Annotated in this window: 53 protein-coding genes and 1 pseudogene (1 of these 54 running past the window's edge); 21 read left to right on the top strand and 33 right to left on the bottom strand. The window is 61.4% G+C overall.

Features of this window, described 5'->3' with window-relative positions:
- The 5 genes from dgoD to MKD49_RS22020 form a co-directional block, all read left to right on the top strand.
- Positions 1-481 carry the 3' end of a galactonate dehydratase gene (gene dgoD, locus MKD49_RS22000; protein WP_034336070.1) on the top strand. It extends 668 nt beyond the left edge of the window, so the window shows 481 of its 1,149 coding nt (coding positions 669-1,149); its start codon lies beyond the left edge, outside the window; it ends in the stop codon at positions 479-481.
- A 218-nt stretch (positions 482-699) separates the two neighbouring features.
- Entirely contained in the window at positions 700-1,788 is a 1,089-nt protein-coding gene (locus MKD49_RS22005) for a type IV toxin-antitoxin system AbiEi family antitoxin (protein ID WP_252697367.1), read from the top strand.
- On the top strand, positions 1,776-2,651 hold the full coding sequence (locus MKD49_RS22010; RefSeq protein ID WP_252697368.1) for a nucleotidyl transferase AbiEii/AbiGii toxin family protein: 876 nt from the start codon (positions 1,776-1,778) through the stop codon (positions 2,649-2,651). The genes MKD49_RS22005 and MKD49_RS22010 overlap by 13 nt, the downstream gene beginning before the upstream one ends.
- Before the next feature lie 99 nt (positions 2,652-2,750).
- Positions 2,751-3,923, top strand: coding sequence for an MFS transporter (locus MKD49_RS22015; protein WP_252697369.1), 1,173 nt, complete (start codon positions 2,751-2,753; stop codon positions 3,921-3,923).
- A gap of 77 nt (positions 3,924-4,000) precedes the next feature.
- Positions 4,001-5,284, top strand: coding sequence for a glycosyltransferase (locus tag MKD49_RS22020; RefSeq protein ID WP_252697370.1), 1,284 nt, complete (start codon positions 4,001-4,003; stop codon positions 5,282-5,284).
- Between the two features lies 1 nt (position 5,285).
- Here MKD49_RS22020 and MKD49_RS22025 read toward each other — a convergent pair whose 3' ends face one another.
- Positions 5,286-6,197, bottom strand: a complete 912-nt coding sequence (locus MKD49_RS22025; RefSeq protein ID WP_134221503.1) for a LysR substrate-binding domain-containing protein — start codon at positions 6,195-6,197, stop codon at positions 5,286-5,288.
- Between the two features lie 234 nt (positions 6,198-6,431).
- On the opposite strand from MKD49_RS22025, the gene map reads away from it, so the two are divergent.
- Positions 6,432-7,229: a type I methionyl aminopeptidase gene (map, locus tag MKD49_RS22030; RefSeq protein WP_034336051.1), complete on the top strand. Its 798-nt coding sequence runs from the start codon at positions 6,432-6,434 to the stop codon at positions 7,227-7,229.
- Between the two features lie 30 nt (positions 7,230-7,259).
- On the opposite strand, the gene MKD49_RS22035 is transcribed toward map, so the two are convergent.
- Positions 7,260-8,081 (bottom strand): DeoR/GlpR family DNA-binding transcription regulator, encoded by an 822-nt coding sequence (locus tag MKD49_RS22035; RefSeq protein ID WP_034336049.1) that lies wholly within the window; start codon positions 8,079-8,081, stop codon positions 7,260-7,262.
- A 245-nt stretch (positions 8,082-8,326) separates the two neighbouring features.
- On the opposite strand from MKD49_RS22035, the gene deoC reads away from it, so the two are divergent.
- From deoC to MKD49_RS22095, 12 genes are all read left to right on the top strand, one after another.
- On the top strand, positions 8,327-9,358 hold the full coding sequence (deoC, locus tag MKD49_RS22040) for a deoxyribose-phosphate aldolase (protein ID WP_252697371.1): 1,032 nt from the start codon (positions 8,327-8,329) through the stop codon (positions 9,356-9,358).
- A 23-nt stretch (positions 9,359-9,381) separates the two neighbouring features.
- Complete coding sequence (locus tag MKD49_RS22045; protein WP_252697372.1) at positions 9,382-11,763, top strand: aldehyde dehydrogenase family protein; 2,382 nt, start codon at positions 9,382-9,384, stop codon at positions 11,761-11,763.
- Between the two features lie 190 nt (positions 11,764-11,953).
- Complete coding sequence (locus MKD49_RS22050) at positions 11,954-12,406, top strand: RbsD/FucU family protein (protein WP_039789135.1); 453 nt, start codon at positions 11,954-11,956, stop codon at positions 12,404-12,406.
- A 2-nt stretch (positions 12,407-12,408) separates the two neighbouring features.
- Complete coding sequence (gene rbsK, locus MKD49_RS22055) at positions 12,409-13,371, top strand: ribokinase (RefSeq protein WP_034331986.1); 963 nt, start codon at positions 12,409-12,411, stop codon at positions 13,369-13,371.
- A gap of 25 nt (positions 13,372-13,396) precedes the next feature.
- Complete coding sequence (locus tag MKD49_RS22060) at positions 13,397-14,404, top strand: ABC transporter permease (RefSeq protein WP_134221499.1); 1,008 nt, start codon at positions 13,397-13,399, stop codon at positions 14,402-14,404.
- 50 nt (positions 14,405-14,454) lie between these two features.
- Positions 14,455-15,462, top strand: a complete 1,008-nt coding sequence (locus MKD49_RS22065) for a substrate-binding domain-containing protein (RefSeq protein ID WP_034331985.1) — start codon at positions 14,455-14,457, stop codon at positions 15,460-15,462.
- 90 nt (positions 15,463-15,552) lie between these two features.
- Positions 15,553-17,115, top strand: coding sequence for a sugar ABC transporter ATP-binding protein (locus MKD49_RS22070; RefSeq protein WP_209579664.1), 1,563 nt, complete (start codon positions 15,553-15,555; stop codon positions 17,113-17,115).
- A 9-nt stretch (positions 17,116-17,124) separates the two neighbouring features.
- Positions 17,125-18,177 carry an ABC transporter permease gene (locus MKD49_RS22075; protein WP_252697373.1) on the top strand — a complete coding sequence of 351 codons (1,053 nt, stop codon included), beginning with the start codon at positions 17,125-17,127 and terminating at the stop codon, positions 18,175-18,177.
- A gap of 178 nt (positions 18,178-18,355) precedes the next feature.
- Positions 18,356-18,916 (top strand): DUF3455 domain-containing protein, encoded by a 561-nt coding sequence (locus MKD49_RS22080; RefSeq protein WP_039789139.1) that lies wholly within the window; start codon positions 18,356-18,358, stop codon positions 18,914-18,916.
- A 94-nt stretch (positions 18,917-19,010) separates the two neighbouring features.
- Positions 19,011-19,559, top strand: coding sequence for a sigma-70 family RNA polymerase sigma factor (locus MKD49_RS22085; RefSeq protein ID WP_252697374.1), 549 nt, complete (start codon positions 19,011-19,013; stop codon positions 19,557-19,559).
- Positions 19,556-20,263 carry an anti-sigma factor domain-containing protein gene (locus MKD49_RS22090; protein WP_252697375.1) on the top strand — a complete coding sequence of 236 codons (708 nt, stop codon included), beginning with the start codon at positions 19,556-19,558 and terminating at the stop codon, positions 20,261-20,263. Before MKD49_RS22085 ends, MKD49_RS22090 begins: the two co-directional genes overlap by 4 nt.
- A 212-nt stretch (positions 20,264-20,475) precedes the next feature.
- Positions 20,476-22,032 carry an EAL domain-containing protein gene (locus MKD49_RS22095; RefSeq protein WP_252697376.1) on the top strand — a complete coding sequence of 519 codons (1,557 nt, stop codon included), beginning with the start codon at positions 20,476-20,478 and terminating at the stop codon, positions 22,030-22,032.
- 15 nt (positions 22,033-22,047) lie between these two features.
- On the opposite strand, the gene MKD49_RS22100 is transcribed toward MKD49_RS22095, so the two are convergent.
- Together MKD49_RS22100 and MKD49_RS22105 are read right to left on the bottom strand one after the other, a co-directional pair.
- A complete protein-coding gene (locus MKD49_RS22100; RefSeq protein WP_252697377.1) occupies positions 22,048-22,542 on the bottom strand; it encodes an aspartyl/asparaginyl beta-hydroxylase domain-containing protein in 495 nt (164 codons plus the stop codon).
- Positions 22,543-22,612: 70 nt separating this feature from the next.
- Positions 22,613-23,068, bottom strand: coding sequence for a hypothetical protein (locus MKD49_RS22105; RefSeq protein WP_209567833.1), 456 nt, complete (start codon positions 23,066-23,068; stop codon positions 22,613-22,615).
- A gap of 166 nt (positions 23,069-23,234) precedes the next feature.
- Between MKD49_RS22105 and MKD49_RS22110 the strand changes: the two are divergent.
- A pseudogene (locus tag MKD49_RS22110) lies at positions 23,235-23,566 on the top strand (transposase); the annotation flags it as partial.
- Here MKD49_RS22110 and MKD49_RS22115 read toward each other — a convergent pair.
- The 3 genes from MKD49_RS22115 to cdiI form a co-directional block, all read right to left on the bottom strand.
- Positions 23,563-23,883 (bottom strand): hypothetical protein, encoded by a 321-nt coding sequence (locus tag MKD49_RS22115; protein ID WP_134137324.1) that lies wholly within the window; start codon positions 23,881-23,883, stop codon positions 23,563-23,565. The pseudogene MKD49_RS22110 and the gene MKD49_RS22115 sit on opposite strands and share 4 nt — an antisense overlap.
- A 277-nt stretch (positions 23,884-24,160) precedes the next feature.
- Positions 24,161-24,493, bottom strand: a complete 333-nt coding sequence (gene imm45 / locus MKD49_RS22120; RefSeq protein ID WP_252697378.1) for an Imm45 family immunity protein — start codon at positions 24,491-24,493, stop codon at positions 24,161-24,163.
- A gap of 131 nt (positions 24,494-24,624) precedes the next feature.
- A complete protein-coding gene (gene cdiI / locus MKD49_RS22125; RefSeq protein ID WP_252697379.1) occupies positions 24,625-24,960 on the bottom strand; it encodes a ribonuclease toxin immunity protein CdiI in 336 nt (111 codons plus the stop codon).
- Between the two features lie 210 nt (positions 24,961-25,170).
- Here cdiI and MKD49_RS22130 point away from each other — a divergent pair.
- A protein-coding gene (locus MKD49_RS22130; protein ID WP_252697380.1) for an IS3 family transposase occupies positions 25,171-26,312 on the top strand; the annotation gives its coding sequence in 2 pieces (ribosomal slippage) (positions 25,171-25,423 and positions 25,423-26,312; 1,143 coding nt in all).
- Between the two features lie 196 nt (positions 26,313-26,508).
- On the opposite strand, the gene MKD49_RS22135 is transcribed toward MKD49_RS22130, so the two are convergent.
- The 22 genes from MKD49_RS22135 to MKD49_RS22235 form a co-directional block, all read right to left on the bottom strand.
- Positions 26,509-26,748: a hypothetical protein gene (locus MKD49_RS22135; protein WP_252697381.1), complete on the bottom strand. Its 240-nt coding sequence runs from the start codon at positions 26,746-26,748 to the stop codon at positions 26,509-26,511.
- A gap of 158 nt (positions 26,749-26,906) precedes the next feature.
- Positions 26,907-27,425, bottom strand: a complete 519-nt coding sequence (locus MKD49_RS22140) for a hypothetical protein (protein WP_252697382.1) — start codon at positions 27,423-27,425, stop codon at positions 26,907-26,909.
- 196 nt (positions 27,426-27,621) lie between these two features.
- On the bottom strand, positions 27,622-28,047 hold the full coding sequence (locus tag MKD49_RS22145; protein ID WP_252697383.1) for a hypothetical protein: 426 nt from the start codon (positions 28,045-28,047) through the stop codon (positions 27,622-27,624).
- A gap of 281 nt (positions 28,048-28,328) precedes the next feature.
- Positions 28,329-28,790 (bottom strand): hypothetical protein, encoded by a 462-nt coding sequence (locus MKD49_RS22150; RefSeq protein WP_252697384.1) that lies wholly within the window; start codon positions 28,788-28,790, stop codon positions 28,329-28,331.
- Positions 28,791-28,831: 41 nt separating this feature from the next.
- Positions 28,832-29,185 (bottom strand): hypothetical protein, encoded by a 354-nt coding sequence (locus tag MKD49_RS22155; protein WP_252697459.1) that lies wholly within the window; start codon positions 29,183-29,185, stop codon positions 28,832-28,834.
- Between the two features lie 595 nt (positions 29,186-29,780).
- Positions 29,781-30,014 carry a hypothetical protein gene (locus tag MKD49_RS22160; protein WP_252697385.1) on the bottom strand — a complete coding sequence of 78 codons (234 nt, stop codon included), beginning with the start codon at positions 30,012-30,014 and terminating at the stop codon, positions 29,781-29,783.
- Complete coding sequence (locus MKD49_RS22165) at positions 29,980-30,114, bottom strand: hemagglutinin repeat-containing protein (RefSeq protein ID WP_252697454.1); 135 nt, start codon at positions 30,112-30,114, stop codon at positions 29,980-29,982. Before MKD49_RS22165 ends, MKD49_RS22160 begins: the two co-directional genes overlap by 35 nt.
- 53 nt (positions 30,115-30,167) lie before the next feature.
- Positions 30,168-30,497 carry an Imm45 family immunity protein gene (gene imm45 / locus MKD49_RS26605; protein ID WP_371925503.1) on the bottom strand — a complete coding sequence of 110 codons (330 nt, stop codon included), beginning with the start codon at positions 30,495-30,497 and terminating at the stop codon, positions 30,168-30,170.
- Positions 30,498-30,502: 5 nt separating this feature from the next.
- A complete protein-coding gene (locus MKD49_RS22170; protein ID WP_252697386.1) occupies positions 30,503-30,898 on the bottom strand; it encodes a hypothetical protein in 396 nt (131 codons plus the stop codon).
- Complete coding sequence (locus MKD49_RS22175) at positions 30,895-38,670, bottom strand: hemagglutinin repeat-containing protein (protein WP_252697387.1); 7,776 nt, start codon at positions 38,668-38,670, stop codon at positions 30,895-30,897. The genes MKD49_RS22170 and MKD49_RS22175 overlap by 4 nt, the downstream gene beginning before the upstream one ends.
- Before the next feature lie 3 nt (positions 38,671-38,673).
- Positions 38,674-39,231, bottom strand: a complete 558-nt coding sequence (locus MKD49_RS22180) for a toxin-activating lysine-acyltransferase (RefSeq protein ID WP_121044469.1) — start codon at positions 39,229-39,231, stop codon at positions 38,674-38,676.
- Between the two features lie 5 nt (positions 39,232-39,236).
- Positions 39,237-40,988 (bottom strand): ShlB/FhaC/HecB family hemolysin secretion/activation protein, encoded by a 1,752-nt coding sequence (locus tag MKD49_RS22185; RefSeq protein ID WP_371925504.1) that lies wholly within the window; start codon positions 40,986-40,988, stop codon positions 39,237-39,239.
- A gap of 366 nt (positions 40,989-41,354) precedes the next feature.
- Positions 41,355-42,320 carry an NAD-dependent epimerase/dehydratase family protein gene (locus MKD49_RS22190; protein ID WP_204724938.1) on the bottom strand — a complete coding sequence of 322 codons (966 nt, stop codon included), beginning with the start codon at positions 42,318-42,320 and terminating at the stop codon, positions 41,355-41,357.
- Entirely contained in the window at positions 42,317-43,300 is a 984-nt protein-coding gene (locus MKD49_RS22195) for a fumarylacetoacetate hydrolase family protein (RefSeq protein ID WP_252697389.1), read from the bottom strand. Before MKD49_RS22195 ends, MKD49_RS22190 begins: the two co-directional genes overlap by 4 nt.
- 3 nt (positions 43,301-43,303) lie before the next feature.
- The gene (locus MKD49_RS22200) at positions 43,304-43,885 is read right to left on the bottom strand and encodes a cupin domain-containing protein (RefSeq protein WP_252697455.1); all 582 of its coding nucleotides are present in this window, start codon (positions 43,883-43,885) and stop codon (positions 43,304-43,306) included.
- Between the two features lie 93 nt (positions 43,886-43,978).
- Positions 43,979-44,794, bottom strand: coding sequence for a cyclase family protein (locus MKD49_RS22205; protein ID WP_034331966.1), 816 nt, complete (start codon positions 44,792-44,794; stop codon positions 43,979-43,981).
- Positions 44,791-45,945 carry an MFS transporter gene (locus tag MKD49_RS22210; protein ID WP_039787995.1) on the bottom strand — a complete coding sequence of 385 codons (1,155 nt, stop codon included), beginning with the start codon at positions 45,943-45,945 and terminating at the stop codon, positions 44,791-44,793. The genes MKD49_RS22205 and MKD49_RS22210 overlap by 4 nt, the downstream gene beginning before the upstream one ends.
- A gap of 78 nt (positions 45,946-46,023) precedes the next feature.
- Complete coding sequence (locus MKD49_RS22215) at positions 46,024-47,154, bottom strand: FAD-dependent oxidoreductase (protein ID WP_252697390.1); 1,131 nt, start codon at positions 47,152-47,154, stop codon at positions 46,024-46,026.
- On the bottom strand, positions 47,151-47,522 hold the full coding sequence (locus MKD49_RS22220) for a Rieske (2Fe-2S) protein (RefSeq protein WP_252697391.1): 372 nt from the start codon (positions 47,520-47,522) through the stop codon (positions 47,151-47,153). Before MKD49_RS22220 ends, MKD49_RS22215 begins: the two co-directional genes overlap by 4 nt.
- 27 nt (positions 47,523-47,549) lie before the next feature.
- A complete protein-coding gene (locus tag MKD49_RS22225; protein WP_252697392.1) occupies positions 47,550-48,476 on the bottom strand; it encodes a VOC family protein in 927 nt (308 codons plus the stop codon).
- Positions 48,477-48,525: 49 nt separating this feature from the next.
- Entirely contained in the window at positions 48,526-49,686 is a 1,161-nt protein-coding gene (locus MKD49_RS22230) for a S9 family peptidase (protein ID WP_252697393.1), read from the bottom strand.
- Positions 49,687-49,735: 49 nt separating this feature from the next.
- Complete coding sequence (locus MKD49_RS22235) at positions 49,736-50,590, bottom strand: transporter (RefSeq protein ID WP_252697456.1); 855 nt, start codon at positions 50,588-50,590, stop codon at positions 49,736-49,738.
- Between the two features lie 365 nt (positions 50,591-50,955).
- On the opposite strand from MKD49_RS22235, the gene MKD49_RS22240 reads away from it, so the two are divergent.
- Entirely contained in the window at positions 50,956-51,876 is a 921-nt protein-coding gene (locus tag MKD49_RS22240; RefSeq protein ID WP_252697394.1) for a LysR family transcriptional regulator, read from the top strand.
- A gap of 149 nt (positions 51,877-52,025) precedes the next feature.
- On the opposite strand, the gene MKD49_RS22245 is transcribed toward MKD49_RS22240, so the two are convergent.
- The 4 genes from MKD49_RS22245 to MKD49_RS22260 form a co-directional block, all read right to left on the bottom strand.
- The gene (locus MKD49_RS22245) at positions 52,026-54,410 is read right to left on the bottom strand and encodes a TonB-dependent receptor (protein ID WP_252697395.1); all 2,385 of its coding nucleotides are present in this window, start codon (positions 54,408-54,410) and stop codon (positions 52,026-52,028) included.
- 106 nt (positions 54,411-54,516) lie between these two features.
- Complete coding sequence (locus tag MKD49_RS22250; protein WP_252697396.1) at positions 54,517-55,500, bottom strand: FecR domain-containing protein; 984 nt, start codon at positions 55,498-55,500, stop codon at positions 54,517-54,519.
- Positions 55,490-56,002, bottom strand: coding sequence for a sigma-70 family RNA polymerase sigma factor (locus MKD49_RS22255; RefSeq protein WP_252697397.1), 513 nt, complete (start codon positions 56,000-56,002; stop codon positions 55,490-55,492). Before MKD49_RS22255 ends, MKD49_RS22250 begins: the two co-directional genes overlap by 11 nt.
- Positions 56,003-56,172: 170 nt before the next feature.
- Positions 56,173-57,318: a branched-chain amino acid ABC transporter substrate-binding protein gene (locus tag MKD49_RS22260; RefSeq protein WP_039789964.1), complete on the bottom strand. Its 1,146-nt coding sequence runs from the start codon at positions 57,316-57,318 to the stop codon at positions 56,173-56,175.
- Positions 57,319-57,438 lie beyond the last annotated feature (120 nt).

Below are 57,438 nucleotides of genomic sequence, written 5' to 3' on the forward strand. Positions count from 1 at the left end.
CGCGCACCTGACCTCGACCCCGATCGCCCTGGGCGAGCGCCTGTATTCGCGCTGGGATTTCAAGCGCATCCTCTCCGAGGGCTATGTGGACATCATCCAGCCGGACGTCTCGCACGCCGGCGGCATCACCGAGACCCGCAAGATCGCCATGATGGCCGAAGCCTACGACGTGGCGCTGGCGCTGCACTGCCCGCTGGGCCCGATCGCGCTGGCCTCCTGCCTGCAGGTCGATGCCGGCAGCTACAACGCCTTCATCCAGGAGCAGAGCCTGGGCATTCACTACAACGAAAGCAATGACCTGCTGGACTACATCCGCGACAAGAACGTGTTCGCGTATGAAGACGGCTACGTCAAGATCCCGCAAGGCCCTGGTCTGGGCATCGAGATCAATGAAGAGTATGTCCGTCAGCGTGCCGAAGTCGGCCACCGCTGGCGCAACCCGATCTGGCGCCACAAGGATGGCAGCTTTGCCGAATGGTAAAGCGATAAGCCGAAACTTCCTCCTCGGTAGTCCCTCAACCCGGTCCGGCGCAAGCTGGCCGGGTTTTTTTTGCGTTTGGCGGGATGCCAAACAATAATCCTGCCCTGACATAAGCAGCAGCTATTTCACTAAACTAATCTATTTCAACAAATGCTGAAATAAGCTTGTTTAGTGAAAATATGGGTTGACAATTTCATCGATAATGCTATTTTCAGCATATGCTGAAAACACGCCATTCAATGAAATCCTTTGAGACCCAAGCAGCCCATGCCCTGCGCTCGTTGCTGCTGCAGGTGCCTGTGCTCAAGTTGCTGGACATCGAGCGCGAGACCGCCAGGGCGGATTCAGGCATCGATTTCACTGCGCGGGTCAAGGTCGCAGGCAAGCGCCATGCATTGGTGTGCGAAGCCAATTCCTCGGGGCAACCGCGCCATGTGCGCCATGCCTTGCTGACCCTGCGCGATTACATGTCGCACCACGCAAAGGACGCCACGCCCGTCCTGATCGCCCCTTACCTGTCTCCCGATGCCCAGGCGCTGTGCCGTGAACATGAAGCCGGTTTCCTGGATCTGGAAGGCAATGCCCGCCTGGTCTTCAACGGCATCTTCATCGAACGGCAGGTGGCCAGCAAACCCGTTGCCGACCGACGGGCACTGCGCTCCTTGTTCAAACCGAAATCAGCGCAAGTGTTGCGGGTGTTGCTGCGCGACCCGCAGCGCGCCTGGCGCGTCATGGAATTGGCTCAGGCAGCGGCGGTCAGCCTCGGCCACGTCAGCAATGTGCGCACGGCTCTACTGGAGCGTGAATGGGCCCAGGTGGCGGAGGGTGGCCTGTTCCTGTCAGAACCGGATGCCTTGCTGGATGAATGGCAGGATGCCTATACACCACCGGCCGGTGAGCGTCTGGCTTTCTACACGCCCCTGCACGGAAACGCCTTTGAACAGGCGGCACGGCACGCCATGCGCCGTCACCGGGAGGACGAACTCCCCGCAGCCGCATTTTCCTCGTTCTCGGCGGCGCAATGGCTGGCCCCCTACGCCAGGACCGGAACCCATTATTTCCAGGCGACCGAAGCCGGGCTGGAAGCACTGCAGTCCGCCCTGAAGCTGTCCTCTGCGGCCAAAGGCGAGAACGTCATGGTGAACCTGCTTGACGACGCCGATCTTCTTCGTGACACGCAGGAACCCGCGCCCGGCGCGGTCTGCACCAGTCCCATTCAAACCTATCTAGACCTGTACCACGCAGGCGAACGCGGACGGGAGGCCGCAGACCATCTCAGAAAGACATTGCTCACATGGAAAAGCTGACGCCCGGCGAACCGCAATCCGCCACTGATTACGATGATCGTACAAGTACTGCAGTCAAAAAAGTCCTGATCGAAATCGGTCAGATCCTGGGGAGTTTCAAAGGCAAATTCGCCATCGTCGGCGGTGCGGTTCCGTGGCTGCTGCTGGGAAATGACGATATGCCGCACGTGGGTACGGTGGACGTTGACCTCAGTCTTGATGCCGAAGCGCTGGGTGACGGTGAATACGCAACGCTGGTAGAAGCCTTGCAGGAACACGGATATCAGCAGCGCCGGGACCTGCGCCGCTTCCAGTTGCTGCGGCAAGTTCCCACCGAAGACGAAGGCGCGTCCATCGATATCATTGTCGACTTCCTCATGCCGCGCGATGCAGAGATCGTCAAGAACGTCCCGCCGCTCATCAGCGACTTCGCCGTGCAGCGCGCCGATGGAGCGGACCTCGCTCTGCGTTTCTATCAATGGGTCGCCATCAGCGGACCCATGCCGACCGGCGGCACCAATCGGGTCGAGATCGCGGTGTGCTCGATCCCCGCCTTGCTGGCCATGAAAGGGCACGCCATCGAAGGGCGCTACAAGCAGAAGGATGCCTACGATATCTACTATTGCGTCCGCAACTATCCAGGCGGTGCGGATGTGCTTGCCGAAGAATGCCGCGCCCTGTTGCATCATCCCGGCGCGGCAGCCGGTTACGGTTTCATTGACCGCAAATTCGATAGCGTGGACGGTTTCGGACCCACCTGCGTGCGCCGCTTCGTCGAGCAGTCGCAGGTCCTTGGCGAACGCACACCTGAACAATGGCAACAAGACGCCTATGGCCAGATCGATGCCTGGTTGAGGGCGCTCGGCATCAGAGGTCCAGCGTGATTCATCTGTGGAATCGATCAAGCTGATCTGAATAATCCATTTAACGAATGAATCAAAAACTGGCAAAGTGACGATCTTTGACTTTCGCCAGACCTCTCCATGCATTCAGGCAGCTCATCCGCACCCGCTTTCCACCCGCACCGCATCCGCAACGCCACCCGTGCCACCATGGCGCAGTTCTTCGTCAACGGGGCCACCTTTGCCACCTGGGGCATCCTGATTCCCTCGGTGAAGGATCGCTTCGCCCTGTCGGATGCGGTGCTGTCGCTGGCCATGCTGGCGGTGGCCGGCGGTGCCCTGCTGACCATGGGCCAGTCCGGCAAATGGATCGCGCGCGTGGGCAGCGCGCGCGCCTTGCGCCAGGCTGGCATCCTTTATGCGGCCACGCTGCTGCTGATCCCGCTGGCGCCGCAGTTCTGGATGCTGGTGGCGCTGCTGCTGGTGTTCGGCAGCGCCATGGCCGCCTTCGACGTGGCCATGTCGGTCCAGGCCGCGCTGGTGGAAAACGGCCGCAGCCGGCCCATCATGTCCACCCTGCACGCCATGTTCAGCATCGGCGGCATCGCCGGCTCGGCGCTGGGCGCCCTGCCCGGCCTGTCGCCCCTGGCGCATGCCGCGCTGGTGGCGGCGGTGACGTTGTCGGTGGCCTTGTCCATCGGCCCCTTCGCCTTGCCCGACGATGTCCATGATGAAACCGCGAGCACGCCCGGTGCTGACAAATCCGCCCGCCGCATGGTGCTGGTGCTGGGCGTGATCTCCTTCCTGGCACTCATGTGCGAAGGCGGCATGTATGACTGGGCCGCCGTGTACATGCGCGACATCGCCCAGTCGCCCGCCGCCTGGGTCAGCTACAGCTACGCCGCGTTTTCTACCGGCATGGCGGCCGGGCGACTGACGGGCGACCGTATCCGTGCACGCATCGGTGGCCTGCGTACGCTGCTCTGGAGCGGGGTGGCGGGGGCTGCCGGGATCGCGCTGGCCGCGGCGTTGCCGACACCATTGGCGACCATGTCCGGCCTGCTGCTGGCCGGGCTGGGCATTGCCAACCTGATGCCGATCTTCTTCCTGGCTGCTGCGCGCGTACCGGGCATGCCGGCTGCCGAGAGCATCGCCGCCGTGGCACGCTTCGCCTACGTCGGCATGCTGCTGGGACCGGTGTGCATCGGTGGCGTAGCCGAGCACCTGGGGCTGCGGGTGAGCTTCGTGGGGGTGGCACTGGTGATGATGGTGGTGGCGCTGTTCGGGCCTCGAGCGGTCAAACGCTTCATCTGACGACGGCGCGGGCAAGCGAAATCGGCTACAGTGGCGCGCACCCCTGAAGCCTTCTTCATTTCGCCCCCAAACCACCCATGCCAGCGCCTGCCCGCCCTGCTCCCCTGCTGATCCTCGCCACCACCGGCACCACCGGCGACATGCTGCCCTTCCTCTCGCTCGGTCTCGGCCTGCAAGCGCGGGGACATCGGGTGCTGATGGTGGTGCCGCGTTTTCATGCGGCCTTGTTCGAGCAAGCGGGACTGTCCTGCCATCCCCTGGGCAGCGTCGAAGAATTCCAGGCCGTGCTGGCCAATCCGGACCTGTGGGATGAGCGCCGGGGCTGGCAGGTGATCTGCCGGGCCGCCGTACCCTATATCGATTGCCTGCACCAGCTGGTGGCTCAATTGCCTGCCGAGGAAGAGTGCGTCATCCTCAGCCATCCCTTGCTGGTCCCGGCGGCTGACATTGCACGCAGCCTGCGCCCCGGACTGCGCATCGTCGCCACCTATCTCGCCCCCTCCAACCTGTGCAGCAGCCATGACCTGCTGGCCATGGGATCGCTGCCCGTCCCCGGCTGGCTGCCGCTGCCCTGGCGCAAGACCCTGTGGTCACTGGCACACCGCTGGATGATCGATCCGCCCGCCCTGCCCGCGCTCAATGCCGTACGGGCCAGGCTGGGATTGCCGCCGGTGGCGCATTTCTTTGCGCACGTGATGCAGGCACCGGATGCATCGCTGGGATTGTTCCCGGAATGGTTCGCCGCGGTCCAGCCGGATTGGCCGCAGCCTTTCCTGAGCGGACAATTTCCGCCTCCGGCATCGTCTTCGCCATCGGACTGGACACCTGCGCTGCGGCAGTTTCTGGACAGCGGCACGGCCCCCATCGTATTCACGCCAGGTTCCGGTCATCAGCATGCCGCGCAGTTCTTTGCCAGCGCTGTACGGGCTGCACAGGCTCTGGGCCGCCGCGCACTGCTGGTGACCCGGCATCGCGAACAACTGCCGGCAGTCTTGCCCGAGGGCGTGCTGTGGCAGTCCTATGTGAGCTTCGATGCCCTGCTGCCGGAGGTGGCCGCCATCGTCCATCACGGCGGTATCGGTACCACCGCCGCTGCCTTGCGGGCAGGCGTACCGCAGCTGGTGGTGCCGTTTGCCTACGATCAGTTCGACAATGCTTATCGGGTCAGACGGCTGGGGGTGGGCGAGATCATTCCGGCCAAACGCCTTTCCGCATCACGCCTGCAAGCAGCGCTGGCGCGCCTGCTCGCAGCGCCTGACGTGGCGCAACGCTGCCACGCCATTGCCCGCTCCATGCAGGCCAGCGAACATCCGGAAGGATGGGCCGAGCTGGCGGAGCAGGCGCTGCTGCCGGGGCGCTGATTCAGCTTTGTTCCCGGGCCTGCGCCTGCTCCATCAACAACTCCAGAAACGCTGCCGGTGCCGCATCCAGCACCAGCACGCCATTGCGGGCCGCAGCCTTGTGCGTGACCACCAGCTCCCAGCACAGCTCCACCCCGCGCAGCTTGACGCTGGCCAGCTTGCCACGCCGTGCATGCACCAGATCGCGCGGCAACAGCGCCACGCCCAGTCCATGCCCGACCAGGTCAAGCAAGGTCACCAGATCACTGACCTCGAAGGCCACGCGACGCCGCAAGCCTGCTTCCGCAAAGCCGCGATCCACCAATGCACGCGTACCCAGCCCGGTTTCGAAATCGACGAAGCCCTCGCCGGCCAGTTGTTCCAGTGTCACCGAACGCGCCTTGGACAGCCGATGGCTGGGATGGCAGGCCAGTACCAGTTCGTCGCAGGCGATGATGTGTTGCTGCAAACCCTCCCCGCTCTCCTCGATGGGCAGGATGGCCAGGTCCAGCTGGCGGGCATCGATCTTTTCATTCAGCTCGCCGGCCGCGCCCTGGCACAGCCGCACCTCCACCGCCGGATGGCGGCGGTGGAAACGCGCCAGCAGCGCCGGCAGATCGACGAAGGAGGGCAGGCTCTGCACCGTGCCGATGGACAGCCGGCCACGCCGCATGGCATTGACGTCGGCCACGTTGGTGGCCCCCTGTTCCAGCGCCGCCAGTGAACGGCGGGCACTCTCCAGGAAAGCCTCGCCGGCCGCCGTCAGCTCCACCCGGCGCGTGGTGCGCACGAATAGCGCTGCCGCCAGTTCTTCTTCCAGCAGGCGGATCGAGGACGACAGCGCCGATTGCACCACATGGCAGCGCGTGGCTGCCCGGGTAAAACTTTTTTCTTCTGCCAGCGCGATGAATTGGCGCAGTTGCCTCAGTTCCATGGGTTGGTGTTGGTTAGTGATGCTGTTGGATTGATCAATGCGATGAATGAATCATGCGGTCTGCATCGATTCTACTGACAAGTCCGCGTCAGCACGGCTGTGGAAAAAAGTCTGCGCCGCGCCTCGAAAAATCGCCATTACCGGGTGCCGATGCGGCAGCCGCCTGCCAGCCCGGCTAAAATAGTCGCCCGAACGACCGCTGCGCACCGCGCGGCCCCCACCGAACAGACAAGCATGAGAAAAGTGAAGCTGCGCAACGCCGCAGAAATCGCCCAGGCCCGCGTGGCCGGGCAACTGGCGGCCGAAGTGCTGCATATCGTGGCCGAGCACGTCAAGGCCGGTGTCACCACCGACGAACTGGACCGCATCTGCCATGACCACATCGTCAAGGTGCAACAGGCCACTCCGGCCAACATCGGCTACCACGGCTTCCCCAAGACCATCTGCAGTTCCGTCAACGACGTGATCTGCCACGGCATCCCCGGCGGCCAGGTGCTCAAGGATGGCGACATCATCAACATCGACGTCGCCGTCATCAAGGATGGCTGGTACGGCGACTGCAGCCGCATGTACTTCGTCGGCTCCCCCAACGCCACCGCGCGCAAGCTGGTCAACACCACCTACGAGGCCATGTGCGCGGGCATCCGCGCGGTGCGCCCGGGCGCGACCCTGGGCGATGTCGGCCACGCGATCCAGACCGTGGCCCAGCGCGACGGCTTCTCGGTGGTGCGTGAATATTGCGGCCACGGCATCGGCACCATTTATCACGACGAACCGCAGGTGCTGCACTACGGCCAGCGCAACAGCGGCCTGCCGCTCAAGGAAGGCATGATCTTCACCATCGAACCGATGCTCAACGCCGGCAAGCGCCACACGCGCCAGCTCGACGACGGCTGGACCGTGCTGACCGCCGACGGCTCGCTGTCGGCCCAGTGGGAACACATGGTGGTGGTCACCGCCAAGGGCTATGAAATCCTCACGCCCTGGCCGGAAGGCTGCGGCGACTATCCCTCCATCGCCACCCGCAACTGACCTGCCTGCGCATCAATCCGGTGGCGGCTCTCAGCCTGCCACCACCTCGATGGGAAAGTCCGAGAACAGGTCCAGCTGATCCTGTTCCGGCGTCCCGCCCACCACGATCCCCGAAAACACTTCCAGCGTGCTGTAGAAGGCCGGACGAAAACGGCCCAGCTTGCTCTGGTCGATCACCACGTAGCACTCCGCCGCACTGGCGATGGCGGCCTGCTTGATCGGCACTTCGTGGAAGTTGGAACAGCTCACGCCGCGCCGCGCATCCACCCCGCCCGCCGACAGGAAGGCCTTGTTCACGCCCAGCCGCTTGAGATAGGCCACGCCCTCTTCGGACGCAAACGAGGCCGATGACGGGTGATACAGCCCGCCCAGCAGGATCACCTGCGTATTGGGACGCTGGCTGACGATGTTGGCAATGTTCAGGGAATAACAAATCACGCTCAGGCCGATATCAACCGGCAAGGCCTCCGCCAGATGCGTCATGGTGGTGCCGCAGTCGATGAAAATGCTGTCCCCCTCCTGCACCCGCTGCGCCGCGCGCTGGCAGGCCAGGCGCTTGCGCTGGGCGTGCTGGTCGGCTTCGCGGTCGATCGAGTAGCGGTTCTCGCCAGCGCCGGGGCTGCTTTCCAGCACGTGGCCGCCGAGGCAGATCAGCGGCGAATCGTCGGCAGCCAGGTCGCGCCGCACCGTCATTACCGTCACTCCCAGCACTTCGGCAATGCGCGCCAGTGGTGTCGGGCCCTGCTCGCGGATCATGTCCTGCATGCGCGACAGCCGCTGGGCGCGCGCGCGTTCGCCCAGCGTGGGTTGAGGGACCGGCTTTCCGGTCGACGTCGGGGTCATCGATGCCATGAGGCGTTTTCCTGATCGGGAAATGTTGCAGATAAAAAAAGGTTGCGCCTTAAAAGTTATGGATGTAACGTTACAGCCATTAAATGTTATTTGCAAAACATTTAGCACGTTGGGCCACATTGTAGCGAGGCCGGCGGACGGCGTCGATGCATGCAAGAGCCAAGCCTGACCCAGCGCAAGCAGCACATGGAAGAGACCTGCCCGTCGGCACCAGCCTACGGTAATTAACTAAAAGTTACGCAGCCATGAACATGACCAGCAAGACCCCTTCCCTGCGCCGTGCGCAGGGCGAGGCCGACATCGTGCGCGAGGATAGCGCGCCCGCCGGCCATCCGCGCAACAGCGTGCAGCCCTATGACGCTGCCGCCTTCGAACATTTGCGCATCAACCTGAGCGCCGCCGAAAAGCGCGTCGCCACCTTGAAGGGCCGCCGCTCGGTCAAGAAGGATGCGCAGGCCGCCTGGCTGCTCAAGGCCATCACCTGCATCGATCTCACCACGCTGTCCGGCGACGATACTCCGCAACGCGTGCGCCGCCTGTGCGCCAAGGCTGCCAATCCGGTGCGCGCCGATCTGCTGGAGGCGCTGGGCATGCAGGCACGCGGGCTGACCACGGGTGCGGTGTGCGTCTATCACCGCTTCGTGAAGACGGCGGTGGAAGCGCTGGAAGGAAAGAACATCCCGGTGGCGGCGGTATCGACGGGATTTCCGGCAGGTCTCAATCCGCACGCCCTGAAGCTCAAGGAAATCGAAGCCTCGCTGCGCGATGGTGCCGCCGAAATCGACATCGTCATCACCCGCGAACACGTGCTCACCGGCAACTGGGAAGCGCTCTACCGCGAGATGCGCGACTTCCGCCAGGCCTGTGGCGACGCCCACGTCAAGGCCATCCTCGCCACCGGCGAACTGAAGACCCTGCGCAACGTCGCCAAGGCCTCGATGGTCTGCATGATGGCGGGCGCTGATTTCATCAAGACCTCCACCGGCAAGGAGAGCGTCAACGCCACCCCGCTGGTCTCGCTGGTGATGCTGCGCATGATTCGCCAGTACCAGGAGATGACCGGCATCCAGGTCGGCTACAAGCCCGCAGGCGGAGTCGCCACGGCCAAGGATGTCCTCGAATACCAGGTGCTGATGAAGGAAGAACTGGGTGACGACTGGCTGCAACCCGATCTGTTCCGCGTGGGAGCCTCCAGCCTGCTGGCCGATATCGAACGCCAGCTGGAACACCACGTCACCGGCCGTTACTCCGCCTTCAACCGGCATGCCATCGGCTAAGCCACCCTGCACGGACAAGCACAATGAGCGTTTCCACCTATTTCGACACCATGGATTACGGCCCCGCCCCCGAGAGTGACAAGGATGCCCGCGCCTGGCTGGCCAGCCACGAGGCCTCGTTCGGCCACTTCATCGCGGGACGTTTCACCGAGCCCGGCGGCCAGCTGGAAGATCTCGATCCGGCCAGCGGCAAGCGGCTGGCGCATCTCACCCAAGGCTCGGCGGCGGATGTGGATGCCGCCGTCAACGCCGCCCAGGCCGCGCTGGCCGGCTGGCAGGCGCTGGGCGGCCATGGCCGTGCGCGTCACCTTTATGCGCTGGCCCGCGCCGTGCAACGCCACGCCCGCCTGCTGGCCGTGCTGGAGACCATGGACAACGGCAAACCACTGCGCGAATCACGCGATGTGGACGTACCGCTGGTGGCGCGCCACTTCTATCACTACGCCGGCTGGGCGCAACTGCAGGAAAGCGAATTCCCGGATCATGTTCCGGTGGGCGTGGCCGGCCAGATCGTGCCGTGGAATTTCCCGCTGCTGATGCTGGCCTGGAAGATCGCCCCGGCGCTGGCGCTGGGCAATACGGTGGTCCTGAAACCCGCCGAGGACACCTCGCTGACGGCCCTGCTCTTTGCCGAACTGGCACAGCAGGCCGGGCTGCCAGCGGGCGTACTCAATATCGTCACCGGCGATGGCAGCACGGGCGCGGCCATCGTCGCGCATCCCGGCATCCAGAAAATTGCCTTCACCGGCTCCACCGAAGTGGGCCGCCTGATCCGCGCACAGACCGCCGGCAGCGGCAAGTCGCTGACGCTGGAGCTGGGCGGCAAGTCGCCCTTCATCGTCTTCGATGATGCCGATATCGATGCCGCCATCGAAGGCGTGGTCGATGCGATCTGGTTCAATCAAGGGCAGGTCTGCTGCGCCGGTAGCAGGTTGCTGGTGCAGGAAGGCATCCACGATCTCTTCATCGCGCGGCTCAAAAAACGCATGGAAAAACTCAAGGTCGGCGCACCGCTGGACAAGTGCAGCGACATGGGCGCGCTGATTTCCCCGGTGCAGCTGGAACGCGTGCGCCGCCTGGTCGAACAGGGTGTGCGTGAAGGGGCGCAGTGCCATCAGGTGGCCCTCGATGTGCCGCCCGGCGGCTGCTTCTATCCGCCCACGCTGCTGACCGGCGTGCATCCCGCTGCCACCGTGGCCACCGAGGAAATCTTTGGCCCGGTGCTGGTGGCGATGAGTTTCCGCACGCCCGACGAAGCCGTGCAACTGGCCAACAACAGCCGTTACGGACTGGCCGCCAGCGTCTGGAGCGAGACCATCGGGCTGGCCTTGGGCGTGGCCCCGCAGTTGAAAGCGGGCGTGGTGTGGATCAACAGCACCAACCAGTTCGATGCGGCCGTCGGTTTTGGTGGCGTGCGCGAATCCGGCTATGGCCGCGAGGGCGGACGCGAAGGCTGCTACGAATACCTCAAGCCGCGCCATCGCCTGAACCGTGCGCAACGCAATACTGCATCGGCCACGCCGGCCGGCACGCGCAAAGACTCTCCGCTGCAAGGCGGCCTGGTCGACCGCACTGCCAAGCTGTACATCGGCGGCAAGCAGGTCCGTCCGGATGGCGAAGTCTCCATGGCTTGCTACGCGGCCAGTGGAGAACGTCTGGAAGACGTGGGCCTGGGCAACCGCAAGGATATCCGCAATGCTGTCGCCGCTGCCGTCAAGGCCGGTGGCTGGAGCAGCGCGACTGCCCATCGCCGCGCCCAGGGGCTGTATTACATCGCGGAAAATCTGTCAGCGCGCGCCGATGAATTCGCGCGCCGCATTGCCCTCACCACCGGGGTCTCCACCGAGGCCGCGCGGGCTGAAGTGGACGCCGCGATCAAGCGCCTCTTCAGCTATGGCGCCTGGGCCGACAAGTACGACGGTGCCGTGCACCAGCCACCCCTGCGTGGCGTGGCCCTGGCCATGCCGGAAGCCCTCGGCGTGGTCGGCGTGGTCTGTCCGGAAGAACAGCCGCTGCTGTCCTTCATCAGCCTGGTGGCGCCCTTGATCGCCATGGGCAATCGCGTGGTGGCCGTGCCGAGCCAGCAGGCAGCGCTTGTCGCGACCGACCTCTATCAGGTACTCGATACTTCGGACCTGCCCGGCGGCGTCATCAACATCGTCACCGGCAAGAGCGCCGAGCTGCTCACCGTACTGGCCGAGCATGACGAGGTCGATGCCCTGTGGGTACGCGGACCGGCCGAGTTCTCGGCGACGGCCGAGCGGCTGTCCGTCGGCAATCTCAAGCGCTGCTTCGTGGATCACGGCGAGGTCACCGACTGGCACGATGCTGCACAGGCTGAAGGCAGCGAATATCTGCGCCAGGCCACGCACATCAAGAACATCTGGATTCCTTATGGCGAATGACAACCTTGTGCTTCAGCGCAATACGATTTTCCTGACGAAGTCCTGACGATATGCTGACTAATAAACCGAAAGAAATGAAATCTTGAAATATTAGTTTTTTACGGTGAACAATCAAGCTGAACAAGGACTCCCAAGCAACAAGATTTAGATTTATTCTATAAGCATACTTATAAAATCCACAGGAGACGACATGCTTAAAAATCTGCATCCTTTATTGAACGCCGATGTGCTCTACGCCTTGCGCGCGATGGGACACGGTGACGAACTGGTCTTGTGCGACGCCAATTTCCCGGCCGACTCGGTGGCCCGACAGACGGTGCTGGGCAAGGTGCTGCGCATCGATGGCGTGGGTACCACCGAAGCTGCGCGCGCCATCCTCTCGGTACTGCCGCTGGACAATGCCGTGGAGCAGCCGGTGCGGCGCATGGAGATCATGGGCGAACCTGCCACCATCCCGCCGGTACAGCAGGAACTGCAACAGGAAGTCAACCAGGCTGAAGGCCGCGAACGTCCGCTCGGGTCCATCGAGCGCTTCGCCTTCTACGAAGCGGCCAAGAAAGCGTATTGCGTGATCGCCACCGGCGAGCGCCGCTTCTACGGCTGCTTCCTGCTCAAAAAAGGTGTGTTGCCACCGGAGGCGTGAGCATGACTTCCCTCTCGCACAAGACCGGCGTGGCCGTGCTGGGCATCTACGTGGCCGACCTCGCTTTCCGCGCACCGGGCATGCCCGGCCTGGGCCAGACCATCGCCGGCACCGGCTTCGCCATGGGGCCCGGCGGCAAGGGCTCCAACCAGGCCGTGGCCGCTGCGCGCGTCGGTGCGCCGGTGCGCTTCATCTCGGCCATCGGCAAGGATTCCTTCGGTGACTTCGCGCTTTCGCTGTGGCGTCAGGAAACCATCGCGCCGCACGTGCGCGTGATCGAGGATGCTCCCACCGGGGCGGCCTTCATCTACGTCAACGATGCCAGCGGCGACAATGCCATCATCGTGGTACCAGGTGCCGCCTCGCAACTGTCCACCCAGGATGTGGAACGCGAACACCAGGCCATCGAAGCGGCCAGTGTCTTCGTCACCCAGCTGGAGCAGCCGCCTGAGGCTGCGCTCACCGGCCTGCAGATCGCCAGGGCGGCGGGCACCACCACCGTCTTCAACCCGGCCCCGGCGCTGGACTTCCCGCCGCAGATCTATGGCCTGTGCGATTTCATCACCCCCAATGAACATGAAGCGGCCCTGCTGACCGGTATCGAAATCCACACCGTCGACGATGCGCGCCGTGCTGCCGACGTGCTGCTGGAACGCGGCGTGGGCTGCGCCCTCATCACGCTGGGCGCGCAGGGTGCCTTGCTGCACAGCCGCTCGCAATCGCTGCATCTGCCGGCCCTGTGCGCAGGCACCGTGGTGGAGACCGCCGGCGCGGGCGATGCCTTCAACGGCGCGTTCGCCGCCGGACTGGCCGAAGGCATGAGCGCAGAACAGGCCGCACGGCTGGCCACGGCGGTGGCGGCCATTTCAGTCACGCGCCCCGGCACCGCCCCGTCGATGCCCAGCCGCCAGGAAGCGCTGGCGCTGCTGCAGGCCAACGCCGGTGCGCTGGCGCAGGCGCAATGACATTCCCCCGCAAGGTGAACCGACCATGAAACTGAAGATCTCCGACCCGCAACTGCTGTTCCTGCTGGTCATCAACCTGGCCATCCTGCTGGTGGCCACCGTGTTCTCGCGCGGCGACTTCCTGGACCTCTACAACTTCCAGTCCATGGCCAGCCAGCTGCCTGAACTGGGTCTGCTGGCCATCGGCGTGGCGCTGGCGATGATCTCGGGCAATGGCGGCATTGATCTGTCCGGCATCGGCCTGGCCAATCTGGCCGGCGTCGTGGCCGCCGCCACCATGCCGCTGCTGGTGGCCGCGCCCGATGCGGCACCGTGGACCTACACCCTGGGCTTCATCGCGGTGGCACTGGTCACCGGACTGGTGGGCGGTGCACTCAACGGCTGGCTGATTTCGCGCGGCAATCTGACGCCGATTCTCTGCACGCTGGGCACGCAGATGATCTTCACCGGACTGGCCGTGGTGCTGACCAATGGCTCCAGCCTGCGCATCAGCGTGGTCGATCCGATCTCGGCCATCGGCAATGAATCGGTGCTGGGCGTACCGATCCCCTTCATCATCTTCGTCGCGCTGCTGCTGGGCGTGGGCTGGCTGATGCGCTACAGCCTGTTCGGCATCAAGCTCTACCTGCTGGGCACCAATGCGCGCGCGGCACGTTACGCGGGCATCTCGCAGAATCGCCTGCGCTTTGCCACCTACACCTTGAGCGGCGTGCTGGCCTCGGTGGCCGGCGTCATCATCGCCGCACGCACTGCCAGCGTGAAGGCCGACTATGGCAACTCCTACCTGCTCATCGCCATCCTGATCGCGGTGATGGCCGGCATCCGTCCGCAAGGCGGCTACGGGCGCATGGTCTGCCTGTTCTTCTCGGCGCTGGCGCTGCAGCTGCTGTCCTCGACCTTCAACCTGCTGGAGATTTCCAACTTCTTCCGCGACTGCGCCTGGGGCTTGCTGCTGCTGTGCTTCCTGGCCTCGGCGCGGGTCAGCTGGCGTGATTTTTTCCCGAATTCAAAGGCGCAATTGCGCAAGTCTTGAACAGCACCCCGCCTGTCAAGATCCATCCACATAGTGGGGAAACTGGAGACATGATGAACAAGAAATCGGCTTGCGTACTGGGTTCGGCTCTGGCAGCCATCGGCTTTGCCAGCGCGCTGCAGGCGCAGAACAAACCCATCGATATCGTCACCGTGGTCAAGATCACCGGCATCAGCTGGTTCAACCGCATGGAAGTGGGCGTCAAGGAATTCGCTGCCGCCAATCCCGGCGTGACCACGCGCCAGATTGGCCCGGCCCAATCGGATGCCGCCCAGCAGCAACGCCTGGTGGAAGACCTGGTGGCCAAGAAGGTCGATGCCATCGCCGTGGTGTCGATGGATCCGCCGACCCTGGAGCCGGTCCTCAAGCGCGCCCTGGATCGCGGCATCAAAGTGGTCACCCATGAAGCCGACAACCAGAAGAACACCCTGGTCGATATCGAAGCCTTCGACAACACCGCCTATGGCGCCCGCCTGAATGACCGCCTGGCCGCCTGCATGGGCGAGACCGGCAAGTGGTCGTCGCTGGTCGGTTCGCTGGGCAGCCAGTCGCAGGTGCAATGGGCCGATGGCGGCGCTTCCAATGCCGCCAAGAAGTATCCCAAGATGACCCTGGTCGATGCCAAGAACGAATCGGCCAACGATGCCGAGAAGGCCTACGCCAAGGCCAAGGAAATCCTGCGCAAGCATCCTGACATCAAGGGCTTCCAGGGTTCGTCCTCGCTCGACGTGCTGGGTATCGGCCGCGCCGTGGAAGAGGCCGGCCTGCAGGGCAAGGTCTGTGTCTATGGCACCGGCCTGCCGAGCGAAGCGGCCAAGTTCCTGGAGTCGGGTGCCGTGGGTGGCATCGCCTTCTGGGATCCGAAGGATGCCGGCCTGGCCATGAACAAGGCCGCCATGATGCTGGTGCAGGGCAAGAAGATCACCGACGGCATGGACCTGGGCATTCCCGGCTACAACAAGGTCAGCGTCAAGAAGGGTCCGGGCGTGGGCGTGATCGTCACCGGCCAGGCCTGGGTCGAAGTGGACAAGAAGAACTACAAGCAGTACGCGTTCTGATCGCGGCCTGATCAGACCCACCGGACATCCGCCGCGCGCCCGCATCATCATCCCGGCCACGGCGGATGTCCTTCGTCATCGCGTTGGACTATGAGCACTCACGACACTTCCCTCCCCGACGGCGCGCCTGCCCAGGAATTCCTGCGGCTGCAGGGCATCCACAAGCGCTTTGCCGGGGTGCACGCCCTGCGCGGCATCGATCTCACCATCCACGCCGGCGAGATCTATCACCTGCTGGGCGAGAACGGCTGCGGCAAGAGCACCATGATCAAGATCATCGCCGGGGCCCAGCCGCCCAGCGAAGGAGAAATCTTCATCCAGGGCGAACGCGTGGCCGAGCTCACGCCACTGGCCTCGCTGTCGCTGGGCATCGAGACGGTGTATCAGGATCTCTCGCTGCTGCCCAACATGAGCGTGGCCGAGAACGTCGCCCTGAGCGCCCAGCTGGTGCGCCATCAGGGGCGGCTGGCACGCCTGTTCGATCGCGGCGCCCTCAACGACACGGCGGCGCGCGCCCTGCGCGCGGTCAACCTGCCGGCCACGGCGGCGTTTCTCGATACGCGCGTGGACGAGCTGCCCATCGCCACCCGCCAGTTGATCGCCATCGCCCGTGCGATTGCCACCAGCGCGCGCATGGTCATCATGGATGAACCGACTACCTCGCTCACCCAGAAGGAAGTCGATGCGCTGGTCAAGGTCATCAACGGCCTGCGCGCCAATGGCGTGGCGGTGCTGTTCGTGAGCCACAAGCTCGATGAATGCTTTGCCATCGGCGGCCAGGCCATCGTTTTCCGCGATGGAGAAAAAGTCGCGCAAGGACCGATCCAGACCTTCACCAAGGCCCAGCTGGGCCAGCTGATGACCGGCAAGCAGTTGAGCGAGGAGCGCTATCGCGTCGACGCCCAATTGCAGAAGACCCGCCTGGAAGTCACGGCCCTCACGCGCCGCGCCGCCTTCGAGGACGTCAGCTTCACCTTGCATGAAGGCGAGATCCTGGGCATCACCGGCCTGCTTGATTCGGGCCGTAATGAACTGGCCCTGGCGCTGGCCGGGGTCGAACCGGCGCATGGCGGACAGATCGTGCTGGACGGACAGCGACTGTCGCTGCGCGCGCCCGGCGATGCGATCACGCATGGCATCGGCTACGTACCCGAGGATCGCATCAGCGAAGGCCTGTTCCTCGACAAATCGATTCGCGACAACATCATCACCACCATCCTGCGCAAGATGCGCGGCAAGTTCGGCGCACTCGATGCGGCGGCCTGCCAGCGCTTCTCGGTGGACACGGTCAGGCAATTGCAGATCGCCACCCCGGACGTGGATCGTCCGGTGCAGTCGCTCTCCGGCGGCAACCAGCAGCGCGTGCTGATCGGCCGCTGGCTGGCCATCAATCCGCGCGTGCTGATCCTGCACGGGCCGACGGTGGGCGTGGATGTGGGTTCCAAGGACATCATCTACCGCATCATCCAGGACCTGGCAAAACAGGGCATGGGCGTCATCCTCATCAGCGACGACCTGCCCGAGCTGCTGCAGAACTGCGACAACCTGCTGCTGATGAAGCGCGGACGCATCGTGCGCCGCTTCGAGGTGGAGGGCTTGTCCGAGAGCGACCTCGCGCACGACCTGGTCTCCGAACAAAGCCACGAACATTGAGAACCGAGCATGGATGCAAGCACTTTGACCCGCCAGAACGCCCACACCGACACCAGTCCCGCCCTGCCCCCGCGCAGTGCGGCAGCCAGCCTGGGTGCGCTGCTCAAGAAAAACCCTTCGCTGTTCACCTTCGTCCTGATCCTGCTGGTGGTGCTGACGGTGGCCCTGATCAATCCCGCCTTCTTCCAGCTGGCGGTGCTGTTCGACATCGTGCGCGCCTGCACCACGCTGGGCCTGTTTGCGCTGGGCGTGATGATCGTGCTGGCCGCCGGTGGCATCGACGTCTCCTTCGCGGCCATCGCGGCGCTCACCATGTATTCCATCACCAAGGTGGTGATGACGTATTTCCCGGAGACGCACATCGCCGTCATCCTGCTGGCCGGTGCGGCCGGCGGTACCGCGCTGGGTGTGCTCAACGGGCTGCTGGTGGACTGGCTCAAGGCGCCCTCGCTGATCGTCACCATTGGTACGCAATATCTCTATCGCGGCATCCTGCTGACCTTCGTCGGGACCGTGTTCTTCATGAACGTGCCGCATGCCATGGACCAGTTCGGCAAGCTGGCCCTGGCGCGGCATGACACGGCCAGCGGCCTGCACGCCGTGCTGCCCGCCACCGTGCTGGTGCTGGTGCTGGCCAGTGCGCTGACCTGGTGGCTGCTCAACAAGACCCTGATGGGACGCGCTGTCTACGCCGTGGGCGGCAGCCTGGCCATCGCCGAACGGCTGGGCTACAAATTGCGTTCGGTGCATCTGTTCGTGTTCGGCTATGCCGGTTTCCTGTCCGGACTGGCGGGCATCGTGCACGTCTCCAGCACGCGCCTGGCCAATCCCTTCGACCTGGTGGGCAGCGAGCTGGATGTGATCGCCGCCGTGGTCCTGGGCGGTGCGCGCATCACGGGCGGCCATGGCAGTGTGGTGGGTACCCTGCTGGGCGTGCTGCTGGTGACCCTGATCAACAACGTGCTGATCCTGGCCGGCGTGCCCAGTACCTGGCAGAAAGCCATCATCGGCGGCTTCATCGTGCTGGCGGGTGCGGTGTTCGCGCTGCGGCGGGAGAAGTAGAATTTCCCGTTAAAAAATACTCACCAATTCTCCCGTCCATCTTTTTTAAAAAATATTTTCAGATCACTGCATCCAGATCGGCTCCTCGCGGGTAGTACCTCATGTCAGCCCCGTTGTCGCGCATGCGGCGGCGGGCTGCACGAGACAACCATCCATTTCAAGAAACAAGGAGCCCATCATGCAAACTGCCATCCTGTCTACCCGTTCCCTCCGTATCGCCCTGCCCCTGGCCGCGGCCCTCACGCTGGCGGCCTGCGCGCCCATGTCGACCATGTATTCGCAGGACAGCCTGCCGGACGCCGTCAAGGTCCCGGCCGGCAACAAGGTGGTCCTGCAGACCGTGGGCGTGGGTGAGATCCTCTATGAATGCCGCGCCAAGAAGGACATGCCCGGCCAGTTCGAATGGACCTTCGTCGGCCCCGATGCCGTGCTCAAGGATCGCAGCGGCATGCAGGTCGGCCGCTACTACGGCCCGCCGGCCACCTGGGAGAGCAGCGACGGATCCAAGGTGACCGGTGCGCAGGTCGCGGTGGCCCCGGCTGGCACCGGCAATATCCCGCATCAGCTGGTCAAGGCCAATCCGGCTACCGGCATGGGTGCGATGACGCAGACGACCTATATCCAGCGCGTCGCCACCAAGGGTGGCGTGGCACCGGCTGATCGCTGCGACATGGGTTCGGCGGGTGCCAAGCAGAAGGTGGGCTATCAGGCCGACTATATCTTCTGGAAGGCTTCCTGATGCGAGCGTAATCCAGGCCATAACCTCGCTATAATCCAGGTCACCCCGGCCGGACGTCCCGGCCGGGCAACCTGCGCCCGGAGCCTGATTTCGCGTGACTGACGTCCCCGCCTCCTTCGATCATGAAGCCGCCCTGCAGGCCTGCGCGCGCGGTGAGCGCCGTGCATTGCAGGCGCTTTACGAACACGAGGGCCGCTATCTGCTGGGGGTGGCCTTGCGCATCGTGCGTGATCGCGCACTGGCCGAGGACGTCCTGCATGACGCCTTCCTCAATCTGTGGAACCGCGCCGCCAGCTTCGACCCGGCGCGCGGAGCGGCACGCGGGTGGATCTACACGGTAGTACGCCATACGGCACTCAATCGCATCCGCGCCATGCAGCACGAAGTCGCCGCCGGTGATGACCTGGAAGAACTGGCCGACCGCGCCGAGCCCGCCGTGGATGCACCCGAGTGGCAAGCCGACCTCGGCCGGCTGGACGAGTGCCTGGGCCAGTTGAGCGATGCCAAACGCGCCAGCATCGTCTACGCCTATGTCGATGGCTGCACCCATGGCGAAATCGCCGAGCGCCTGCAAGCGCCGCTGGGATCGGTGAAGGCATGGATCAAGCGCGGCCTGGCCGCGCTGCGGGAGTGTATCGGATGAATGCATCACACGATGAACTGCAATGGCTGGCGGCCCAGTACGTGCTGGGGACGCTGCCGCACGCACAGCGCCAGGCGGTGGAGCAGCGCCTGGCCACGGACGGCGCACTGCGTGCCGCCGTCGATGAATGGGAAACCAAGCTGCATCCGCTGACCGCACTGGCCGAACCGGTGCAGCCATCGGCCAGCCTGTGGCAGCGCATCGAGCGCAGCCTGCCCATGCCGGCCCCGGTACGTCAGCGTGGCGGCTGGCATGCATGGTGGGAGAGCGTGCAATTCTGGCGCTGGAGTACCGGCGCGGCGCTGGCCTGCTCGGTGCTGCTGGCCGTGCTCATGCTGCGTGCCGAGCCGCCGACGCGTGCGCCGGCCTACATGGTGGTGCTGGTCGCGCCGCAGGACAAGGCTCCCGGCTGGGTGGTACAGACCGGTGGCAGCGGCCGCCTCAACCTGATCCCTCTGGGCGTGGCCACCGTACCGCAGGAGAAGGCGCTGCAATTCTGGACCAAGGGGGCCAACTGGAACGGCCCGGTCTCGCTGGGCATCGTCAAGCCTGGCAGGACCCAGGAAGTCCCGTTGGACAAGCTGCCACCGCTGCAGCCGGACCAGCTCTTCGAGATCACCCTGGAGCCGGGTACCGGCTCGCCCACGGGCCGTCCGACCGGCCCCATCCTCTACATCGGCCGCGCGGTCAAGGTCACTTCCTGAGACCGGCGCGATGGCGCATGGCGTGAGCCAATCCGCGTGGCAGCGAGGACTGGCGAGATTCGTGGATGGCGCGCATCACTTGCGATGCGCGTTTCTACCGCGCGCTGGGAAATCGCCGCAAAACACGATGCAAAACAATCGCCAACGAAAAAAACCGAATAAGGAGACGCGGTTTTAAATTAAGCTTGCGCGAAATAATTACTGTCTCAGCAATGAATCGCAAAGTCTTCCGGCGCGTTTCCTCCTGGAAAATTCTCCTCTGGGCCTGCACCAGCATGGTCGGAGGCGTCTTTCTGGCGCAGCTCGCGCTGACCATTTCGGAGATCCGCCACATCGACGCCTCGTCGATGCAGGCCTTGCAGCGTGCGGAAGACGCCGGACGCGCCACCGCCGATGCGCTGCGCCGGGCCGAAGCGAGTCCCTTCGAGATGTGCTCGGAGGGCGACCTCACCATCCTGCGCAACATCACCTATGCCAACAGCTATGTGGCCGACCTGGGCCGCATCGAGCAGGGCGTGGTCCGTTGTACGGCGCTGTGGGGCAAACTGGACAAGCTCACCCGCCTGCCTGAGCCGCACTATCATGCGCGCGGCGGCTTCAGCGTGTGGAGCCATCAGGAAGTGCTGCAGACGCATTACCAGACCAACCTGGTGGCCCTGAACCGCAGCCTGGCCATCGCCTCGCCCTCGACCTTCGATCTCAATCGTTTCTATCAGGATGTATCGCTGCGCATCACCAACGGCAACGGCACGCACACCTATGCCGAGCGCGACGGCCTGCGCTACAACCCGGCCGGCGCGATGGACCTGCTGCCCGGCATCGACATCACCGAATGCAGCCGCGACATGGCCCTGTGCGCCCAGGCGAGCGCGCGCCTGCACTGGTTTGCGCTGGCCCAGCCCTTGAGTTTTGTGGCGCTGCTGGCGGGCAGTTTCCTGCTGGGTGCGCTGGCCTACCTGATGCATCTGCGCCTGCGCCGCAATCAGGGTGTGGTGGAGAAGCTGCGCGAGGGCATCGCCAATGACGAGATCGTGCTGCTGTACCAGCCCATCGTCTGCGTGCGCGACCTGAGCCTGAAGGGATACGAAGCGCTGGCGCGCTGGCGCCCGGCGGATGAACCCGAGATCGGCCCGGACATCTTCGTCCCGCTGGCGGCGCAAAACCGGCTCAGCACGGCGCTCGCGAAGGTGGTACTGGCGCGTGCGCTGCGCGAGATGCAGGATCTGCTGCAGGCCGATCCGATGCTGGTGCTGGCGGTCAATACCGAGGTGGCCGACATCGAGGATGCGGACTTCATCGAGTTCGCGCTCGAACTGACGGCGGCCACGCCGGGCCTGCGCCCGCAATTGCATCTGGAAGTCACCGAGCGTGCCGACATCCGTTCGGCCACTTTCACACAGAACATCGAGCTGTTGCGCCAGGCGGGCTTTGCGATCTGGATCGATGACTTCGGTACCGGCAGTGCCAATCTGTCGCATCTGTCCTATGCGCAGTTCGACGGCATCAAGATCGACCGGCTTTTCACCAGTGCCTTGAGCACCGGTTCACCGCTGCGCTCGGTGGTCCCCAACCTGCTGCGCCTGGCCACCGAGCTGGAGCTGAAGGTGGTCATCGAGGGCATCGAGACGGAAGAGCAATTGCAGCTCATACGCAGCATCGCACCGCAGATTCATGCACAGGGCTGGCTGTTCAGCAAGGCGATGGAATTGCGCGAGGTGCTGCAGCAGCGGCAGCCTTATACGCTGGAGGAGTTCGGCCTGGCGGCGTGAGCGGGATGCTTGCGCTCAAGGGCTGTGGCCGTCTTTCCAGACATCGACGATGAGCACGACGCGGTCGCTGTCATCCTGATTGGCGGCGGCGTGGATCCGCAGATCATCGAACACCACGATCTTGCCTTCGCGCGCCACGTGGCGTTGTCCTTCCACTTCCAGCCAGGCACCCGGTGGGCAGATCAGGCCCAGGTGTACGCGCAAGACTCCCTCGACGGCTCCCCGGTGCGGCAGGATCATCGCGCCCGGCCGCAGCACGGAAAACCCGGCCATGAAGAGCCCGGGAATCTGGCGCACGATCGCGTGCGTAACGGGGCACAGCATTTCGCCGGGCATGCGCTGGTCGGGGTAATGCACGCCGAGCACATCCCAGAGGCCGTTGTGCAGATCTTTTTCCGGCCACTCGACGACGCGATGTGCGGCTTGCAGGTATTCGTCGCGGATGCTTTGCCAGTGTTCTTCGAGAGGGCGCAGGTGCGGGTGGGATGCGATGTACTGGAAGGGTGGCATGAGGGGGAAATGGACGGGTGTTGATTCGCGATCTGGGTGGGGTGAAGCGGATTCGTCGTGCAGGGATTGATCAGTCTGTTGAATCTCGGGGCAAGCGTCGCCTCTGCTTTTTGGACAGCTTCACCGGCGGGTAGAGCGCCTCAACGCGTGCGATTTCTGCCAGTTCCTCGGGGGTGTGGAAAGAAACTGGCTCTGCCCATTCACCATCCCGGATGATCGGAAACCAGCCGGGATAGCTCGTCTCAAAAAAGGATAGGTCAAGGATGTTGTAATTGTCCTTATCGATTCGCCGCAACGTCACCATCGCAAAGCCATAGTGCGTATAGGCGCCTCCCCCGCCTGCGGGTGCACGCTGATCAATCTTCTCCGAATCCCAGTCATGAATGAAGCCTGTGGCTTCCGGCAACGGGTCGTGAAACGACAGTTCGAGCTTGCCGCCGCCCTTTTTGCAGAAGCAGGGGATATTCGGCTGGCGCAGCATCGATTCAGTGTTGAGGTTGTCAGGGAGGAGGATGGTGAGATACATGGTCTTTACCTGCAAGGACATGGCAAAACATCAGCCGCCATCAATACGGCCGATGATCTTCTGCTTTAGGTTATAACGACGAATTCCGCTCAGGCATCAGGGTCACTGCGTAGACGCGCATATCGTCTGAAAACTCGAATCGTACAAGATGGTCCGGCATCTCGTAGCGCATCCGGCCGAATTGGACGTTCACTGCATCTGCGACAACTACGCAACTCACAGCCACCCGAAAATCAAGACCTGGCTAGCCATCAGACCACGCTGGCATATGCATTTCATCCCGATATACAGTTCGTGGCTTAATCAAGTCGAACGGTTTTTCTCGCTAATCACCGATAAGGCCATCCGCCGCAGATCCTTCACCAGCGCCAAGCAACTCGTGCAGCGTATCGCCCCCTACAACGCGAATTGCCAGCCGTTCAAGTGGACCGCTACCGCAGACTCGATCCTCGAAAAGCTCCATCGACTTGCTCACGTATCAGCGGGACAGGACACTAGTCTCTGCGAAACGGATCAAATAAGATGCTTTTTCCTAACGACTTAGCATCGCGGATTACTTGCACCATTGAGTTAATTTGATCAGTGATGGATCGATCAGTAGCCGGAACATTCTGCAATTCTTGAATAAGCAATTCAAGCTGAGTATCAGAAAACAAATCGTAGTCGTCAAAACTTAGTTGAGAAAGGACTGGGAAACTTCCACTTTCCAATCGAAAAAAAAATTTCGCCAAGTCGATTGGTATCTCAAGTTTCCTGAGGCATCCATCTTGACCTGTAGCGGCTAGCCATTTATCCCAAATAATTAGGTAATACATATTTAAAAGGTCTTTCCTGGGAATACAGAGCCATGCCGACTTGGAGTCCAGCAACTGCGACGAGCCGTTGCCCCGGAAGCGTCATAGCGACGATCATTCGCACTGAAGGTGTGGCTGTTGACGTAGGTGTAGCTGGCCGAACCGGTCGGGACCACGTGCTGGCGGACCAGCGGACCGGTGTTGTTGAGGTTGGTGCCGTAATTTCCCACTTTTCATGACGAACACGGGATTACCCCAGCAATTTGCAATGTTAAGAATTGCATTTTTAAGCCCAAACTCACTCAGGATCTTGAGCCTCGTAGCGTGGAAGAAAAAAAACATCTTGTACCGAGCATTGCGGATAAACCCATTTCCCCCAATTTTCGATCAGCCATTTTCTCGATAGAGTGTTCCCTGTAGGAGAACCTGAATCTAGGGGAAGTCGCACCAGAACCAAGCCGGCCTTCACGCCAGACGAAACGACTAAAGCATGTCTAGTCCTGTCATCCGCCATGTCCACCAACATGAAATCGACAAATTCTTCGTAAGGCCATACTCCTTTAACCCGAAAAATTGCACCATGCATGATGTACTCACAGTCTTCCAACGTAACTAATTTTTTCCACGCCATTATTTAATCCTCAAGTCGTGTCCGCCACTGGATTAACCGGTGGCTACAAAATTCGTCTCAGGTCAGGTCTGCTTAGCGCTATTTCATGCACCACGTCGGACGCAGCAGCAGATGGCTTGCCATTCCCCTGATCACCCTTGAAGAATAGAAGTAACCTCATCCTTCTCTTCCGGATGCAGTTGCATATATCTCTCGCAAGCTCGCCCGAGAAATTCTGCGAACTCCTCATCCGTTAGCTGTATTTCATTGTCACCGAAACCGATTTTTACACCTAAAAAATGATACTCAGGATCTGGATCGCTTAAATCGGAGAAAAAGCAATAATCGTAGTTGACTGCGCACCCTCTTCTATCAACCATTAGGCGTAACGCCCACAAGAAACGATTTTGAGATTCAAGTGAATTGAAAAAAACCTTGACAATCCAATCTGGATCAATTTTATAGTTTATGTTTTCGAATATCTTCATAGCATATTATTTATTGAGGATGGAAGTTAGTGACCAGACCAGTTTTCAAATCAATATAGACTCGAAATAGGATTCCACCTGCCTTCGCGTCAAAGCCGCGTTGTGAACTACTTATAGCATCAGCATAGCCCTGACCCTACCCCAATAAATAGTACCGCTTAGAAATAGAAATTCCGGCATGCTTTTGATCTCAAAAAGAGGAGTCATGCCATGAAGAGAAGCAAATTTACCGAACAACAGATTGCCTACGCATTGAAGCAGGCCGAGTTGGGAACGCCGGTAGAAGAGGTGTGCAGGAAGATGGGAATTTCGGATGCGACCTTCTACAACTGGAAGAAGAAATACGGTGGATTGGGGCCGTCAGAAGTACGACGGCCAAAACAGCTGGAAGAAGAGAATACCAAACTCAAAAAGCTGGTAGCAGACCTGTCTCTGGACAAAGCCATGCTTCAGGATGTACTGGCAAAAAAGCTCTGAAGCCTTCTCGCAAGCGACTGCTGATTGAAGAGTTGCGTAACCGATACCAGGCAAGCCTGACGCAAACCTGTGCCTTGTTCAAGATGTCGCGTTCGCTGTATGCGTATCAGTCCAAGGCACGTGACGCCACGCCATTGGTCATGCGCATCAAGGAAATCACTGCCACACGTGTTCATTACGGATATCGCCGTGTACACGTGATGCTAAAGCGGGAAGGCTGGCCGGACAACCATAAGCGGGTTTATCGCCTTTATCAGGCAGAGGGCTTGTCTTTGCGCCTGAAACGGCCTAAGAGGAACAAGTCGGCCAGGCTGCGTCAGCCCAAGCAGATCGCTACTGCCATCAACCAGATTTGGAGCATGGATTTCGTTGCCGATGCGTTGTTCGACGGTCGGCGCTTGCGCGCACTGACGGTCGTGGACAACTACACGCGAGAAAGCCTGGCCATCGATGTGGGCCAAAATCTCAAGGGAGATGATGTGGTCAATACGCTGAACAGAATCGCAACCTATCGGGGACTGCCAACGACGATCAAGGTCGACAATGGCAGCGAGTTCATTTCCAAGGTCATGGATAGATGGGCCTATGAGCGTGGAGTGGAACTGGACTTCAGTAGGCCAGGCAAGCCGACGGACAACGCCAAGGTCGAGAGCTTCAATGGCCGATTCAGGCAGGAGTGCCTCAATGCACATTGGTTCCTGTCTTTGGATGATGCGAAGACCAAGATTGAGGAATGGCGGCAGTACTATAATGAAGCCCGTCCTCACTCTGCATTGCAGTGGGCCACGCCATCCGAATTCGCCCGACAGGCAAGGGAAAGGGCTGAATCGGACATATCTATGAAGCCGGAAATTTCTACTTTAGACCGGTACTAATTCTGGGGTACGGTCAGAAGCCGGAAATTTCTACTTTAGACCGGTACTAATTCTGGGGTACGGTCACTCCAACACTCAAACATATCTGGTGCGTGCCGAATATTATTCTTCGCCAAATTGCTTCTTTGTCCAGCGCTCACGTGCGGTAATCACGTCCTTGTAGCCGCTCAATACTAAAGTGGCATTCGTGCTTTAATCACTCGATCTGATTCAATGTGTAGCGAGACCAACCGAAACTTTCAATCTCCGCCGAATTTGCGCGACGAATTTTCGCTCCTTCGAAACCATGATGACTTCGAACATCAATCTCCTCTGGCTTGCGCCAAGCTGACTCGCACTCTTCGCAGAGGAGGAAAAGCTCACCTGCATCGTGATTCAGCGTAATGAACAAACGCCCTTGATCACAAATGGGGCAGGTGCCATGCCAGTATTCCATACTCTATATCTGCTTTTTCAAAAAACATCGGTTGAGCAATTGATGTATAGCCCGCCAGCAAGATGATATGTCTTACTCGATCTCTAGCTTACTTCCAAACCTCTCGTCGGTTGCTTATAGCAACCTCCAGCACCTCATATCTATGACATCCTCGCGACTTAAACTAGTCCGTATTCGCGAAGCTCCCTCTCGGTAGCAAATTCGTATTCCCGCTTGCCGCCAGTATCTTGTGCGGCATCAAAATACCAGCCAAATCCGCATGTCTTGCATAGAAGCAGAAGTTTTCCATCGCATTTATTCTTGAAGACCGCAATGGAATAACCGTTACATCTTGGGCACTCACCATCGACTTCAGGCATAAGCAATGCTTCTAATGAATCGCGAATGAACATCGCTACAAAGGCGAGATCTTTCAGACTCAGTTTGCTCACTGTCCTTCTAAAATGCTCTAACTCTCTCCCCCGTAATGAAGATTTCGATACCGGATAATCTTCCAATTTGAACTGAGAAAATTTATCAAGACCATAGTCGCTGAAAGGCGGGCTCATCATTTTCTCCTGATGACTTTCAATCCATCTCAACAGAACCGTTAGCGTCGCCTGAGGCTCCGCCTTGTCCGACAAGGCTTCCACTTTCTGCTGTAGATCTCTCAAATCACTATTTGTTAAAGCCTTCATCAACTATTTGCTTTCACGAAGGGCATATACGCACGATCCGGAATGGTGATGCCGACATACAGGAGTTCGAGCCAGCGATGTTGTCGACTACACAGGCAGCAGCAAGGACCAGCGAATGGTCTTTTCAAAATTATCGAACATCACTTTTTATCAAATTAATGTCTGATAAGTTACACGTTCTTCGCTTTTTTAAATTTCATGGTTCCTTTTTTTGGGGCGCTTCCTCCAACAGACGTAACAGGCGTCTCTTCTTTTTTGATAGTTTTAATGGAGGCAGCATAGAATCGATCTTTTCGATTTCATCGAGCTCTTCCTGAGAGTATCTACACACAGGATGAGACCACACCTCATTCTCAATTATGGGAAACCATCCGGGATAGCTAGCTTGGAAAAACGACAGATCAACAATCTTGTAAATATCATTTTCTTCTCGTCGAATTGTGACTGTTCCAAAGCAATAATACAGATAGGCTCCCCCTCCTCCTGCGAGAGCTCTCTCGTTAATTTTTCCAGTATCCCAATCGTGAACAATCCCTGCTGCTTCGGGCAAAGGATCTAAAAAGCATAATTCAAATACCCCGCCTTTTATCTTGCAAAGGCAAGGTACGTGGGATAGCTTCAACAAGCTCTCCGCGCGGAGACTACCAGGAAGACGAATTACCAAATACATTCTCAACCTCCACTGCCTCTTAGATAAATCGCCTCTGCGCCGAAATTTTAATAAATGGGTACTCAACCTTCTTTGGAAATGAAGAATTTCCTAAGAGAAAAAAACAAATATAAATTCCCTCACGAAATCGTATTGAACGAATTGCTATCCTGGTCGACAAGAACATTCAAAAAAATTAACGGCGACTTTTAAACCGGCCGAAAAACTAGTTCGCTTACCTGTTCAGCGTTGCCTCAGACTGATAAAAAAGTTAGATGCGACAATTTCTTATCGTTTGTAAATTCCATATGCAAAGCATAGCCATCAAACACGTACTTAATCCAAGAGGAAACGTACCCAAGTAAAGGATCAGTTGTACCGCCTCCAGTTATATCCGGCTCACCCCAATGAGCAATAACATCCTCAAAACTCCAATTCACGCTTTTTTTCCCGCAGACTTCGCCATCGTAAGCTTTGTAACTATCATTACTCTCAAGAAAAAGGGCCAGATAACAAAGCTTTTCATGGCGAATACCGCACTCAATACCAGCATCGTGAAATTGATAGTATTTAGTATGATTAAGATTATCTCCATACTCCGGTGGCGTCTCGGAGATCGTAACTGAACCATCGATTTTCCTGAGCAAATCCATAACCTCGGGAGCAGTTTCCGCATGTCCCATACAGCCGATAATTTGGTCCCATGGCAAGGTCACTTAATCACTCCTGCCTTCCTATTATTTAAATAATCTCTTTATCAAATTAACTTAAGAATTTTTAGATCATGTTCGAATATCTCTGCCTCTTCTAAAGGCAAATCAGAGAGCATATTCTGCAGACCATTTTCGACAATCAAATCAGCAATCAATGCTCGGTTACGTTCTGCAAATTCCACATGCCAACCTCCTGACAAAATCAGGAGAATGACTCGCCACATCAAATCCTCTATGGGACGTTCAAACCCCTCCTCAAAACTATAATCAACCCTCGCGATCACTTGCTCGTGTGACCACTGGCCTACCAACCCGCTATCTCTACAAAAATCGAAATATGAGTCAAGCGCCCATAATTTTAGTGCCTGATAAGTTACACGTTCTTCGCTTTTATACATCTCACGGTTCCTTTTTGTAGGACCAATCGAGGCATCCCGCAGCCAGCGCCTGACCTTGGCCGCTGTGAACCCTTCTCCGTCGTCCGACCGAACAAAGAGTGGCTTTCAATGCAACCCTTCATGATCATTGAATGTCGCTCAGCTGTTGATTTTCTCGCAGAATTGACCCTCTCCAATTGACCCACCTTCCACTGCCATCCAAAGGAAGCTACACGGTCGTACCATCCCTCATATCCCAGTTCTTTCAGCTCCAGGAACATCTGTTTCAGGGTTCGTCTTTGCTTTCGAGATTTGGCTGCTTCAGCGGTTAGCCATGTGGATAACCGAGGTACGAATTCATCGAGCGAACTTGATGATTGCCTTGTGTGATAGGACGGTTCAACTGCTTCCGATCGAATGTATCTTCAAACTGTGTTGCGGGAAATGTCGAGCCTGCAGGCGATCTCTCGAATTGAGATGCGATCTCTGATGTACCAGCGTCGAGTAATTCCAAGTAGGGCCACGTCTATCACTCCGTTCTCCCGCTCGCTGTCATGAGCAGGATTGTGGTCTAAACATGGGTCGACTTAGGGTGCAAATTTCCTGAAAAAGTGGGTCAGTTTTCAGTGCAATTCAACAGTTTGATCTTTTGAATCTCAGGAGGACTCGCCTGCCGATTATTCAAATCAACGTTGTAAGCACTAACCGCGCCAGCGCCTCCTTCCACTGCAGTACCAATTGCCGAGGCCGCCGCAAGCGACACAGCGCTTTCCACCGCTGCAGGCAATCCTAACTTTTTGATCTGTTCAGCAATATCAGGCATCAGCGCTGAACTTGCAGCCACGCCCATCCATCACCACTTGCTTGCCGCTGACCACCGCACCTCTGAGCGTGGTATCCGTACCTGATGCAATGGTGAGCTTGTTGCCCGCATCAACGTGTGTATTGATCTGCGTGACGTCACTGCCGTCTCCACGTCCAGGCCATTGAGCTGCTGGTTAGATCATCGGCCACAAGATTCAACCTCGTACCGCCTGGCAACTAGAACATCTTCTATCGCACATTGTGGATAGACCCATTCATCCCATTTCCTAATTAACCAATCTTTCGAGATAGCACGGCCACCGCAGTCAGCCTCCGGAGGTAACTTTATCAAAACTCGCCCTGCTTTCATCCCAGTGCAAACGATGAGTGCGTGCGTACTGCTCTCACTAGGGAGATAAAGCAACATAAAATCGACAATTTCCTCGTACGGCCATTCCGCCTTTACTCGAAAAACCGACCCCGCAGCAATCTCATCTTCTTCTCCTGTTAGCAAATTTTGCCAGTTCATTGTTTTCAAAAGCCAGTAACACCGTAATGGTCGGGGAAATCGTAGTTTTCAGGAATTTCTGGCCAAATAAATCTGGCATCCCTGAACAAGACTTTATCAATTTCATCCTCGATATTTTCAAAGAGATTCATTAACTTGTGGGCATACAACCTAGCCCCTAGCAAAGCAGCAAAGGCTGCCAAATCATCTTTTTCGATCTTTGCTCTTTTAGATAGGCTGAATAAGAAAATTAGTCTATCCAAATACTTACCGAACTGTTGATCAAGCGATATTCCATAGTCAAGAGCCCAGCTGCTTTGTTTACCACTCTCAGCCATCATTTCTTCCTTTGATAAACCTATATCTTTGGCCAGCGAGGTAAACAGCTCCTGCACTACATCCAAATTTTCTTCTTTTTTCATTTCAGCCTTCTTCCTTGTTTAATTGCCGCACTAGTTTTTTCCTTATTCGTTGTTCCGTCCAAATTTAGAACGACCTGGAATTTCCCATTCTTGTCGAAAACTTCGAGATGATCCTTATGCTTCCCATCCAGATACAACTGATCACCCTTCTGAATTTTGTCTCCTATATTACGCTCAGCGACGTATACACTTTGCCCGTCGTAACGGGTATTCGATTTTCTACTGCCAGCACGTATTTCAGACCCAAAGTCGGAGTTCTCAAAAAACTCTTTCATATTAGCCACGCTTCCCGAGTTTGGCGTATAAGAGGCCTTTGCACGGCTAACGGCAATCCTCTCGCGGAGGGAACTCAACGAGCTGACAACCACCGCAGGATTATCAATCGTAGTCGCCAACTCGACGAGCAAATGATCAACTAGAGAAGCCTGCGCCCCCAGCGCCTCCAACCGGGAGAATTGCGCAACCAAATCATTCTCCTGCTCCGCTAGCAACTGCTTGACATACGCCTTTTGCTCATCGGTCTTGGCATAAGCCATTGCCAATCCAATGTAGGGATACGCAGATTCACCCGCACGAATCTTATCTTGGCACGACAAGAGCGTTGCGCCATCACCGGAGCAGGCGCTTTTCAGTACCGCATTGAACTGAAGCTTTTGTTCCTCAGTTTTCTCTTTGAGTTCTTCAAAACACGATGAACTGGTAGAGGCAGAACAACGCCGCATACCAATGACGAGCTGACGAACATTGCTCGCCAAAGCATTATTTTCTGTCTCCAACTGCGCCGCCAAAGTTGCATTGGCTGCCTCGCCACTTCCTGCGGCTGTCGCAATCCCTCCCACAATAGTTGTGACAAGATTCTTCCGAGCCTCCTTCTCTTCGTTACTAAAACCATCAACAGAACCAAGAAGGTTATTGATGACAGCACCCGCTGAAGCGCCGAGCGCACCCGATGCGCAACTTGCATCCTTGGCCATTGCACCCGCGCAAGCGAGCACTCCGTGTAAGGCCGCACGGGCTGCATCACTATCCAGTCCATCGGCGATCCTCTTGACCTGCTCTGCGCCAAGCCCCTGCAAATAATTGACCGCCGCCGCTTGGACGAACTGTGAAGTTGAGGCTGTGAGGTTCCCAGTCAAGGCACCAGAAATCGCAGTGATGTATTTCCGGTAGTCCCCCTTGCTTGACCATTGATCAGCCTCCAAATACTGATCAGCGAGACTGCGCAAGAGTGCGTCATCGCGTTGATCTATGGGCTTGGATCGCTCCGCATCCATCGCAGCATCCAGCTTTGCCTTGGCTGCATCAGCTTCTTTGGCACGGTTTTCTAGGAATGTCCCCAGCTCCCGCGTAAACGCTCCAGCAATCGCAGTTCTATTCTCAATCTCTTCCTTGTCAAAAATCGGTTTGAGCGAATTGCTTCCATCCTTGTCGCTGCTCACATCGCGATTCACAGAGGCCACAGTCTGCGCCGCCGTCTGTCCCGTCAGCTCCTGCTGCTTCTGCTCATCCGAGATCGTGATCAGACCACCGCTGATACCGCTGCGAGTCGTACTGGACGCACTACCGCTCGCTCCCGTAACGACCGGCGGCGTGGCGGAGAAACCACCCTCTTTTCCAGTCGTCGGCAAATCCGCCCCAGGTACTCGCGCTCCACCCGTCTGGGCATTCCCTTTCTGATCACGACCGACCGGGTTGGCTTTGCCAGTGCTGTAGCCAATACCGATCCCCACACCCTGCGCGTCATACTCAGCCGTATTCTTGATATCGCTCTGTGTCAACGTCCGGGTGCTCAAGCTGTTCTTGTTGTCAGCGGCCGCCTTGTCAGAGCTGGCAATCACCGCGCCCTTCAGATCAGTGTTGCCCCTTACATTGATCTGGAAGCCGCCGTCACCTGCCTTCACACCCGACTGCTCCATCACGCTGGCATAGTTGCTGTTGGTGCTGGACTTGCTGTAGTTGATGCTACCGCTCATCTGCCCCATGCCCACCGAGATGCTGCCGCCCAGACTCTGCTGATTGCTCTTGTAGGTGCTGGTGTCTTGCAGGCTCTCGATATTCAGATTGCCTCTTCCGCTGGTGCCCACATCCATCACTACCTGCTTGCCACTGACAACGCCCCCCTTGATCGTGGTGTCCGTACCAGAAACGATGGTGAGCTTGTTGCCCGCGCCTACATGCGTGTTGACCTGCGTCACATCACTGCCATCACCGTGACCGCGACTTCCCGATGCGCTGGCTGTAAACAACAAGCCGCTGGTTCCAATCGAGACACCGATGGCACCCGACATGCCCTTGTTCGTACTATGTTGTTCGGTCGTGCTCTGTGCGGCTTCCAGCCTGACTTCGTTGTCTGCCTTCAGCGTGGCATTGACACCTGCCTTGATATCACTCCCTTGCACAACGATGTTGCTGGCAACGCCGCCGCCCGTGGCGGTGAGGTTGACGTTGCCACCTGCCGCGACGGTCGAACCGCGTGCAGTGCTGGCACTGGATTGAGCATGGCTTTCGTTCTTGCTCGCACCCAGGCTGATGGACAGGTTGATACCGCCTACCTTGTCAGCTGCATTCGCATCCCGGCTCTTGAGCGTGCCGTCCGGGTTCTCGCCTGTGACGATCTGACCATCCTTCTGATCGATGATGTTGCCTTGCGCATCCTTGGTGTAGATCGTCTGTCCCTGTCCGGCCTTGATGGCGTCATAGGCATTCGACGCGGCCAGTCCTCCCGTGACACCAGCCAGGGCCTGCATCCGTCCATCGGTGGTTTTTTCGGCCGCCTTCTTCATCTGCTGCACCGTCTGAATCGCCGACAACACCGGACTGGTAATCTGCAAGGTCAAGCCGCTCTGCTTGAACACCACATCCTGCGTATTCCGCTCGCTGTCCGTCGCCGCCAGAATGCTGATCTGCCGCGCCAGGATATCGATGTCCCCCTTGGGAGCCATCACATTGCTGCCGACCTGCTTGTAGCCACTCCCCGCGCTGATGGCCACATTGCCCTCGGTACTGCCCACCGTGGACGACACCGCCGTGCTGCTGACGGTGCGATTCTTGTTGTCCATCTCCTGTTTGCCGATGGTCACCCCGAAGCCCCCGCCGCTGAAGAGACCGCTGGTCACTTCATTGCGCACGTGCGTGCTGTCGGACTTGTCGCTGGCCGCTACGATATTCACATCCCCCGCCGCCGCAATCTGCGTGCCGCGCGTGGAGACCACGTTGCTGCCCGTGACGTTCACATCCTTGCCCGCCGCCACGCTGACCGTATTGCCGGAAACGGTACTGCCCGAGGCTTGCGACTGGTCCACCTGATCGCGCGTGGTCACCGTCTTCTTTGACAGCCACCCGCTGCTACCGCTGGTCTGGTGCCCTTCATCGACCTGCTGCCGCGATTCGGCAGTGCCGAGATTGACGTTGTTGGCCGCTGCCAGATTGATGGCCCCCTTGTCGCTGGTGGCGTTCACCCCCCGCGCATTGATGTCGTTGCCCGCCATCACCCGCACATCGCCGGCGGCAGCAATGGTGCTGCCGACCTCGCTGCTCATCGCTTCCTTGCGATAGTTGTTGGCATCCCAGCGCAGTGATTGGGTGGATTTCTCGGTCACCGTGTCCAGGTTGACGTTATTGCCTGCTGCCAGCGTGGTACTGCCACCCTCGCCGCTGTTGGCAATCTGCGCGCCCTTGGCATTGATGTCTCGAGCCGCCGTGGCCGTGAGCGTGCCGCCAGGATTGGTGACGTACAGGGCTGCCACCCGTTCCACGCTGGTGCGGGTCGCCTGCTCGGTGGCGGTGTCGCGCGTGGTCGTCACCAGGTTCAGGTCGCGCCCGGCGCTCACGCTGAGCTTGTCGCCGGCATCGATGGTGCCGCCGATGTTGTTCACATCCAGCGCCGCCACTACCGTTGCGTCCTTGGCGGTGAGACGGCCGCCATTGTTGTTGATGGTCGCCGCATCCAGTGTCAGCAGGTCGCGGCCGGCAATGGTGCCGCTGTTGTTGGCACTGTCGCTGATCTTGAGATTGATGCTGTCGGCCGCCAACAGCGCACCGTGGCCGTTGATGTCGCCGTCTTTCAGGCGCACGTAGAGTTGCGGCACCAGCGCTCTGGTCGTGCTGCCATCCGGCAGGACCACGTCCTTCTCCACCAGCAGCACCACGTCGGCGGTGAGCGCAGCGATCTGGGCGGCGCTCAGTTCCACGCCGACCTTGAGGTTGTACTGCCTGGCCACGGTCACCCCCGCTTCCAGCAAGGCGCGGTATTGCGCCTCATCGGTGCTGTAGCCGTCGAGGAAGCGGCGGCCGGTCAGTTCGGCCACCTGTTCGCGTACCAGCTTCTGTTCATAGAAGCCATCGCCCAGGCGCTTCTGCGTCAGGGTCGGGTCCACGTTCAGCTGCTGCAGCATGTAGTCCGACGAGAGCCAGGTGCGATAGTTGGTGAAGCGCGGATCGCTTTGCACCAGATAGTGCAGGGCCGGGTTGGTGTTGATCGAGAACAGGCTGTTGTCGGGCAGGCGGATCGCGCCTCCGCCACCAATGGCCAGCGCCACGCCCGGCACACGCACGCCATTCGTCATGGCGGCGTTGTTCAGCCGGCCGACCTGGGTACCACTGCCGGCCACGGCCGTGTTCTGCTGGTAGACCGTGGGGGTGAGGCTGATCGCCTGCACGATCTGGCCCGGATAGTAGCCCGTGCTGGAGACGCCTTGTTCGTCGCGGCCTTTTTTCTCGATGTTGTAGAAGTGGAAGGCGGTGCCGCTGTCAGTGATGATGCGCTGGCCCGGCACTTCCGTATTGTTGAGCGTGCCGATGGCACCGGTCAGGGTGCCGCCGGCGATGATCTGGCTCTTGTCGTTGTTCAGGACGTCAGCACGGATGCGCAGGCCCTGCCCCGACCAGATCCGCGCCGGATCGCTCTGGCTGACGCGGCTTTCCTGGATGACGCGGGTGTAGTCATAACGGTTGAAGTCATTGCCCAGCTTTACCGACGGGTTGCCGTTGGCGTCGCGCAGCCACATGTCGTCGGCTTCATCGTTGATGATGGCGACCTGGCTGTTGTCATAGCGCGTGGCTGATCCGGAATACTGGAACTCGCGCTTCTGCTCGCGCGAGACCTCCACCACCTCGGTGCTGAAATGTTCATTGGTGTTGTTGATGGTACGCGCAGACAGGTCCAGTGCGCCCTGTGCTTCGATGGTGGCACTGTTGTTGTTGACCGTTCCCGCCTGGCCCGTAGCCCGGTTGCCGGCATCCAGCGCGCCGCCGATGGCCATGTCGCCCCCGGCGAAGAGCATGGCGTGTTCGCGGTTGTTGACGTTTTCTGCACCGATGTCGAGACGGTCACGGGCGGCGATCACCGGCGCGGATGTGACGCCATTGACGGTTTCAGCTTCGTTGTCCACGGTGGTGGCAGCGATGGCGACGTGGTCACCGAAGATGCGTCCGGTTCCCAGGTTGCGCAGGGTCTGGGTGACGATCACCGTCTCCTGCGCGTCGATGAGGCCGCGATTGAGCAACGTGTGGGCATCAGTGGCATTGAGCTGCAGGCGATTGCCGACCAGCGTGCCGCCCGCACCGTTCATGATGGTAGGGGCCTTGATCCTGAGCAGCGTTGCCGCCTGCATCAGCCCATCGTTGGCAAGCGTGCCGCCACTGTCGATATCGATACTGCCATTGCTGCGCACCGTGCCGCTGTTGCTGAAGCCTCCGGTCAGTTTGACGGTCGTGGCCTGCTGGCTCAATACCTGGCCATCACCGCCCAATGCAGCCGCATCGATGCTGGTGGTGCCGGCATCGAGCTTGCCGCCGGTATTGGTGATGGCGAGGCTGCGGCTGTTGTTGAGCGCACCGTTGCCGCTGGCGCTGTCGGCATTGCGGTCGGCGATGCGCAGTGCGCCGCCGGCCGAGACGGTGCCGGCACTGTTGTCGAGGCTGCCGCTGGCGCTGACGGTGGTGCTGTCATTGGCGAGGATGGCACCGCGCGTATTGTCGATGCGATCGGCATCGATGCTGATGCGGGTGGCACGCAGGCCCTGGCTGGTGCCGCCGGTGTCAGTGTTGGAAAGGCCGGCCGCCTTGATGTCCAAGGCGTTGGCGGTTTCGATCAGGCCGCCATCATTGCGCACGCTGAGGCGGCGTGCCGGGGGCGCATCCACGCGATCCTGAATGCTCACGCCCGCACTGGCAGAAATTGCGCCGGCACTGTTGTCCACGGACGTGGCGGCACGGATGGCGAGCGCTTCCTCGGCACGCAGCTTGCCACGGCGGTTGTCGATCACGTCTGCATCAAGCGTGAGGCGCTTGCCGAGCAGGCCTTGCGAAGCGCCGCTCGTCCCCGTATTGCTGATGCTGGCGGCCTGTACCTGCAATGTCGCATTGGTCTGGATCTGGCCGCCCGTATTGGTGAGTGCCAGATTGCTGCCGCTGATGGAGAGGTCACCGGCGGCGGAGATCACGCCGCCGCTGTTGTCCAGGCTGCGTTCGGTGCGCAGGGTCTGGCTCTGGCTGGCCAGCATGCTGCCGCGCTGGTTGTCGAGCGACTGTGCCTGCACGCTGATGGTCGCGCCATGGAGACCCTGGTCGCTGGCACCGGTGTCGCGGTTGTCAATGCTGGCGGCCTGCAGGCGCAGGTTGGCGCTGGTATCGAGCAGGCCGGCCCGGTTGTCCAGGGCACCGCTGCCCAGTGTCACGTCGAGATCGCTGGTGGCCTGCAGTTTGCCGCCACGGTTGTCCAGGCTGGTGGCCGCAATGCTGGCGGTTTGCGTGGACTGGATCTTGCCGGTGTTTTCGATATGGCCGGCGGCGCTGATGCGCACCTCGCCCGCGGCTGCGCCGATGGTGCCGGCATTGCGTACGCCCACACCGGCTTCGGTGCCGACCAGCACGATCTTGTTGGCATACATCCCGCCCAGTTGCGCCACGTCGATGGAGAGTGAGGGCGTGTCACCTTCGCCGTCGAGTTTCTCGACGACCTGGTTGTCTGCATTGACGCGGTTGGCCCCGGTGGTGATGCGCAGGTCGCGGCTCCAGAGGCCGGCGTTGATGCGGACGGCGCGCGCGATGATGTGGGTGTAGTCGGACTGGCTGCTGTCCAGTCCCGCGCCTTGCACCGTGACCGTGCCGCGCCGGACCACGAACCCGTCCAGATTGCCATTGTTCATGATGGCCGTGCCGGTCGTCAGCGTGGTGCGGCTGGCATTGATGAAACCGCAGCCATCGCAGGTCACGCCAGACGGATTGGCGATGATGACCTGCGCACGGTCGCCAGCCACTTCGACGTATCCGCGCAGGAAACTGGGATTGGCCGAATTGACCTCGTTGAGGATCACCCCGGCAGTGCCGGTGGCCAGGTTGGGATTGCGCTGGATCCAGCCGCCCAGTCTGGTTTGCACGTCATTGCGGGCATTGTTGAGGATGGCCCCCGGCTTGTTGACGTCGAACTGGCTGTACGTATTGCGCGACACGCCTGCCGCGCTGGGCGTGGTGATGTTGACCTGCGGCAGGCCGTTGGCGGTGGTCACCACCACGGCCTGTTGCGAGCGCGGTGCCGACGGATCGGCCACGATCTGGGCCTGCGCGGCAGGGAGCGTCAGCAGTTGCGCGCCGGCCAGCACCAGCACCGCGAAGGCCAGCGGCTGCAGGCGCGCAGCGTTGAGCGGCGGCACGGCACTGGTGGCCATGCCGTCCGCACCGGGTGCCGCGCCATGGCTGCGGCCCAGTTCCGACACGGCCATGAGCAGGCCGCGAGTCTTGTTGAAGATGACGCGATAACAGAGCTTGTTCATGGTTCAGGCAGAGAGGGCAAGAGGATCGGCGGCGCTGGCAATGGCAGGCGTGGCAGGCGGATGCAACGCGAACCAGGCGCGCGCCTCGCGCGGATGAACGGCCATGCCGTGCAGCTCCATGATGCGCATGCCGCGCTCCGCGCCACGGTGGTAGAGGGTGCGCATGATGCGGGTGGCCATCAGGCGCTTGCGTACCAGCTGCATCATCAGGTTGGTGTGGCCGAAGGGCGCAATCCAGTCGAGGATCCACAGGCGCTCGCCGCTGCTCCAGTCTTCCTGCCGCATCTGTTCCGGCGAGTGCTGCAGGTAGCGCGCTTCCGCCGCCTCGTCGAGATCGGCCCAGCTCATGTAGAACACCGGCTGGCCGCGCTCGGAGACCAGCACGAAGCGGCCTTCCTTGATCGCCGGCAGCAGCAGCGTGGAGAGCGTATGCAGCGGCACATTGCGGTGACGCGCTGAATGCAGCCACAGCCAGGCCGCCGAGCCGAAGGCGGTGGCTTCGTTGAATTCGCCCGCCAGCAGGCGCGGCGCGAGGATCTCGAAACGGGGAGCGGGTGTCATGAGCATCAGTAGGACCAGGTGAGGGAGAAGCCGGCCGTGAGGCGGGCCGTCTCAAGACGTTCAGGTTTGGAAACCGGTGTGCCGGCGAAGGCTTCCCACGACAGGCTCTTGTAGCCGCCGCGCAGGCCCGCTACCGCGCCCGCCAGGTGCTTGCCAACCAGCAGTTGCGCCGAGGGCCCGGCGACTTCGCCGTAGTCGAGGCCGATGAAGAATTCCTGGCCGCTGCTGCCCAGTGCGGCCGCCAGCTCATTGCGCACGAACCAGCCGTGATCGGCCAGCAGGGTCATCTCGCCATCGAAGCCGCGCACGGTATAACGGCCGCCGATGGAGAAGCGTTCCTGCGGTGCCAGGGCGGTGCCATTCCATTGGCCGCGTGCGGCCAGCGTGTAGCGCAGTGCCTGTCGTCCCCATGGCGCATCGAGGCTGAAGGGCTGGCTCAGGTTGAGGTCGAGCGTGGCCAGCGAGAAGCGCGCGCTGCCTTCGCCGAAGACGTCTTCCGGTGCCGGCAAGGCCGAGAATGCGCCGGTGCCGCGCCGGTAGGCCAGGTTCAGGTCGAGCGCGCCATCGGCGATGAATTCACGATGCGCCACGCCCAGCTCCCAGCCTGCAGTGCGGCGGCGCTGGACCTCGATCTCGGTATCGTTGACGAAATTGCTGGCACGTCGCAGGAAGGCCTTGGCCGAGACCGAGGTCTTGCGCGAGGCATCGCGATAGACCATGCGGGCGAGCTTGATTTCGCTGGTCTCGCTCTGGCCGCGATAGAGATAGGTCTGCGTCAGGCCGGCGATGGTCTGGTGGTAGTCGCTGCTGCTGGTGGTGAAGCCCAAGTTCCAGTAGCCGAAGGGCAGCGAGTAATGCACGGTGCTGCCGCGCGATCCGCGCGGGCCGGCATGGCCGCCACCCAGATCATGGTTGACGCTGACGTAGAACAGGTCATTGAGGGTCCACCAATTGTCATAGGACAGGGTAATGCTGCCTTGGTACTTGCCGGTGGCATCGGAGCCGCTGTCGTCGACCGAGACCGCCAGCCGCAAGGGAAAGGCCTGGCGGTAGCTGATGACCAGATCGCTCTGGCCGGGCAGTGCGCCTTCGCCCTGCGCAGGTTCAAGCTTGATGTCGGCTTCGGCGGTGGGGACCCGCTTGAAATTTTCCAGGCCCTGTTCGATGTCGCGCAGGTTGAGCAGCTCACCGGGATGGACCGGCAAGGCATTCCATTGCGTGCCGCGTGGATCGGCATCGGCGGCGAAGCGTATCTGCCGCACGCGGCCCGGCAACAAGGTCAGCATCAGCACGCCGCTGTTGAGATCCTGCGGCTCGGCCAGCACCCGCGTGGTGATGTAGCCGCGCGCGACGATGGCGTTTTGCAGGCGTGTCATCAGGGCATTGATGCCTTGCACGCCCAGGCAGCGCCCGTCCACTGAGGCCTCGTCCCCGAGCAGCCAATCGAAACGCGCTGCCTCCTCACCCCGCAGTTCTACGCGCCGGATCGGATAGCACGGTGTCTCCTGCGCAGGCAGCGGCAGTGCGGGCGCGGCCGGCTCTGCGGGCAGGCGGACGTCCGGTGTGGTTTCCTGCTGGCGGCGCAGTGCGCGTTCGCGCTGCTGCTCGCGCTGATACTGCTGCGTGGCCGGATCGGTCTGTGCCTGCGCGTAGTGCGCCAGGCCCCACTGGCCAAGACTGAAAGCGAAGGACAAAGCGGTGGCCAGCCTGCGTGGGCGCGAAGGGCCCCGCAAGACTCCCTGAGGATCTTGTTTCATGATTTTTAGTTGTGGTTCGGGCGGTGCTGAACGGGTGCGGACCTGTCACCCCTGATGGTCCGTCTGCCTGTTTGCGGCGACATTTCCGCAAGGAAAATATGCCGAGCGGCAATTTTACCCAACTTTACAGTCTCGCCAAACAAGAATTCGTTCGGCTGTTGCAAATCATGTTAATTGATGCAAAGTCACCAATAGTCCCTGAGATGTGAACTCAATGAATCTGTATGGCAACGAAAACGGACTGATTGTCCTCAACGGATCAGCGGGGAGCTATATGCCCTGAGGGCAGGAAGGAGGGCCGGCGTGCAAATAATTCAGCGCAGCACAAATGCCGGGACGCGCAGCAAAACTGCGCGTCCGGAGAGATCAGGAATGGAGAGACAAGGCGCGCCGTACCAGTTCGGCAGGCGAACCATCATCACGCAAGCCAAGTCGGCGCGCGATGCGGTCATCAAGTACGGGATAGCGGCCAAACACCGCCTCCACCGGCTCTTGCGGGGCATAGCGCACAAGCGCAGGACCATCCACGCGATACAAGGCCGAGAGCGTTGCGACCACTTCCTGCATGGATAGCCGCAATACGGGCAAGGCCCAGGTGCGTTCCATGTGGCCCTCGGTATCCAGCATCGGATCCATGACCGCCGCATGCAGCAAGTTCTCCGCACAACGTTGTGCCGACATCCACCACGCAGTGGCCTGCGGTCCGACCGGCAGCGTCACGGGTTCGCCCGCTGCCAGCGCATGCAGCAGCTCGCTCATGAAGGCCGAGACCAATCCAGAGGCAGCACGCGGACGCGCCACGATGCCCGGCAGGCGCAGCGAACGCCCATCAAGCACACCACGGCGCGTGGCATCGGCCAGCAGGATTTCGCAAGCCCGTTTGTGCGCGCCATAAATCAGCGCCGGACGCGTGGGCGTGGCCGGCGTGACCGGGTCCGGCAGGGGCGTGCCATATACCGCGATGGTGCTGGCATACACCACCACCGGCGGCGCACTCCCCCTTGCCCTGCCTTCGGCCAGCAAGTTGAACAGATCCAGCGTGGCATCCAGATTGACGCGGCGGCTCAAGGCCGGATCGGCTTCGGCCGCACCGCCCGGCACCGCTGCCAGATGAAAGCAGAGATCGGCACCGAACCGTGCCAGGCGTGACTGCACCTGGGCATCCTGCAATTCACCCTCGATGCATTCGACGGACTCGGGCAGCAAAGGCAAGGTGCGATCCATCGCCGCCAGCCGCGTAATACGCTGTTGGCCGACCTGCCCCACCTGCTGCAGCAGCTGCAGCAGGATCGCGCCGATGAAGCCGCCCGCGCCGGTGACCAGGACCCTCATGCTGCCTGCACCACGCGTTGCTGAACGATACCGAAGGGACCGGGACGGCCATCCTCGTAATGCGCCTGCATGCGCACCTCATCACCGAAGTGCATGAAGCCGGTACGGATCTCGCCGTGATCGATCTTCTCGATCACGCGCCGCTCGGCGATGCAGGCTGAACCGGCCGCGCGCGCCACATTGGAGACCGTACCCGAGCCAATGATGCAGCCCGCGGTGAGGCGGCGGCTGTGCGCCGCATGCGCGATCAGCTGTCCGAAGGAAAAATTCATTTCACCGCCGTGCGGTTCGCCAAAGCGCGCGCCATTCCACTGCACCTGCAAGCGCATCTGCACGCGGCCATCGTGCCATGCATCGCCCAGTTCATCGGGAGTGACGGCAATCGGGGCAAAGGCCGTCGAGGGCTTGGCCTGCAGGAAGCCGAAACCGGTCTTCATCTCATGCGGGCCGAGTGCGCGCAGGCTCCAGTCATTGAGCTGCACGACCAGGCGCACGGCCTGCAGGGCTTCGTCCGGTGTCGCACCCATGGCGACCGGCCCGACCACCACCCCGAACTCGCCTTCGAAATCGATGCCTTCGGCTTCCGAACGCAGCGGCACGTCCTGATGCGGTCCGAGGAAATCATCGCTGGCCCCCTGGTACATCACGGGCACCGTATCGAAATACGGAATCGGCGGTGTCTTGAAGGCTTCTTCCATCAAACGTCCGTGATTGAGGAAGGCGGACGCGTCCAGCCATTGCGGTGCACGCGGCAGCGGTGCCATGCACAGCTGCGCATCGAAGGCGATGGCACCATCGGCACGGCCTTCATTGAGGGCCTGATAGCGCTCGGCCAGGGCGGGTGTGACCTCGTCCCAGCGCGCCAGCGCATCGATCAGGGTGCGCGCAATCCGCGGCACCGGCAAGGCGGTGGCGGCATTGCGCGCGACCAGTACCAGCGCGCCATCAGGCGTGCCGTCGCGCAGGGTGGCGAACTTCATGGCTTACGCTCCCTTGGCGAGTTGGGCGGCAATGGCCGGGTCGTACTGGCCATCGACCAGGATGAACAGCATGCGGCAAGGCTTGCCCGAACGATTGGCCCAGGCGTGGTTGGTGCCGCGCTGTACGACCACGCTGCCGGGCTTCAGGGCGACCTCGCCTCGGTCCAGCACCAATGTCATCTCGCCTTCGATGACGATGCCGTAGTCCACCGATTCCGTGCGATGCATCAGCGGATGGGGCGAATCGGTCTGCACGGTGGAGGCGGCGGCTTCGCCGATCTGGCTGAAGGCCTCGTGCATCTTGCTGCTGGCGCTGGCGAGGAATTCCTCGGTATCGGGCGGGATGTCGACGAAGCGCATGCGTGTACCGCGCTCCGGGGGCGACAGCACCAATGCACCCAGGCTGGGATCCGGGCCATTGTCCACGCGCGCGGGCGTGGCGCTGGTGCTCCAGACTTCATGGAACAGCGTACCGGGAATGGCGGCCACTTCGACCACGGTCGGCAGCGGACCGTCGCTGCTGATGATGGATCGGCCTTGCGCATCGTGGCCGGTGACCACGCGGTGTATCGGGGGGAAGGACATCATGGGCTCCATTGAATCGCTTGAATCGCTTGAATCGCTTGTATTGCTTGTATTGCTTGAATCTGCTGATGGCTGTCCGTGCGGCGGCGGGTATCAGGTTTCGTCGAAGATCGCGACCGCGCGCGTCCAGCCGGCACTGGCCCCACGGATCTTGTGCGGGAAGCAGCTGATGGTGAAACCGTGCGCCGGCAAGGCTTCGAGGTTGTGCAGTTTTTCCAGGTGGCAGTAACCGATGTCGCGGCCGGCCTTGTGGCCTTCCCAGATCAGGGACTTGTCGCCGGTCTCGGCTACCCGTTGCGCGGTATAGGAGAACGGTGCGTCCCAGCTCCAGGCATCGGTGCCGGTCAGGCGCACGCCGCGTTCGAGCAAGTACATGGTGGCTTCGTAACCCATGCCGCAGCCGGCACCGAGATAGTCACGGTGACCGTAGCGCGAGCCGGCGCGGGTATTGACCACGACGATGTCGAGTGGCTGCAGCACGTGGCCGATGCGCTTGAGTTCGGCTTCCACATCGGCGGCGGTGGCGACGTAGCCATCGGGGAAGTGACGGAAGTCCAGTTTCACGCCCGCCTGGAAGCACCATTCCAGCGGCACTTCATCGATGGTGATGGAGGGGCGCGCGCCGCCATTCTTTGCGTCTTGCGTGGAATGGAAATGCCACGGTGCATCCAGATGCGTGCCGTTGTGCGTGGTCAGCGTGACCCATTCGGCCGCTGCGGCCTCGCCATCGGGATAATCCTCGGGCTGCGTGCCGGGCAGCATGGCCATGAATTCGGGCAGGGTATCGGCATGCTTCTGGTAAGTGATCTTCGGGGCCAGCGGGGGCGGGTCGGAGAGCACGTCGTTTTCAAGATAGATGGACAGGTCGACGAAACGATGACGGCGACGCGTCTGCAGGGATGCGGTCATGCCAGAGCCTCTTGAGGTTGAACGGCGACTGCACGCGGCAGCCGCGAGAAACAGATCGATGCCCCCACGCCCAGCACCACCGCCACCGGACCCAGGCTGCCATAGCCCCAGCCCTGCACCAGCGTGCCGCCGAGGATGGGGCCGATGGCCGCCCCCGTCATCAGCATGGCGGGCGTGGCAGCCATGGCGCGGCCGCTGCGGTCCAGACGGGCCATGAGGCCGAAGGCGAAGGTATGCGTGAAGATCATCACGGCAGCAAACACGGAGGCCGCTGCCGCATAAGGTGCAAAACGCAACGAACTCATGATCACCACCACCAGCAGCGCCTGCACCAGCGGACCGGCCATCAGCACGCTGCGGGCGGGCAGCCGTTTCTCCAGCAGAGCGGCCAGCGGTGCGGGCAGCAGGTTGACGAAGCCCAGCGCGATGAGCACACCGGTGACCGCTTCCAGCCCGAAGCCGCGATCACTGCCCACACGTTCCAGGAAACTGAAGGTCATCGATTGCACCAGCCCCATGCAGGCGATGCCGGCAATGCCGTACCAGACCTGGCGCGGCACCGGCTCGCGCGGCTTGGCGACACGCGGCAGGCCATCCGTCTCCGGACGGGGAAACGCCAGGGCACACGCCAGCGCACCCATGGCCATCACCCCCGCGAAGAGATAGAACAAGGCAGGACCACCCACGCTGGCGATGATCGGCGGCGCACTGCCCAGGAACAGGATGGCAAACACGCCCAGCGCGATACCCACCAGCGCAAAGCCGCGATGCGGATTGCTGCCGCGCGCGATGGTGCCATGCGTGACACTGAGCGAGAGCCCGGTGGTGATGCCGCACGCCGCATGCAGCAAGGCCAGCAGCAGGTAGTGCTGGGTCTGCGCCGCCACGGCGAACAACAGGGCCGAGAGGCCGAAACCGATGGCCGCCTTCCAGCGTGCCGTCTCGGGATCGAAACGGGGGGCCAGCACGGCACTGGCCAGCACCGCGCCGCCCAGGAAGAGCGAGGCCAAGAGGCCAGCCTGGCGGGCATCGAAGTGGTAATGCGCCACCAGCGTGCCGACCCAGACCGGCAGCGCCACCAGGTCGATCATGCCGGCGCAGTGCGCCAGCATCAGCGCAGCCAGGGCGCGCTTGGAATAGGTCGTGATCATCTTGTCTCCTCGCGTCGTACGCAGGTTGCTGAAGCGTTAAGCGTTAATCGTTTATATTTTTTATATTGATGAGAAAAATCAGATCGGCTGGACCAGCGCCGCGTGCGATTCGCGCATGATGCGCGAGTGCTCGTCCTTGTCGCCGCCCCCGACCTCGATCTCGCCCAGCCGGGCCGAGTTCTCCACCACCATGCGGCAACGTTCCCAACGGCGTTCCTCGAAGGCCGACAAGGCCAGCGCTACGTTGCCGTTGCGCGCCAGTTCGTCGGCCAGCACCAGCGCATCCTCGATGCCGATGCAGGCACCGGAGGCCAGGTGCGGCGTGGTGGCATGCACCGCATCACCGATCAGCACGACGCGGCCCTGATACCACGGACGCGGCAGCAGCAAGCCTTCCAGCGGGCGGAAGATGATGCGGGCGTTGTCGTCGAGCTGGTCGCGGATGGTCTTCAACACAGGGGCGCTGAAGTCTTCCAGCAGGCCGCGCAAGCGCGCCACGAAGGTGGCCGGATCGACGTGGTCGTTGACCGGGCGCGGCTCGGTGACGAAGAGGTACATCTCGTCTTTCGACACCGGATTGACGCCGGGCTTGATTTGCGGCCCCATCCACATGGTGCAGGTGGTGATCTCCGCCGGACGCGGCAGGATGGCGCGCCACACGGCCTGGCCGCTGTAGCGCGGCTTGGGTGCGTTGGGGAAAAGATGGGCACGCAGTTTGGAATAGAGGCCATCGGCACCGATCACCAGGTCATAGCGGCGGGTCTGGCCATCGGTGAAGTCGACCTCGACCTCGTCGCCGATCTCGCGCAGCGCCGTGAAAGTGCAGCCCAGGCGCACGTCGGTACCCGAGGCGCGGGCGGCATCGGCCAGGATGCGCGCCAGTACCGGACGCAGGATGGCACCGCCGCCGGGTACGTCGGGCGAGGCCAGGCGAGGGGTGGGCAGCTCGGCGATCTGCGGGCCGTGCGGCAGGCACAGGCGCACCCCATCACCGGCCGCGCCTTCGCGCAGGAAGGCATCGAGCACCCCGAGTTGCTTGAGCGCACGCAGCGTGGCCGGGCCGAGGCTGATGCCGGCACCATAGTTGCGCCACTGGGGATCGAGTTCCACCAGGTCGACCTGGGCGCCACGGCGGCGCAGGTCAATGGCGGCCGATGCGCCGGAAAAACCGCCGCCGATGATGAGGATGCGTTGGGCTGCGAGTGTCATGGTGTCTCCTGAATCTTTTTCTTGATGAGTGGATCGTCTTCGCCGGTGGCCAGGTGCAGGCCGCCGTCGTCATCGATGCGCAGCGCCACCGGTGTGAGCGAGTCGCCCAGGCAAGGACCGAGCGTGCACACGCCGGTGAGCGGATCGAACAATGCGCCATGGGCGGCACAGACCACGTGCTGCCCGCTGGCATCGAGATAGGCATCGCGCCGCCATGGCAGCGGTGTGCCGTGGTGCGGGCAGCTGTCTTGCCAGGCCCGCACCTGGTCGCCCCGGCGCAGCAGGAAGATGGTGGCCTGCCCTGCCCCGCGGGTATCGAAACCGCGTGCGCCGTCCTCAGGCAATTGCGTGACATGGCACAGGTACATGGCTGTCTCTCCCGCTATGCCCGGCAATCAGTGTGCTGCGCCCGGCGGCGGCGGGCCGCCCGGTGCCCACTTCTCGCGGTACTGGAACAGGAACAATTGCGAGGCATCGGCACCCATCGGTGCTTCGCGCGCAGCCCATTGATCGTCGTGCAGGTCCATGTCGGCGTCGTATTCGACGTGGCAGCCCAGCGGCGAATTGAAATACCAGAACCAGTTGCTGCCGAAGCGATGGCGGCCCGGCCCCCAGAAACTCTGGTAACCCTTCTCGACGAAACGGGTGCCGGCCAGCAGCACCTCGGTCGGGCCGCCCATGTGGAAGGTGAAGTGTTCGCAGCCTTTCATGAAGGGTGGGGTCTGGATCATGAACAGCGTGTGGTGATCCAGGGTCCCGGCCGGACGCAGGAAGGGGCCTACGCCGGTGAAGCGGTCGGTGCAGACGAAGCCCAGGCGCTGGTAGAAGGCCTCGGCCTTGGCCGCATCCGGCACGAAATACACCACGTGCGACAGCGTGCGCGGCAGGGCTTCGCCCTCGGCGGGCAGGCCCAGCTGGTTCGGTGCGCGCTGGGCATCGCCGGGGCCGTTGACGCGTTCCGACTTGATGTCCAGCGCACGGCGCACGGTGACCTGGAAGGCCAGCGCAAAGCCCATGTCGTCCACGCTGCGCACCACGCCATCGCGGCGGCTGACTTCGCGGTCGCGGCGCAGTTCGGTTTCGATGGCGTCCAGCGTGGCGACGTCGGCCACGCCATAGACGGTTTCGCGCAGCAGGCTGGCGGTGCCCATGGGCGGCGGCAGCGTGGCGTCGTCCTTGGCGCGCAGCACGATGGCGGTACCGTCGAGGGCTTCGTAACGGTCGTTACCAGCCTCCTTGAGGCCATAGTCGAGCAGGTACTGGCGGCAGGCGGGCAGATCGTCCACGCCAAAGACCAGGGCATCGGGTCCAATGATGTTCATGCGGATTTCCTTGTGATTGACTCGGTGTTTCGTTGCTGCACGGGACGCATCAGCGCTTGGTGCGGCCGCCCAGGGTCTCCGCCACCCAATCGGCGATGACATGGCCGGCGTTGATGGAATTGTCGAAGCTGGCGTGCTGGGCGCCGCCTTCGCGGTCGGTGAAGATCTTCAATTCGCGCTTGGGACTGTTGACCAGCTGTTCGTAGGTGCGGTGCGCCCACTTGAGGGGAATCTGCGTGTCCTTCTCGCCGTGGGTGACCAGGAAGGGCACGCGGATCTTCTCGACCACGCCATCCAGATGCACGTCTTCGGCGATGCGCATGAAGTCGTCGATGTCCTTGGCACCCCACACCCAGCAGACGTGCTGCCAGTAATGCGGTACGGGGAAATCGCCCTCTTTTTCCAGGCGCTTTTTCTGTACATCGCGCCAGTCGTGATTGGCCCCCCACACCACGCCACAGGCAAAGCGCGGCTCCATGGCCACCACGCGCGGGCAGTAGTAGCCGCCCAGCGAGACGCCTTCACAGCCGATGCGGCTGGCATCGACATCGTCGCGCTGTTCCAGCCAGTCCACCACGTGGCGCGCCCAGTGCTCGGCATCGAAACGTGCGGTCATGCCGTGCAGGCGCAGGGCCTCGCCGGTACCGGGCTGGTCGATCACCAGCGACGAGACACCGCGCTCGGCCAGCCAGCCCGGCAGGCCGACCAGGTATTTCATTTCCTTGGTCGAATCCAGGCCATTGAGCTGGACCAGAATCGGGGCAGGCCCCTGTACGTTATTGGCGCGGATATAAAGGCCAGAGATGACCTTGCCTTCGTAAGGAATCTCGACGCGCTCGCAGTTGTCACCGGCCAGCGTGATGCCGCGCTGGAACACTTCCAGGAAGCGGCGATACAGCTCAAGCCGGCCCGGTGCACCGTGACCCTGCAGGCGTTCGCAGGTCAGCAGGTAGCTGGCCGCGCGCTTGTACTTGGCACCGGCCGAGAGCAGCCGGCCGCGCGCTTCATCCTCGGCGGCCAGGCTGCAGAGCTTTTCTGCCATGTCCGCCCAGGTGGCGCGGAAGGCGGCGGTGCCTTCGGCGTCAGGCTGTTTGGCCGCCTCCTGCAGGGGGGCGCACATGGCTTCGATTTCGCCGATGCGTGCGCCCATCTCGATGGCGAGATCGACGGAAAGATTCCAGACATAGTTCGTCGGGAAGTAACGGAACATGGTGTAACTCCTTTGATGATGAGTGATACGGATGGACGGCTGCGCGGCCTCAGTGCGGGCCGCCCATCCACAGCGGCATGGCGAAGTTGATCCAGATGGCATCGCTCTTGGCCGTGTTGGCGGCGTACAGGCCGCGCTGCACGTTCATGTTGATGCTGTAGGTGCCAGCGTTGTAGGCCACGGTCGGTCCCATGGCAAAGCTGCGCATGCGGTTGCCGGTGATGTCGGTGCCGTTCTGGCGGTCATCGGTGAACTGGTTCAGATAGGAACCGGTGACGCCGACTTTCCACTTGCCGAAGTTCCAGCCACCAATGAAGTCCGCCACGTAGGCAGAGCCGGAGCGGTAATTGGTATCGCTGTTCTTGTCGTTGAAGAGCAGGCGATTGGAGATGCCCAGGTCCAGCCCGTTGGGATCGTTGTGACGAATCGCCAGCACCGGCTGATAGGAGGTGTAGCCGACCGCCACACTGGTGCGATTGGGGTCGTAGGAACCGGTCTTGAGCGCGAAGTCGAAGCCGAAGGTGACGTTGGTATGCGCGGCCACATCCCAGCGCAGCAGCAGCGGCGTGACAGTGACGTTGGAGAGGCCGTTGTGGTTCTCGCCGTGGCCCATCACTTCGGTATGCAGCGAGACCACCGGCAACACCAGTTGCGAATAGACCTTGGCGCCCATCCATTCGACGCCATAGGAAGCCAGCAGGCGCGTGGTGGCCGAGAACACATCGGTCTTGAAGGGGATGGGGCGCTTGTTGCCCTTGTTGTCGTACAGGCCGTCGGCACTGCTGTAGTTGAACTGCTCTACCGCGAACAGGCCCGGGATGGGCGGTAGCGCGGCGATGTATTCACTGGTGGACCCGGTGGGGAATGGCGAAACGCCACCTTCGAAGGCTTGCGCGAACTGCATGCTGGCACTCCCGATCATGGCCACGACGGCCAGGGCGGCACGATTCCCCAGCCGCCGGGCTGGTACGGTTCCTCTCTTCACTTCTGTCTCCTTGTCTCCTACCCTGCCTGGCTTGTTGTCTCGCCATCGCGGCGTCTTCTCGGGGCCAGGCCGATCAATGGCGCAGGGCGCCACCGGCTTGCCGTGCCGGCCTTTTCTTGGATGCTTCTGCGAGGCCGTGCAGCGGATGGATGAAGGTTAAGGTCGAGGTTGATATTGATCAAATGGATTGTTTTGATTCATGATATGGACGGGATCAATACATGACCGGCCCTGCAACCCTTGCACAAAAGAAAGGCCGGCACCCGACAACGGAGACTTATCCAATGCGCTTCAACAAGCTCGACCTCAATCTGCTGGTCGCGCTCGACGCGCTGCTGACCGAACTCAACATCAGCCGCGCCGCCGAGAAGATCCACCTGAGCCAGTCCGCCATGAGCAATGCCCTGGCACGCCTGCGCGAATATTTCGATGACGAATTGCTGATCCAGGTCGGCCGCCGCATGGAAGCCACGCCGCGCGCCGAAGTGCTGCGTGATGCGGTCAATGACGTATTGCGGCGTATCGAAGGATCGATCGCCGCCAAGCCCGCTTTCGTCCCGGCGGAGTCACATCGGGAATTCCGCATCTCGGTCTCCGACTTCAGCCTCAACGTGCTGATCCCGCGCGTGATCGCACGCGCGCATGCCGAAGGGCCGCAGATCCGATTTGCGCTGATGCCGCAGGTGCAGGACCCGACCCGTTCGCTGGATCGCGCAGAGGTCGATCTGCTGGTACTGCCGCAGGAATTTTGTACGCCCGATCATCCGGCGGAGGAGGTGTTTCGCGAACGTCACGTCTGCGTGGTGTGGCGCGACAGTCCGCTGGCCAAAGGCAAGCTGACGCTGGAGCGCTACATGGAGGCCGGTCATGTGGTGATGGTGCCGCCCGGTGCCAACGCCTCCTCGGTGGAGGCGTGGATGGCCAGCAAGCTGGGCTTTGCGCGGCGGGTGGAGATCACCAGCTTCAGCTTCGCCTCCTGCGTGGCACTGGTGCAGGGGACCGACCGCATCGCCACCGTACATGGCCGGCTGGCGCGCAGGCTGGCCACGCAATTGCCGGTGGTGCTCAAGGAAAGTCCGCTGCCGCTGGCGGAGATGCATCAGATGATGCAGTGGCATCGCTATCGCACCAATGATCCGGGGATCGAATGGTTGCGGCGGGTGTTTCTGGAAAGTGCGCGAGAGATGGATAAAAAAGTGGCCTGATAAAAACCTGATGGATTCATCAGGTTTTTATCGACCCGACTTTTTACAATCCATAAATCATTTATATCTTTTAGGCGTTTCTTCAAAAAAATGCCCTGCCGCTTCTCAGCAGCAGGGCATGGCTCACGCGCGTGAGTGACGTACTCAGATCAGAAATCGACCTGCGCCGACAGCACCAGTGTCCGCCCCGATGACGTGCCCACATAACCGTTCTGCATCAGCCAGTAATTCTTGTCGAACAGGTTCTCGATGTTGGCGCGATAGGTCACGACCTGCCCTGCCGCCCGGGTGATGTAGCGCGCACCGATATCGACGCGGGTCCATCCCGGCACCTTGAGCTTGTTCTCGTTGCTGTACCACATCGAGCCCGTGCGGGTGACACGCGTATTCAAGGCCAGGCCCTGCAGCCACGGCGCATCCCAATCCAGCCCCAGGTTGAAGTTGCTGTTGGGGATGGCGCCGACATCCTTGCCGTCATTGGTGCCGTTGTCGGTGTGGTACTGCTTGGCATCGAAGAAGGTGCCGCTGGCATTGAAACGCAGGCCGCGCTGCAGTTCGCCATAAGCCGCCAGTTCCAGTCCGCGCACGCGATTGCGGCCATCCTGGGTGGTGGTGCTCACGCCATTGACCAGCGTGGTGCTGGCATTGGCCTGCTCGATCTGAAATACGGCCGCCGTGGTCGTGATACGGCCCCAGTCAATTTTGGCTCCGGTCTCCACCTGCTTGGACTTGTAGGGCGGGAAGAGCTGGTTGGGATTGCCGTCGCTGGCCGAAGTGAACCCACCTGCGCTCAGGGCCGCCGTGTAGTTGGCATACAGCGAAACGTTCTGCACCGGCTTGACGACCACGCCCAGCACCGGCGAGATGGCGGTCTTGTTGGAGGTCTGCGTGGCATCCACCAGGCTGTGCGAATACACCTGCTGGCGACGCAAGCCGGCGGTGATGCGCAGGCGGTCATCGGCCAGCGACAGAGTATCGGTCAGCGCCACGCTGGTCAGGCGGATCTGGCTTTGCGGCGTGGGTTCGCCACGTGCGCCGCTGACCGCGGGCAAGGCGACCGGACGATACAGATTGGAGGTGACGCTGCTGCTCTCGGAGAGGTAGAAGTAATCGGTCTGCTGATCCAGCATGTTCACGCCCAGCATCACGGTGTGCTTGATGCCGCCGGTGTTGAAGCGCGCACGCATGCCGACGTCGGCCGAAGTGGAAACGACCTTCTGGTCGTAGTAACCGTTGTAGAGCGCAGCCGTATCACCGGCCGCATTGAGGATGGTAGCGCTGGGCCAGCTCTGGGAAGACGTGGCCTCGTGATAACCGACGGCACCGTAGGCGGTCAGGTGGTCGTTGATGTCGTATTCCAGGCGCGTGGCGACGGCCTTGTCATCCGATTGCAGGGTGGTGCCGGGATAGAGGTTGGTCTTGCCCGAGGGCGCTTCCGGCATCACCAGGCTGCTGATGCTGAATTGCGGACGGAAGTTGCGGGCATCTTCGTGCTGGGTGTAGGCGTCCAGGCTCCAGCGCACGCGGCCGCCGTTGTAGTCGAGTCCGACCGAGCCCATGTTCTGCTGCTGGTTGCTGCCGGACAGGCCGGTGTTGCCATCGGCATAGAGCGCGTTCACGCGGATGCCCCACTCCTGCTGCTCGCCGAAGCGGCGGCCGAGGTCGGCCTTCAATCCGAACTGCGAATTGGAAAGATAGGTGGCGGTGACGCTGGAGATGGGATCTTCGTGCGCACGCTTGGGGATCAGGTTGACCGCCCCGCCCACGCCGCCAGCCGGGCCCATGCCATACATCAGCGTGCCCGGCCCCTTGAGCACTTCGATGCGCTCGACCATGGAGATGGGCATGCGCGTGAGCGGCACCATCCCATACAGGCCGTTGAAGGCCACGTCATTGGCCGACATGGTGAAGCCGCGAATCTGGTAGCTGTCGCCGAAACCGCCATTGCCATTGGTGTTGCGCACCGAGGCATCGTTGGCGATGACGTCGCCGATGGCGCGCGCCTGCACATCCTCGATGCCTTGCGAGGTGTAGTTGGTGGTGCTGAAGGGCGTGTCCATGACGCTGGCCGTGCCCAGAACGCCGAGGCTGCCCCCGCGCGCGACCAGTCCGCCTGCATAGGGGGCGGTCGGGTCGGCACTTTCGGTGATCGTGACGGTGGGCAGGACGGCATTGGCATTGCTGCCGCTGGTGGCCGCCGGTGCGGCGACGGTATAGCCGCCGTCTGCGTTGCGGATGGCCTGCAGCGGGGTGCCGCTGAGCAGCGCGGCAAACCCTTCCGCTACAGTATAGCGGCCGGAAAGACCAGCGCTCTGGCGGTCGCGCGTGATGGCCGGATCGAAAGAGAGCAGCACGCCCGCACGGCGGGCGAAGCTGTTGAGGCTTTGGTCGAGAGGACCAGCGGGGATGTCGTAGGCCTGGCGCTGGGCATCGGTGGCCTGCGCCTGCACACCTGCCACGGGGCTGGCGAAGGCGGCCAGGATGGCCAGTCGGGACAGGGTCGGACGCGAGGGGAAGCGGGTTCGGATGGTCATGGATGTCGTTCGATGGTGAGCTTCAGAGGGCTTGCTATCTGGTAAACCGAACGAGATCCAAAAACCTGCAGAAAAATTTTAAAAATGTTTTATATCCATGCCGGCCTCAGGTGGCGGTCCGTGGCCGCAAGGTGATCCAGTAATCCGTGAAGGTATCCACCCGCACCGGCAAGGTCCGCGCAATCGCGGCCAGGATGCGTGCTGGCTGGTCGAGCGGAAACACGCCCGAGATGGGCAATCCGGCCACCGCCGGATCGCAGCGCAGCTTGCCGGGGAGATAGCGATCCAGCTCGGCCACCAGTTGGCCCAGCGGCATGCGGTCGGCCACGATGACACCATCGGTCCAGGCGATGGCCTGTTCATTGGCGGCAAGGAGGCGGCCGACCAGCCCTTGCGCATCGAACAGCCCTTGACGCCCCGCATCCACGCGCACAGGTGCATTCTCATTTTGCGAACGGAATTCCACCGCGCCTTCATAAACGGCAAGGCGCATGCCCTCCTCCGCATCGCGCAGCTGGAAGCGGGTGCCCAGTGCGCGCGCCTGCCCCAGCCGTGTCTGCACGAGGAAGGGACGATAGGAAGGGCGCTCTTCATGTCCCGTGGTGATGAGCACTTCGCCGCGATGCAGGCGGATCAGGCGCTGGTGGTCGTCGAAACTGACGTCCACCGCAGTGGCACTGTTGAGTTGCAGGAGGGTGCCATCGGCGAGCGTGATCCGGCGCCGCTCTCCTGTGCGGGTGGTGTAGCCGGCCATCCAGGCCTGCCACGGCGTCCATCGTGCTGCGCTGGCCCCCAGCAGCCCCGCGCCGGTCGCCACGCACAAGGTCTTGAGCGCAAAGCGGCGGTTGTTGCGCGTGCGGGCTTCGCTGGCACCGATGCTGCCGTGGGCCAGCGCGCGCGGCAGCGTGGCGACCCGCTCGCTGAGCGATTGCAGGCGCTGCCAGGCCAGCTCGTGCTGCGGCTGTTCGGCGCGCCAGCGGCGGCAGGCTTCGTGCTCGTGATCGCTGGCGTTGCCCGATTGCAGCCGCACCATCCAGTCGATGGCGGCCATGACGATGTCGTCGTTGGGGGCCGTGCGCTCAGAGCCCATATTGCAGCCGGTAGCAGGCGGTGAAGGCGCGCTTCATGTATTGCTGCACCGAACTCAGCGACACCTCCAGCCGCGCCGCGATCTCGGCATAGGCCAGGCCATCGAGCTGCGACAGCAGGAAGACGCTGCGCACCTTGGGCGGCAAGCCGGCCAGCATGGCGTCGACTTCGTTGAGGGTTTCCAGCACCAGCAGTTGCGCTTCGGGCGAAGGCAGGTGCTCGGGGGGCATCTGCGCCAGCATTTCCAGGAAGGCAGCTTCCAGCGCGCAGCGGCGGAAATGATCGATCATCAGGCCGCGCGCGATGGTGGCCAGCAGGGTGCGCACTTCATCGACGATGAAATCGCGGCGCGAGACCATCATCCGCACGAAGGTATCCTGCGCCAGGTCGGCCGCCAGCTCGGCATTGTCGGTACGGCGGCGCAGCCAGCCCAGCAGCCACCGGTGATGCCCGGTGTAAATGCCAGCGATGTCGTGAGGACGGGAGGGAGCGAGGTCGGCCATGACCGCAAGATGTAATGAGAACGTGTCTCATTATAATCTGTAAATGCGGCGGCGGGTCGATGCGGCTTTTGGTCGATATGAAAGAAAAAGCCCCGGCACGAAGGCCGGGGCTTGTCACTGCTGCTCCCGCCGGAACCGTGACGGTCCCGGAGGTGAAGCTTGATGCAAAATTACTTGACCACGCTCAGCAGGGTACGCTTGCCGCCCTTGTAGGTGTACAGGGTCAGGGTGCCGTTCAGGATGTCGCCCTTGGCGTCGAAGGCGATTTCACCGGTGACGCCCTTGTGCTTGATCTTGGCCAGGACCGGCAGGTAGACCTTGGGGTCGGACGAGCCGGCCTGCTTCATGGCATCAGCCAGGGTCATCAGCGCATCGTAGGTGTACGGTGCGTAGATCACGACGTCCTGGTTGAACTTCTTCTTGTAGGCAGCCTTGAAGTCTTCCAGCGGCTTCTTGCCTGCTTCGGTCACGCCACCGGCTTCGGCACAGACCACTTCGCTGTCCTTCAGGCCAGCACCGGCCAGGCTCGGCAGTTCGGTGGTGCAGATACCGTCACCGCCCATGAACTTGGCAGCCACGCCCAGCTGATCCATCTGGCGCAGCATCGGGCCGGCCACGGCATCCATGCCGCCGAAGAAGACCAGGTCCGGCTTCTTGGACTTGACCGAGGTCAGGATGGCGTTGAAGTCGGTGGCCTTGTCGGTGGTGTACTGGGTGGCCACGATGGTGGCACCGGCAGCCAGGGCGCTCTTGCGGAATTCTTCGGCCACGCCTTGACCGTAGGCAGTGCGGTCGTCGATGACGGCCACGTTCTTGCCCTTCAGTTCATTGACGGCATAGCGGCCCAGGACGCCACCGAGCTGGCCATCGTTGGCCACCACGCGGAAGGCGGTGTTGAAGCCTTGCTGGGTGTACTTGGGGTTGGTCGCCGAGGGCGAGATTTGCGGGATGCCGGCGTCGAAGTAGATCTTGGAAGCCGGGATGGTGGTGCCGGAGTTCATGTGGCCGACCACGCCCTTGACCTTGGCATCGACCAGGGCCTGGGCCACGGTGGTGGCTTGCTTCGGATCGGAAGCGTCATCCTGGGGGACCAGCTGGAAAGTGACCTTCTTGCCGCCGATCTCGAAGCCCTTGGCGTTGAGTTCGTCCACGGCCATGCGGGCACCGTTTTCATTGTCCTTGCCGATGTGCGCGTTGGGACCGGTCAGAGGAGCGACGTGACCGATCTTGATGACCTCTTGTGCCTGCGCTGCCCCTGCGAACGAGAACGCTGCCACCAGTGCCGTAGCGACAGGAATCATTTTGATTTTTTGCATGAATTGCTCCTATTACTTCCAATGAAAGATTGAAAACGCAGTTCGTTGTGCCATTTGTTATGTGCGCTGACCGATTCTGACCGCCGTGTGGACGGCAACCTGATCGGAAAGCACCGCAGC

The organism is Herbaspirillum sp. WGmk3 (assembly GCF_023952535.1).
Taxonomy (GTDB): domain Bacteria; phylum Pseudomonadota; class Gammaproteobacteria; order Burkholderiales; family Burkholderiaceae_D; genus Herbaspirillum; species Herbaspirillum huttiense.

Bases quoted from the DNA above. Each gene is read 5' to 3' on its own strand.
- MKD49_RS22005 (WP_252697367.1), top strand. From the start codon at position 700: ATGCTGAAAACACGCCATTCAATGAAATCCTTTGAGACCCAAGCAGCC.
- MKD49_RS22010 (WP_252697368.1), top strand. From the start codon at position 1,776: ATGGAAAAGCTGACGCCCGGCGAACCGCAATCCGCCACTGATTACGAT.
- MKD49_RS22015 (WP_252697369.1), top strand. From the start codon at position 2,751: ATGCATTCAGGCAGCTCATCCGCACCCGCTTTCCACCCGCACCGCATC.
- MKD49_RS22020 (WP_252697370.1), top strand. From the start codon at position 4,001: ATGCCAGCGCCTGCCCGCCCTGCTCCCCTGCTGATCCTCGCCACCACC.
- MKD49_RS22025 (WP_134221503.1), bottom strand. From the start codon at position 6,197: ATGGAACTGAGGCAACTGCGCCAATTCATCGCGCTGGCAGAAGAAAAA.
- map (WP_034336051.1), top strand. From the start codon at position 6,432: ATGAGAAAAGTGAAGCTGCGCAACGCCGCAGAAATCGCCCAGGCCCGC.
- MKD49_RS22035 (WP_034336049.1), bottom strand. From the start codon at position 8,081: ATGGCATCGATGACCCCGACGTCGACCGGAAAGCCGGTCCCTCAACCC.
- deoC (WP_252697371.1), top strand. From the start codon at position 8,327: ATGAACATGACCAGCAAGACCCCTTCCCTGCGCCGTGCGCAGGGCGAG.
- MKD49_RS22045 (WP_252697372.1), top strand. From the start codon at position 9,382: ATGAGCGTTTCCACCTATTTCGACACCATGGATTACGGCCCCGCCCCC.
- MKD49_RS22050 (WP_039789135.1), top strand. From the start codon at position 11,954: ATGCTTAAAAATCTGCATCCTTTATTGAACGCCGATGTGCTCTACGCC.
- rbsK (WP_034331986.1), top strand. From the start codon at position 12,409: ATGACTTCCCTCTCGCACAAGACCGGCGTGGCCGTGCTGGGCATCTAC.
- MKD49_RS22060 (WP_134221499.1), top strand. From the start codon at position 13,397: ATGAAACTGAAGATCTCCGACCCGCAACTGCTGTTCCTGCTGGTCATC.
- MKD49_RS22065 (WP_034331985.1), top strand. From the start codon at position 14,455: ATGATGAACAAGAAATCGGCTTGCGTACTGGGTTCGGCTCTGGCAGCC.
- MKD49_RS22070 (WP_209579664.1), top strand. From the start codon at position 15,553: ATGAGCACTCACGACACTTCCCTCCCCGACGGCGCGCCTGCCCAGGAA.
- MKD49_RS22075 (WP_252697373.1), top strand. From the start codon at position 17,125: ATGGATGCAAGCACTTTGACCCGCCAGAACGCCCACACCGACACCAGT.
- MKD49_RS22080 (WP_039789139.1), top strand. From the start codon at position 18,356: ATGCAAACTGCCATCCTGTCTACCCGTTCCCTCCGTATCGCCCTGCCC.
- MKD49_RS22090 (WP_252697375.1), top strand. From the start codon at position 19,556: ATGAATGCATCACACGATGAACTGCAATGGCTGGCGGCCCAGTACGTG.
- MKD49_RS22095 (WP_252697376.1), top strand. From the start codon at position 20,476: ATGAATCGCAAAGTCTTCCGGCGCGTTTCCTCCTGGAAAATTCTCCTC.
- MKD49_RS22100 (WP_252697377.1), bottom strand. From the start codon at position 22,542: ATGCCACCCTTCCAGTACATCGCATCCCACCCGCACCTGCGCCCTCTC.
- MKD49_RS22105 (WP_209567833.1), bottom strand. From the start codon at position 23,068: ATGTATCTCACCATCCTCCTCCCTGACAACCTCAACACTGAATCGATG.
- MKD49_RS22115 (WP_134137324.1), bottom strand. From the start codon at position 23,883: ATGTATTACCTAATTATTTGGGATAAATGGCTAGCCGCTACAGGTCAA.
- imm45 (WP_252697378.1), bottom strand. From the start codon at position 24,493: ATGGCGTGGAAAAAATTAGTTACGTTGGAAGACTGTGAGTACATCATG.
- cdiI (WP_252697379.1), bottom strand. From the start codon at position 24,960: ATGAAGATATTCGAAAACATAAACTATAAAATTGATCCAGATTGGATT.
- MKD49_RS22135 (WP_252697381.1), bottom strand. From the start codon at position 26,748: ATGGAATACTGGCATGGCACCTGCCCCATTTGTGATCAAGGGCGTTTG.
- MKD49_RS22140 (WP_252697382.1), bottom strand. From the start codon at position 27,425: ATGAAGGCTTTAACAAATAGTGATTTGAGAGATCTACAGCAGAAAGTG.
- MKD49_RS22155 (WP_252697459.1), bottom strand. From the start codon at position 29,185: ATGTATAAAAGCGAAGAACGTGTAACTTATCAGGCACTAAAATTATGG.
- MKD49_RS22160 (WP_252697385.1), bottom strand. From the start codon at position 30,014: ATGGGCGTGGCTGCAAGTTCAGCGCTGATGCCTGATATTGCTGAACAG.
- imm45 (WP_371925503.1), bottom strand. From the start codon at position 30,497: ATGAACTGGCAAAATTTGCTAACAGGAGAAGAAGATGAGATTGCTGCG.
- MKD49_RS22170 (WP_252697386.1), bottom strand. From the start codon at position 30,898: ATGAAAAAAGAAGAAAATTTGGATGTAGTGCAGGAGCTGTTTACCTCG.
- MKD49_RS22175 (WP_252697387.1), bottom strand. From the start codon at position 38,670: ATGAACAAGCTCTGTTATCGCGTCATCTTCAACAAGACTCGCGGCCTG.
- MKD49_RS22180 (WP_121044469.1), bottom strand. From the start codon at position 39,231: ATGACACCCGCTCCCCGTTTCGAGATCCTCGCGCCGCGCCTGCTGGCG.
- MKD49_RS22185 (WP_371925504.1), bottom strand. From the start codon at position 40,988: ATGAAACAAGATCCTCAGGGAGTCTTGCGGGGCCCTTCGCGCCCACGC.
- MKD49_RS22190 (WP_204724938.1), bottom strand. From the start codon at position 42,320: ATGAGGGTCCTGGTCACCGGCGCGGGCGGCTTCATCGGCGCGATCCTG.
- MKD49_RS22195 (WP_252697389.1), bottom strand. From the start codon at position 43,300: ATGAAGTTCGCCACCCTGCGCGACGGCACGCCTGATGGCGCGCTGGTA.
- MKD49_RS22200 (WP_252697455.1), bottom strand. From the start codon at position 43,885: ATGTCCTTCCCCCCGATACACCGCGTGGTCACCGGCCACGATGCGCAA.
- MKD49_RS22205 (WP_034331966.1), bottom strand. From the start codon at position 44,794: ATGACCGCATCCCTGCAGACGCGTCGCCGTCATCGTTTCGTCGACCTG.
- MKD49_RS22210 (WP_039787995.1), bottom strand. From the start codon at position 45,945: ATGATCACGACCTATTCCAAGCGCGCCCTGGCTGCGCTGATGCTGGCG.
- MKD49_RS22215 (WP_252697390.1), bottom strand. From the start codon at position 47,154: ATGACACTCGCAGCCCAACGCATCCTCATCATCGGCGGCGGTTTTTCC.
- MKD49_RS22220 (WP_252697391.1), bottom strand. From the start codon at position 47,522: ATGTACCTGTGCCATGTCACGCAATTGCCTGAGGACGGCGCACGCGGT.
- MKD49_RS22225 (WP_252697392.1), bottom strand. From the start codon at position 48,476: ATGAACATCATTGGACCCGATGCCCTGGTCTTTGGCGTGGACGATCTG.
- MKD49_RS22230 (WP_252697393.1), bottom strand. From the start codon at position 49,686: ATGTTCCGTTACTTCCCGACGAACTATGTCTGGAATCTTTCCGTCGAT.
- MKD49_RS22235 (WP_252697456.1), bottom strand. From the start codon at position 50,590: ATGCAGTTCGCGCAAGCCTTCGAAGGTGGCGTTTCGCCATTCCCCACC.
- MKD49_RS22240 (WP_252697394.1), top strand. From the start codon at position 50,956: ATGCGCTTCAACAAGCTCGACCTCAATCTGCTGGTCGCGCTCGACGCG.
- MKD49_RS22245 (WP_252697395.1), bottom strand. From the start codon at position 54,410: ATGACCATCCGAACCCGCTTCCCCTCGCGTCCGACCCTGTCCCGACTG.
- MKD49_RS22250 (WP_252697396.1), bottom strand. From the start codon at position 55,500: ATGGGCTCTGAGCGCACGGCCCCCAACGACGACATCGTCATGGCCGCC.
- MKD49_RS22255 (WP_252697397.1), bottom strand. From the start codon at position 56,002: ATGGCCGACCTCGCTCCCTCCCGTCCTCACGACATCGCTGGCATTTAC.
- MKD49_RS22260 (WP_039789964.1), bottom strand. From the start codon at position 57,318: ATGCAAAAAATCAAAATGATTCCTGTCGCTACGGCACTGGTGGCAGCG.